Annotated in this window: 62 protein-coding genes (2 of these 62 only partly in view); 44 read left to right on the top strand and 18 right to left on the bottom strand. The window is 68.7% G+C overall.

Features of this window, described 5'->3' with window-relative positions; all coding sequences use genetic code 11:
- Positions 1 to 592 carry the 5' portion of a septum formation family protein gene (locus ASE12_RS05145; protein WP_162255467.1) on the bottom strand. Its footprint begins 143 nt before the window's first position, so 592 of the gene's 735 nt are visible here — the first part of the coding sequence; the start codon lies at positions 590 to 592; its stop codon lies off the left edge, out of view.
- A gap of 77 nt (positions 593 to 669) precedes the next feature.
- Complete coding sequence (locus ASE12_RS05140; protein ID WP_056397782.1) at positions 670 to 1,026, bottom strand: ArsC/Spx/MgsR family protein; 357 nt, start codon at positions 1,024 to 1,026, stop codon at positions 670 to 672.
- A gap of 50 nt (positions 1,027 to 1,076) precedes the next feature.
- Between ASE12_RS05140 and ASE12_RS05135 the strand changes: the two genes are divergently transcribed.
- Positions 1,077 to 1,964: a sterol desaturase family protein gene (locus ASE12_RS05135; protein ID WP_056397779.1), complete on the top strand. Its 888-nt coding sequence runs from the start codon at positions 1,077 to 1,079 to the stop codon at positions 1,962 to 1,964.
- Here ASE12_RS05135 and ASE12_RS05130 read toward each other — a convergent pair.
- The gene (locus ASE12_RS05130) at positions 1,961 to 2,260 is read right to left on the bottom strand and encodes a transcriptional regulator (protein WP_056397777.1); all 300 of its coding nucleotides are present in this window, start codon (positions 2,258 to 2,260) and stop codon (positions 1,961 to 1,963) included. The two genes, ASE12_RS05135 and ASE12_RS05130, sit on opposite strands and share 4 nt — an antisense overlap.
- Positions 2,257 to 2,736, bottom strand: coding sequence for a hypothetical protein (locus tag ASE12_RS05125; protein WP_056397774.1), 480 nt, complete (start codon positions 2,734 to 2,736; stop codon positions 2,257 to 2,259). The genes ASE12_RS05130 and ASE12_RS05125 overlap by 4 nt, the downstream gene beginning before the upstream one ends.
- A 99-nt stretch (positions 2,737 to 2,835) precedes the next feature.
- On the opposite strand from ASE12_RS05125, the gene ASE12_RS05120 reads away from it, so the two are divergent.
- From ASE12_RS05120 to trmD, 5 genes are all read left to right on the top strand, one after another.
- Positions 2,836 to 3,606: a crotonase/enoyl-CoA hydratase family protein gene (locus ASE12_RS05120; RefSeq protein WP_056397771.1), complete on the top strand. Its 771-nt coding sequence runs from the start codon at positions 2,836 to 2,838 to the stop codon at positions 3,604 to 3,606.
- A gap of 189 nt (positions 3,607 to 3,795) precedes the next feature.
- Entirely contained in the window at positions 3,796 to 4,335 is a 540-nt protein-coding gene (gene rpsP, locus ASE12_RS05115; RefSeq protein ID WP_056397767.1) for a 30S ribosomal protein S16, read from the top strand.
- A 14-nt stretch (positions 4,336 to 4,349) separates the two neighbouring features.
- Positions 4,350 to 4,589, top strand: coding sequence for an RNA-binding protein (locus tag ASE12_RS05110; RefSeq protein WP_056397763.1), 240 nt, complete (start codon positions 4,350 to 4,352; stop codon positions 4,587 to 4,589).
- A 5-nt stretch (positions 4,590 to 4,594) separates the two neighbouring features.
- Positions 4,595 to 5,128, top strand: coding sequence for a ribosome maturation factor RimM (gene rimM / locus ASE12_RS05105; protein ID WP_056397762.1), 534 nt, complete (start codon positions 4,595 to 4,597; stop codon positions 5,126 to 5,128).
- A 1-nt stretch (position 5,129) separates the two neighbouring features.
- On the top strand, positions 5,130 to 5,810 hold the full coding sequence (gene trmD / locus ASE12_RS05100; RefSeq protein WP_056397761.1) for a tRNA (guanosine(37)-N1)-methyltransferase TrmD: 681 nt from the start codon (positions 5,130 to 5,132) through the stop codon (positions 5,808 to 5,810).
- A 4-nt stretch (positions 5,811 to 5,814) separates the two neighbouring features.
- On the opposite strand, the gene ASE12_RS05095 is transcribed toward trmD, so the two are convergent.
- Positions 5,815 to 6,255: a nuclear transport factor 2 family protein gene (locus tag ASE12_RS05095; RefSeq protein ID WP_056397760.1), complete on the bottom strand. Its 441-nt coding sequence runs from the start codon at positions 6,253 to 6,255 to the stop codon at positions 5,815 to 5,817.
- A 212-nt stretch (positions 6,256 to 6,467) separates the two neighbouring features.
- On the opposite strand from ASE12_RS05095, the gene rplS reads away from it, so the two are divergent.
- The 3 genes from rplS (at position 6,468) to ASE12_RS05080 (ending at position 7,835) form a co-directional block, all read left to right on the top strand.
- Complete coding sequence (rplS, locus tag ASE12_RS05090; RefSeq protein ID WP_056397759.1) at positions 6,468 to 6,818, top strand: 50S ribosomal protein L19; 351 nt, start codon at positions 6,468 to 6,470, stop codon at positions 6,816 to 6,818.
- A 61-nt stretch (positions 6,819 to 6,879) separates the two neighbouring features.
- Positions 6,880 to 7,524 carry a ribonuclease HII gene (locus ASE12_RS05085; protein ID WP_369797239.1) on the top strand — a complete coding sequence of 215 codons (645 nt, stop codon included), beginning with the start codon at positions 6,880 to 6,882 and terminating at the stop codon, positions 7,522 to 7,524.
- Positions 7,521 to 7,835 (top strand): DUF2469 domain-containing protein, encoded by a 315-nt coding sequence (locus ASE12_RS05080; RefSeq protein WP_056215024.1) that lies wholly within the window; start codon positions 7,521 to 7,523, stop codon positions 7,833 to 7,835. Before ASE12_RS05085 ends, ASE12_RS05080 begins: the two co-directional genes overlap by 4 nt.
- Here ASE12_RS05080 and ASE12_RS05075 read toward each other — a convergent pair.
- Positions 7,810 to 8,409, bottom strand: coding sequence for a GNAT family N-acetyltransferase (locus tag ASE12_RS05075; RefSeq protein ID WP_056397754.1), 600 nt, complete (start codon positions 8,407 to 8,409; stop codon positions 7,810 to 7,812). The genes ASE12_RS05080 and ASE12_RS05075 overlap by 26 nt on opposite strands.
- A 30-nt stretch (positions 8,410 to 8,439) precedes the next feature.
- The gene (locus ASE12_RS05070) at positions 8,440 to 8,931 is read right to left on the bottom strand and encodes a cupin domain-containing protein (protein WP_056397751.1); all 492 of its coding nucleotides are present in this window, start codon (positions 8,929 to 8,931) and stop codon (positions 8,440 to 8,442) included.
- Positions 8,932 to 8,998: 67 nt separating this feature from the next.
- On the opposite strand from ASE12_RS05070, the gene ASE12_RS05065 reads away from it, so the two are divergent.
- Entirely contained in the window at positions 8,999 to 9,601 is a 603-nt protein-coding gene (locus tag ASE12_RS05065; protein WP_056397747.1) for a TetR/AcrR family transcriptional regulator, read from the top strand.
- Here ASE12_RS05065 and ASE12_RS05060 read toward each other — a convergent pair.
- Positions 9,598 to 10,221 (bottom strand): hypothetical protein, encoded by a 624-nt coding sequence (locus tag ASE12_RS05060; RefSeq protein ID WP_157412817.1) that lies wholly within the window; start codon positions 10,219 to 10,221, stop codon positions 9,598 to 9,600. The two genes, ASE12_RS05065 and ASE12_RS05060, sit on opposite strands and share 4 nt — an antisense overlap.
- On the opposite strand from ASE12_RS05060, the gene ASE12_RS05055 reads away from it, so the two are divergent.
- The 4 genes from ASE12_RS05055 to ASE12_RS05040 are packed head-to-tail and all read left to right on the top strand — an operon-like array spanning position 10,220 to position 14,381.
- Positions 10,220 to 10,708 (top strand): YraN family protein, encoded by a 489-nt coding sequence (locus ASE12_RS05055; protein ID WP_369797161.1) that lies wholly within the window; start codon positions 10,220 to 10,222, stop codon positions 10,706 to 10,708. The two genes, ASE12_RS05060 and ASE12_RS05055, sit on opposite strands and share 2 nt — an antisense overlap.
- Complete coding sequence (locus ASE12_RS05050; RefSeq protein ID WP_200954964.1) at positions 10,708 to 12,288, top strand: YifB family Mg chelatase-like AAA ATPase; 1,581 nt, start codon at positions 10,708 to 10,710, stop codon at positions 12,286 to 12,288. Before ASE12_RS05055 ends, ASE12_RS05050 begins: the two co-directional genes overlap by 1 nt.
- A complete protein-coding gene (locus tag ASE12_RS05045) occupies positions 12,285 to 13,424 on the top strand; it encodes a DNA-processing protein DprA (protein ID WP_056397741.1) in 1,140 nt (379 codons plus the stop codon). Before ASE12_RS05050 ends, ASE12_RS05045 begins: the two co-directional genes overlap by 4 nt.
- Positions 13,425 to 13,451: 27 nt before the next feature.
- Positions 13,452 to 14,381, top strand: a complete 930-nt coding sequence (locus tag ASE12_RS05040) for a tyrosine recombinase XerC (protein WP_056397738.1) — start codon at positions 13,452 to 13,454, stop codon at positions 14,379 to 14,381.
- Here ASE12_RS05040 and ASE12_RS05035 read toward each other — a convergent pair.
- Positions 14,378 to 15,268 carry a peptidoglycan DD-metalloendopeptidase family protein gene (locus ASE12_RS05035; RefSeq protein ID WP_056397735.1) on the bottom strand — a complete coding sequence of 297 codons (891 nt, stop codon included), beginning with the start codon at positions 15,266 to 15,268 and terminating at the stop codon, positions 14,378 to 14,380. The two genes, ASE12_RS05040 and ASE12_RS05035, sit on opposite strands and share 4 nt — an antisense overlap.
- 300 nt (positions 15,269 to 15,568) lie before the next feature.
- Between ASE12_RS05035 and rpsB the strand changes: the two genes are divergently transcribed.
- The 8 genes from rpsB to ASE12_RS04995 all read left to right on the top strand — a co-directional run bounded on the left by rpsB (position 15,569) and on the right by ASE12_RS04995 (position 24,191).
- Positions 15,569 to 16,630, top strand: coding sequence for a 30S ribosomal protein S2 (gene rpsB, locus ASE12_RS05030; RefSeq protein WP_056397732.1), 1,062 nt, complete (start codon positions 15,569 to 15,571; stop codon positions 16,628 to 16,630).
- 40 nt (positions 16,631 to 16,670) lie between these two features.
- On the top strand, positions 16,671 to 17,492 hold the full coding sequence (tsf, locus tag ASE12_RS05025) for a translation elongation factor Ts (RefSeq protein WP_056397730.1): 822 nt from the start codon (positions 16,671 to 16,673) through the stop codon (positions 17,490 to 17,492).
- Between the two features lie 53 nt (positions 17,493 to 17,545).
- On the top strand, positions 17,546 to 18,301 hold the full coding sequence (gene pyrH, locus ASE12_RS05020) for a UMP kinase (protein ID WP_056397727.1): 756 nt from the start codon (positions 17,546 to 17,548) through the stop codon (positions 18,299 to 18,301).
- 36 nt (positions 18,302 to 18,337) lie between these two features.
- Positions 18,338 to 18,892: a ribosome recycling factor gene (frr, locus tag ASE12_RS05015; protein WP_200955078.1), complete on the top strand. Its 555-nt coding sequence runs from the start codon at positions 18,338 to 18,340 to the stop codon at positions 18,890 to 18,892.
- On the top strand, positions 18,882 to 19,748 hold the full coding sequence (locus tag ASE12_RS05010; RefSeq protein ID WP_056397721.1) for a phosphatidate cytidylyltransferase: 867 nt from the start codon (positions 18,882 to 18,884) through the stop codon (positions 19,746 to 19,748). Before frr ends, ASE12_RS05010 begins: the two co-directional genes overlap by 11 nt.
- A gap of 19 nt (positions 19,749 to 19,767) precedes the next feature.
- Positions 19,768 to 22,221 (top strand): circularly permuted type 2 ATP-grasp protein, encoded by a 2,454-nt coding sequence (locus tag ASE12_RS05005; protein WP_056397718.1) that lies wholly within the window; start codon positions 19,768 to 19,770, stop codon positions 22,219 to 22,221.
- A gap of 82 nt (positions 22,222 to 22,303) precedes the next feature.
- On the top strand, positions 22,304 to 23,194 hold the full coding sequence (locus ASE12_RS05000; RefSeq protein ID WP_056397716.1) for a transglutaminase family protein: 891 nt from the start codon (positions 22,304 to 22,306) through the stop codon (positions 23,192 to 23,194).
- Positions 23,195 to 23,207: 13 nt separating this feature from the next.
- The gene (locus ASE12_RS04995) at positions 23,208 to 24,191 is read left to right on the top strand and encodes a putative zinc-binding metallopeptidase (protein ID WP_056397714.1); all 984 of its coding nucleotides are present in this window, start codon (positions 23,208 to 23,210) and stop codon (positions 24,189 to 24,191) included.
- 3 nt (positions 24,192 to 24,194) lie between these two features.
- On the opposite strand, the gene ASE12_RS04990 is transcribed toward ASE12_RS04995, so the two are convergent.
- A complete protein-coding gene (locus ASE12_RS04990; protein WP_200954963.1) occupies positions 24,195 to 24,611 on the bottom strand; it encodes a hypothetical protein in 417 nt (138 codons plus the stop codon).
- Complete coding sequence (locus tag ASE12_RS04985; protein ID WP_200954962.1) at positions 24,608 to 25,018, bottom strand: MarR family winged helix-turn-helix transcriptional regulator; 411 nt, start codon at positions 25,016 to 25,018, stop codon at positions 24,608 to 24,610. Before ASE12_RS04985 ends, ASE12_RS04990 begins: the two co-directional genes overlap by 4 nt.
- A gap of 94 nt (positions 25,019 to 25,112) precedes the next feature.
- Between ASE12_RS04985 and rlmN the strand changes: the two genes are divergently transcribed.
- The gene (gene rlmN, locus ASE12_RS04980; protein WP_056397712.1) at positions 25,113 to 26,240 is read left to right on the top strand and encodes a 23S rRNA (adenine(2503)-C(2))-methyltransferase RlmN; all 1,128 of its coding nucleotides are present in this window, start codon (positions 25,113 to 25,115) and stop codon (positions 26,238 to 26,240) included.
- A gap of 73 nt (positions 26,241 to 26,313) precedes the next feature.
- Here rlmN and ASE12_RS04975 read toward each other — a convergent pair whose 3' ends face one another.
- Positions 26,314 to 28,050, bottom strand: a complete 1,737-nt coding sequence (locus tag ASE12_RS04975) for a TIGR03767 family metallophosphoesterase (RefSeq protein WP_056397710.1) — start codon at positions 28,048 to 28,050, stop codon at positions 26,314 to 26,316.
- Positions 28,051 to 28,168: 118 nt separating this feature from the next.
- On the opposite strand from ASE12_RS04975, the gene ASE12_RS04970 reads away from it, so the two are divergent.
- Complete coding sequence (locus ASE12_RS04970) at positions 28,169 to 28,888, top strand: enoyl-CoA hydratase (protein WP_056397707.1); 720 nt, start codon at positions 28,169 to 28,171, stop codon at positions 28,886 to 28,888.
- On the top strand, positions 28,888 to 29,346 hold the full coding sequence (locus tag ASE12_RS04965; RefSeq protein ID WP_162255466.1) for an AMP-binding protein: 459 nt from the start codon (positions 28,888 to 28,890) through the stop codon (positions 29,344 to 29,346). The genes ASE12_RS04970 and ASE12_RS04965 overlap by 1 nt, the downstream gene beginning before the upstream one ends.
- Before the next feature lie 95 nt (positions 29,347 to 29,441).
- Here ASE12_RS04965 and ASE12_RS04960 read toward each other — a convergent pair whose 3' ends face one another.
- The gene (locus ASE12_RS04960; RefSeq protein WP_056397703.1) at positions 29,442 to 29,918 is read right to left on the bottom strand and encodes an Lrp/AsnC family transcriptional regulator; all 477 of its coding nucleotides are present in this window, start codon (positions 29,916 to 29,918) and stop codon (positions 29,442 to 29,444) included.
- 157 nt (positions 29,919 to 30,075) lie between these two features.
- Between ASE12_RS04960 and ASE12_RS04955 the strand changes: the two genes are divergently transcribed.
- From ASE12_RS04955 to ASE12_RS04940, 4 genes are read left to right on the top strand one after another with little or no spacing between them, the layout of a single operon-like run.
- Positions 30,076 to 31,239 carry a spermidine/putrescine ABC transporter substrate-binding protein gene (locus ASE12_RS04955; protein WP_056397698.1) on the top strand — a complete coding sequence of 388 codons (1,164 nt, stop codon included), beginning with the start codon at positions 30,076 to 30,078 and terminating at the stop codon, positions 31,237 to 31,239.
- Positions 31,223 to 32,380, top strand: a complete 1,158-nt coding sequence (locus tag ASE12_RS04950; protein ID WP_056397696.1) for an ABC transporter ATP-binding protein — start codon at positions 31,223 to 31,225, stop codon at positions 32,378 to 32,380. The genes ASE12_RS04955 and ASE12_RS04950 overlap by 17 nt, the downstream gene beginning before the upstream one ends.
- Complete coding sequence (locus ASE12_RS04945; RefSeq protein WP_056397693.1) at positions 32,381 to 33,313, top strand: ABC transporter permease; 933 nt, start codon at positions 32,381 to 32,383, stop codon at positions 33,311 to 33,313.
- Positions 33,310 to 34,134, top strand: a complete 825-nt coding sequence (locus ASE12_RS04940; protein WP_056397690.1) for an ABC transporter permease — start codon at positions 33,310 to 33,312, stop codon at positions 34,132 to 34,134. Before ASE12_RS04945 ends, ASE12_RS04940 begins: the two co-directional genes overlap by 4 nt.
- A gap of 134 nt (positions 34,135 to 34,268) precedes the next feature.
- Here the strand turns inward: ASE12_RS04940 and ASE12_RS04935 are convergent, their stop codons facing one another.
- Entirely contained in the window at positions 34,269 to 35,651 is a 1,383-nt protein-coding gene (locus ASE12_RS04935; protein ID WP_056397687.1) for an aspartate aminotransferase family protein, read from the bottom strand.
- 112 nt (positions 35,652 to 35,763) lie between these two features.
- Between ASE12_RS04935 and ASE12_RS04930 the strand changes: the two genes are divergently transcribed.
- From ASE12_RS04930 to ASE12_RS04920, 3 genes are read left to right on the top strand one after another with little or no spacing between them, the layout of a single operon-like run.
- The gene (locus ASE12_RS04930; protein WP_200954961.1) at positions 35,764 to 37,200 is read left to right on the top strand and encodes a gamma-aminobutyraldehyde dehydrogenase; all 1,437 of its coding nucleotides are present in this window, start codon (positions 35,764 to 35,766) and stop codon (positions 37,198 to 37,200) included.
- A gap of 2 nt (positions 37,201 to 37,202) precedes the next feature.
- Positions 37,203 to 38,537 carry an NAD(P)/FAD-dependent oxidoreductase gene (locus ASE12_RS04925; RefSeq protein ID WP_056397680.1) on the top strand — a complete coding sequence of 445 codons (1,335 nt, stop codon included), beginning with the start codon at positions 37,203 to 37,205 and terminating at the stop codon, positions 38,535 to 38,537.
- Positions 38,538 to 38,561: 24 nt separating this feature from the next.
- Positions 38,562 to 38,933, top strand: coding sequence for a histone-like nucleoid-structuring protein Lsr2 (locus ASE12_RS04920; RefSeq protein WP_056397674.1), 372 nt, complete (start codon positions 38,562 to 38,564; stop codon positions 38,931 to 38,933).
- 82 nt (positions 38,934 to 39,015) lie between these two features.
- Here the strand turns inward: ASE12_RS04920 and ASE12_RS04915 are convergent, their stop codons facing one another.
- The gene (locus tag ASE12_RS04915) at positions 39,016 to 39,672 is read right to left on the bottom strand and encodes a response regulator transcription factor (RefSeq protein WP_056404541.1); all 657 of its coding nucleotides are present in this window, start codon (positions 39,670 to 39,672) and stop codon (positions 39,016 to 39,018) included.
- Positions 39,669 to 40,826, bottom strand: coding sequence for a sensor histidine kinase (locus ASE12_RS04910; protein ID WP_056397673.1), 1,158 nt, complete (start codon positions 40,824 to 40,826; stop codon positions 39,669 to 39,671). Before ASE12_RS04910 ends, ASE12_RS04915 begins: the two co-directional genes overlap by 4 nt.
- A 129-nt stretch (positions 40,827 to 40,955) precedes the next feature.
- Here ASE12_RS04910 and ASE12_RS04905 point away from each other — a divergent pair, with 129 nt between their 5' ends.
- From ASE12_RS04905 to ASE12_RS04870, 8 genes are all read left to right on the top strand, one after another.
- Positions 40,956 to 41,870, top strand: coding sequence for an ABC transporter ATP-binding protein (locus ASE12_RS04905; RefSeq protein ID WP_056397672.1), 915 nt, complete (start codon positions 40,956 to 40,958; stop codon positions 41,868 to 41,870).
- Positions 41,867 to 42,688, top strand: a complete 822-nt coding sequence (locus tag ASE12_RS04900; protein ID WP_056397670.1) for an ABC transporter permease — start codon at positions 41,867 to 41,869, stop codon at positions 42,686 to 42,688. The genes ASE12_RS04905 and ASE12_RS04900 overlap by 4 nt, the downstream gene beginning before the upstream one ends.
- A gap of 155 nt (positions 42,689 to 42,843) precedes the next feature.
- The gene (gene dxr / locus ASE12_RS04895; RefSeq protein WP_056397668.1) at positions 42,844 to 44,046 is read left to right on the top strand and encodes a 1-deoxy-D-xylulose-5-phosphate reductoisomerase; all 1,203 of its coding nucleotides are present in this window, start codon (positions 42,844 to 42,846) and stop codon (positions 44,044 to 44,046) included.
- Positions 44,043 to 45,341: an RIP metalloprotease gene (locus ASE12_RS04890; RefSeq protein WP_056397665.1), complete on the top strand. Its 1,299-nt coding sequence runs from the start codon at positions 44,043 to 44,045 to the stop codon at positions 45,339 to 45,341. Before dxr ends, ASE12_RS04890 begins: the two co-directional genes overlap by 4 nt.
- 5 nt (positions 45,342 to 45,346) lie before the next feature.
- On the top strand, positions 45,347 to 46,492 hold the full coding sequence (ispG, locus tag ASE12_RS04885) for a flavodoxin-dependent (E)-4-hydroxy-3-methylbut-2-enyl-diphosphate synthase (RefSeq protein WP_056214930.1): 1,146 nt from the start codon (positions 45,347 to 45,349) through the stop codon (positions 46,490 to 46,492).
- A 65-nt stretch (positions 46,493 to 46,557) separates the two neighbouring features.
- Positions 46,558 to 47,400 (top strand): GNAT family N-acetyltransferase, encoded by an 843-nt coding sequence (locus tag ASE12_RS04880; RefSeq protein WP_056397663.1) that lies wholly within the window; start codon positions 46,558 to 46,560, stop codon positions 47,398 to 47,400.
- Between the two features lie 43 nt (positions 47,401 to 47,443).
- Positions 47,444 to 47,806 carry a MauE/DoxX family redox-associated membrane protein gene (locus ASE12_RS04875; RefSeq protein WP_056397660.1) on the top strand — a complete coding sequence of 121 codons (363 nt, stop codon included), beginning with the start codon at positions 47,444 to 47,446 and terminating at the stop codon, positions 47,804 to 47,806.
- Between the two features lie 35 nt (positions 47,807 to 47,841).
- Positions 47,842 to 49,581: a proline--tRNA ligase gene (locus tag ASE12_RS04870; RefSeq protein ID WP_200955077.1), complete on the top strand. Its 1,740-nt coding sequence runs from the start codon at positions 47,842 to 47,844 to the stop codon at positions 49,579 to 49,581.
- Between the two features lie 72 nt (positions 49,582 to 49,653).
- Here ASE12_RS04870 and ASE12_RS04865 read toward each other — a convergent pair whose 3' ends face one another.
- Positions 49,654 to 50,055 (bottom strand): DUF4439 domain-containing protein, encoded by a 402-nt coding sequence (locus ASE12_RS04865; protein ID WP_056397655.1) that lies wholly within the window; start codon positions 50,053 to 50,055, stop codon positions 49,654 to 49,656.
- A complete protein-coding gene (locus ASE12_RS04860; RefSeq protein ID WP_157412816.1) occupies positions 50,052 to 50,537 on the bottom strand; it encodes a hypothetical protein in 486 nt (161 codons plus the stop codon). The genes ASE12_RS04865 and ASE12_RS04860 overlap by 4 nt, the downstream gene beginning before the upstream one ends.
- Before the next feature lie 120 nt (positions 50,538 to 50,657).
- Between ASE12_RS04860 and rimP the strand changes: the two genes are divergently transcribed.
- From rimP to infB, 4 genes are all read left to right on the top strand, one after another.
- On the top strand, positions 50,658 to 51,110 hold the full coding sequence (rimP, locus tag ASE12_RS04855) for a ribosome maturation factor RimP (protein WP_056397648.1): 453 nt from the start codon (positions 50,658 to 50,660) through the stop codon (positions 51,108 to 51,110).
- A complete protein-coding gene (nusA, locus tag ASE12_RS04850; protein WP_056397644.1) occupies positions 51,110 to 52,144 on the top strand; it encodes a transcription termination factor NusA in 1,035 nt (344 codons plus the stop codon). The genes rimP and nusA overlap by 1 nt, the downstream gene beginning before the upstream one ends.
- A complete protein-coding gene (locus tag ASE12_RS19695) occupies positions 52,062 to 52,454 on the top strand; it encodes a YlxR family protein (protein ID WP_369797160.1) in 393 nt (130 codons plus the stop codon). The genes nusA and ASE12_RS19695 overlap by 83 nt, the downstream gene beginning before the upstream one ends.
- Before the next feature lie 162 nt (positions 52,455 to 52,616).
- Positions 52,617 to 54,605: the 5' portion of a translation initiation factor IF-2 gene (gene infB, locus ASE12_RS04845; protein WP_056397642.1), read on the top strand. The gene runs 780 nt beyond the window's last position; 1,989 of the gene's 2,769 nt are visible here — the first part of the coding sequence; it begins with the start codon at positions 52,617 to 52,619; its stop codon lies beyond the right edge, outside the window.

The raw sequence follows: 54,605 nt of genomic DNA, 5'->3' as shown, positions 1-54,605 counted from the left end.
CGTACGTGGCGAACTTGGCCACACATCCTTGCTCGGCCTGCTGGTCGACCTCCGGCTGACCCGGGAAGTCACCACCGGGCAGGTCGAAGTTGGCGAACGCCTCTTGGCGGTGCGGCTCGCTGCACGGGACGAGCTCGACGGTGAGCTGCGCCGACGTGCTGGGGTCCTTCTTGAGACAGTCGCCGGTGCGGATGCTGCCGGTGAGGACGTGCCCGCCCTTGACCACGTGCCCCGACGAGTCGCGCTCGGGCTGGCTGTTGACCACGGCCACGATCACGATGATCAGCCCCACGACCCACAGCGCGCAGACGAGCAGCGCCGAGATGGCCATGCCCTTGCCGTTCTTGCGGCCGCCACGCGACTGCACGAGGACGACGATCGCCAGGACCACCGCCGCGATCCAGGTGATGACCAGGAAGCCGAGCAACGCCATGACGAGTGCCGTGATCGCGAGCGCCTTGGACGGCGGTCGTTGCTGGCCGGGTGACGGGTACTGAGCCGCGTACGGCTGCCCCTGATATGGCTGCTGGTACGGGTGGGCGGCGGGCGGGCCGTACGGCTGGTTCGGGTCGTGCGGCGGCTGCTCGGTCATCGTCATCCCCTCGGCAGGCGCTGCATGCGCCGACGCGACAGGCTATCCCACCCGGGGACGCGCCATGGGCAAACGGATCAGTCCGCCAGGAAGGCTGCGATGCGGTCCTTGGGACGGCCGATGATCGCCCGGTTCCCGCGCACGAGGACCGGCCGCTGCATCAGGCGTGGGTGCTCGACCAGCAGGTCGGCGACGGCCTCTGGCGTCGTGTAGTCCTCGGCGTCCAGGCCCTGAGCCTTGAAGAACGGATCCTTGCGCACGAGGTCGGCCGGCGGGTCCTCGAGCTTGCCCATGAGCTCGATCAGGGCAGCGCGATCGAGAGGCTTCTTGAGGTACTGGACGACGTCGGCGTCGATGCCGGCGCCGGCCACCTCGTCGAGCGCGTGGCGGGAGGTCGAGCAGGCGGAGTTGTGCAGGATCGTCAGGTCAGACATGCCGCGAGCATACGACTGACTCCGGGGTCACTTCATGCGACCATGACCGGATGTGGGAGGCCTTTTCGCACAACCTGAACGACCCGGCGGGAGCCGCGGTGCCGTTCTTCCTGCTGTTCATGGTCATCGAGATGGCTGCGGTGCGCCGCGAGGACCGGGAGGATCGGGCGACCGCCGAGCGGGAGCGCGAACGCCAGGGAATGGGCTACCTCAAGGAGGACACCCGCACGAGCTTGACGATGTTCGTCGGCTCGATCGCGTTCTCCGCGATCTTCCGCACGGCGGCGTTCCTGCTCTACACCGTGATCTACGTGCACCTCGCGCCGTGGCACCTGTCGGCCGGCAACCCGTGGACCTGGGTCGGGGTCCTGCTGGGCGTCGACCTGCTCTGGTACACCTACCACCGCTTCTCGCACCGTGTACGCCTCGGCTGGGCCGGCCACCAGGCCCACCACTCGAGCGTCTACTTCAACTTCTCGACCGCCCTGCGGCAGAAGTGGAACCAGTGGTTCGAGGTGCTCATCTGGCTGCCGCTGCCGCTGCTCGGCGTGCCGCCGTGGATGATCTACTTCACGTTCTCGATCAACCTGATCTGGCAGTTCCACCTGCACACCGAGCGGATCGACCGTTTCCCGCGCTGGTGGGAGGCGGTGTTCAACACCCCGTCGCACCACCGCGTCCACCACGGCTCGGACCCGATCTATCTCGACCGCAACTACGGCGGCATCCTCATCGTCTGGGACCGCCTGTTCAGGTCGTTCCAGGCCGAGCAGCACCGCCCGACGTACGGGCTGACCTATCCGGTCGGCACCTACAACGTCTGGACGTTGCAGTACGGCGAGTACGTCAAGATCTGGCACGACGTCAGGCACGCACCGCGCTGGCGTGACCGGCTCGGGTACGTCTTCGGACCGCCCGGATGGGCCCCGCGCGACTAGGGCGTTTCGACGTCGATGACCGCGCGGAGTGCCGCGACGTGTCCGTCGAACGCCTTGCGCCCGAGCGCGGTGAGTCGCACGCGGACCCGTCGACGCCGGTCCTCGACGGGACGTTCGATGCTGATGTAGCCGGCGCTTTCGAGCGTCGCGAACTGCTTGGACAGGGCCGAGTCGGAGAGCTGCAGGCGGTCGCGGACGAACGCGAAGTCGATCCAGTCGGCCGACGCCAGCAGCGCCACGATCGACAGCCGGGTGCTGGGATGGATCAGCTCGTCGAACTGCGGTGCTGCGGTCATGCGCCGACGTTGTGCTCGGCCCTGCGGCGGGAGGCGGAGACGACCTGCGGGCCGAACCCGAGGATCGCGACCGCGACGACGATGCTCGCGACCGTGCCGGCGTGGTCGGCGCCATCGGCGTTGGCGGCGAAGCCGAGGCCGACCGTGACGAACCCGAGGGCGATCAGACACGCGAACAGCACGGAGGGCAGGTGCCGGTCGACGAGGCCCGCGCGTACGCTCAGCTGTCCCGAGCGGCGGCGACCGGAGAAGATCCTCTGCGCTATGGCGGAGTGCGCCGCGCCGAACACCAGCGTCGAAATGCCCGTGACCCACGGGTTGCCGACGTCGGCGAGCACGCCGAGCGCGACCCACGCCGCCGCCAGGCCCCACCAGTACCACCGGGGGAGTCCTACCTCGGCGATCACGTGTCGCTGCTGGTCCTCGATCGCGCGGAGCGCCAGCTGCGCCTCGGCCTCACTGATGTCCTTCGACATGTCGTACTCACTTTCCTGGTGGGAAACTCAACGTAGACTTTCCGACCAGGAAAGTCAACGGCCTCCGAGTCTGCTCCGGTCGTCGGCAAGAATGACTCCATGGATCACGTTCGGTACGACATCGACGAGAACATCTGCACGATCACGATGGATCGCCCCGAGGTGCGCAACGCCGTGGACGGCCCGATGGCCGCCGAGCTGCGCGAGGCGTTCCAGCAGTTCGAGGAGGACGAGTCGCTCGCGGTCGCGGTGCTGACCGGTGCCGGCGGCACGTTCTGCTCCGGCGCCGACCTGTCGGCGGTCGAGGATCCGGAGCGCCGCAACGAGCTGGATCCCGAGGGACTCGGCACCGGTCCGATGGGACCGAGCCGCATGGAGCTGACCAAGCCGGTCATCGCGGCGGTCTCGGGCCACGCCGTCGCCGGTGGCCTGGAGCTCGCGCTGCTGGCCGACCTGCGCGTCGTCGAGGAGGACGCGATCTTCGGCGTCTTCTGCCGGCGATGGGGCGTGCCGCTGATCGACGGCGGCACCGTGCGCCTGCCGCGCATCGTCGGCCAGGGCCGGGCGCTCGACATGATCCTCACCGGGCGACCTGTTGGCGCGCACGAGGCGCTGCAGATGGGCCTGGCCAACCGGGTCGTGCCCGTCGGGGACTCGCTCACCGTCGCCCACGACCTCGCCGAGCAGATCGCCGGGTTCCCGGCCGAGTGCATGAAGGCCGACCGGGCGTCGGCCTATCGGCAGTGGGACCTGCCGCTGGACGCTGCGCTGCGTTCCGAAGGCGCCAACGGCGTACCCATCGTGCAGCTCGAGGGTGCGGGCGGTGCCGCGCGGTTCGCCGGCGGCGAGGGCCGGCACGGCGAGTTCTGAGCCGCGGCAGCCTCAGCGTGCGGCCGAATTGGAGGCATGGCCGGTGTTCTGGCAGAATGACCCCTTGCGTCCGGTACGCGTGAAGACCCTCTCATCTTCGTGCCGCCCGGCTCACCGATTTCGTCGGCCGTGTCCCCACGCGGCACCGGCAGGTCACCACAAACACACATCTGAGGAGACACCACACTCGTGGCAGTCAAGATTCGCCTGAAGCGTATGGGCAAGATCCGTACGCCGTTCTACCGCATCGTCGTCGCCGACTCGCGCACCAAGCGCGACGGACGCGTCATCGAGGAGATCGGCACCTACAACCCCAAGGCCGACCCGTCGATCATCAAGGTCGACGGCGAGCGCGCCCAGTACTGGCTCGGCGTCGGCGCTCAGCCGACCGAGGCCGTCGCCGCGCTGCTCAAGATCACCGGCGACATCGGTGGCAAGAACACCATGAAGTTCGCCGAGGAGAAGCGCAGCAAGGAAGACATCTTCCAGGAAGCGCTCAAGGACCTCCACAACGAGCCCAAGGCTGACGCGACCACCAAGAAGGCCGCTGCTGCCAAGAAGGCCGCCGCCAAGGCTGAGGAGACTCCCGCTGAGGAGCCCAAGGCTGACGAGGCCAAGGCTGAGGAGCCCAAGGCCGAGGAGGCTCCCGTCGAGGAGCCCAAGGCTGACGAGGCACCTGCCGAAGAGGCCAAGGCCGACGAGGCACCCGCTGACGAGGCCAAGGCCTGATCGTGGCTGCCCCCATGATCGAGGTCATCGAGCATCTCGTCGCCGGCATCGTCGACAGTCCTGACGATGTCGACGTGCGCGCCAAGCAGACGCGCAACGGCGAGCTGTTCGAGGTCCGGGTCAACCCGGACGACCTCGGCAAGGTCATCGGTCGTCAAGGCCGTACGGCCACCGCCATCCGCAAGGTCGCGGGCGCGATCGCCGGTCGTGGCGGCGCGCGCATCGACTTCGTGGACGTCGACCGCCGCAACTGACGACCATGCAGGTCGTCATCGGCCGCATCGGCCGGGCCCACGGCATCCGCGGTGAGCTGAACGTCGACATCCGCACCGACGAGCCCGAACGGCGTTTCGCCCCGGGCTCGTCGGTCGTTTGCGGCGACCGAACGCTCACGATCGCGCGCGCCCGCCACCACAGCGGACGGCTCGTCGTGTCGTTCGAGGAGATCCCCGACCGCACCGCCGCAGAGGCGCTGCACGGTCGCATCATCGAGGCCGAGGTCGACCCGCTCGACCTGCCCGACGATCCCGACGAGTTCTACGACCACCAGCTGGTCGGACTCGAGGCACGCACCGGCGACGACGTCGTCGGCACGGTGACGGGCATCGTCCACGGCCCCTATCAGGACACCCTGGCGATCGACATCGACGGTCGCGAGGTGTTCATCCCGTTCGTCACCGAGATCGTGCCGGTCGTCGACGTCAAGGGCGGGTTCGTGACGATCAACGAGGTCGCCGGACTGCTCGACCCGGCCGAGGCCGAGAACGCCGCCTCGGACCTGACAGGCGACTGACGTGCAGATCGACGTCGTCTCCATCTTCCCGGCCTACCTCGACGCCCTCCAGCTCTCCCTTGCGGGCAAGGCGCAGGTCGCCGGCCTCTTGCAGGTCACGACTCACGACCTCCGTGACTTCACGACCGACAAGCACCGCAGCGTCGACGACACCCCCTACGGCGGGGGAGCCGGCATGGTCATGAAGGCCGAGCCGTGGGGCGAGGCGCTCGACGCGCTGGCCACCGACGCCGCCGTGATCGTCGTGCCGACCCCGTCGGGCACACCGTTCACGCAGCGCATGGCCGAGCAGCTCAGCACCGACGAGCACCTGGTGTTCGCCTGCGGACGCTACGAGGGCATCGACCAGCGGGTCATCGACCACGCGGCCGGCCGGTGGCGGGTCGAGGAGGTGTCGCTCGGCGACTTCGTGCTCAACGGCGGCGAGGTCGCCGCGCTCGCGATGATCGAGGCCGTCGTACGGCTCATCCCCGGCTTCATGGGCAACCCGGAGTCGCTCGTCGAGGAGTCGCACGGGGACGATGGGTTGCTGGAGTACCCCGTCTACACCAAGCCGGCGAGCTGGCGCGGCCTCGACGTCCCCGAGATCCTGCTGTCCGGCAACCACGCGGCGATCGCCGCCTGGCGACGCGAGCAGGCCCTCGAGCGTACGCGGCAGCGTCGCCCTGACCTGCTGGACTGAGCCACTAACCCCGGTGCAGCCTGCGATCGAGCAGGTTGTCGAGCTGGCGGTTGCCGTGTGCCGTGTCCATGTACTCCCGGACCCGTCGGATGCGGTCGCCGTCCAGCTCGAAGATGAAGCAGTAGTCATTGACGTAGTCGCTGCCGTCGGCGAGCGTCGCGCTCATGGTCTCCTCGACGACGACCGTCGACCCTGCGGCCAGCATGTTCGTGAAGTCGATGGTGACGTTCGAGACGTAGAGGCGCGGGAAGTCGTCGGCCAGGAACCGGGCGATCTCGTGGGCGCCGATCATGTGGTGCGAGATCCCGAGCGCCTCCGCAGTGGCGTTCCGTGGCGGTGCGAGCCACTCGGCGTCAGGCGTGAAGACGCTGAGTATGCGCTCGGCGTCTCCGGAGGCGAACATCGACCACGCGCGCTGAACGATCCGGATCTGACACTCGCCCATGTCCCAACACTAGGATCCGGTCGTCGCGGCAACCGGCGGAATTCGGACGAGGTCATCCGACCGGCCGATTTCCTCCGGGGGGTACGCATGTGGCAACATTGACCCTTGGCGCCGACGGTTCTGCCTCAGGGGAATCCGTGTTCACCGCCGCATCAAACTTTCATTCGTACAGCAATCCGTGGGTGACCTGTGGCACCAGCGAGGAGTAGACCATGACCAACATCGTCGACCAGGTCGCCAGCGCATCGCTGCGCACCGACCTTCCTGACTTCCGCGCCGGCGACACGCTCGACGTGCACGTCAAGGTCATCGAGGGCAGCCGTTCGCGCGTCCAGGTGTTCAAGGGTGTCTGCATCAAGGTGCAGGGCTCGGGCATCGGCCGTACGTTCACGGTCCGCAAGGTCAGCTTCGGCGTCGGCGTGGAGCGTACGTTCCCGCTGCACACCCCGGTCATCGAGAAGATCGAGGTCGCGACCCGCGGCGACGTCCGCCGGGCCAAGCTCTACTACCTCCGCAACCTGCGTGGCAAGGCCGCGAAGATCAAGGAAAAGCGCGAGGTCTGATCGCCGGTGAGTTGCCTGCCGCACCGTTGAGGGTGCGGGTTAGGCTCACTGCGTGACACGTCTGGCCAAGGGATCCACGATCCGGCGTGATGCCGGCATCTACGGTTTCGAGCGCGCGCTGGCCCGCCAAGGTCTGCACCCCGTCGCGGGTGTCGACGAGGCGGGCCGCGGCGCGTGTGCCGGCCCTCTGGTGGCAGCCGCCGTCATCCTCGAACGACCCATCAAGGGCCTGGCCGACTCCAAGCTGCTCACCGAGGCACGCCGCGAGGCCTGCTTCGACCTGATCATGGATCGCGCGGTCGACGTGTCGGTCGTGGTCATCCCGGCCGCCGAGTGCGACCGGATGGGCCTGCACGTCGCCAACATCGCCGCGCTGCGCCGAGCCCTGGCCCGCCTCGCCGTGCGCCCCGGCTACGTCCTCACCGACGGCTTCCCGGTCGACGGTCTCGGCGCGCCGGGCCTCGCGATGTGGAAGGGTGACCGCGTCGCCGCCTCGATCGCCGCTGCGTCGGTCATCGCCAAGGTCACCCGTGACCGCATGATGGTGCAGATGCACGACGACTATCCGGCATACGATTTCGCCACGCACAAGGGTTACAGCACTCCGCAGCACCAGGCGGCACTCCAGCAGCACGGCCCGTGCGCCGAGCACCGCCGCAGATACGTCAACGTACGAGCAGCAATGGAAGGCGCGGTTGAAGCATGAGCTCTGAGGATCTCGAGCGGTACGAGTCCGAGATGGAGCTCGCGCTCTACCGGGAGTACCGCGACGTCGTCACCATCTTCAAGTACGTCGTCGAGACCGACCGGCGCTTCTACCTGTGCAACCAGGTCGACGTGAAGGTGCGCTCCGAGACCGGGGACGCCTACTTCGAGGTCTCGATGAACGACGCCTGGGTGTGGGACATCTACCGCCCGGCGCGCTTCGCCAAGAACGTCAAGGTGCTGACGTTCAAGGACGTCAACGTCGAGGAGCTGCAGGGCTCGGACTTCAAGGTGCCCGGCGCCGACGACTGACCTCGATCGCCATGACGGCACGGGTCTCGGTCGGCCGCGCCACCTCGCGGAACCCTGCCGCGCTGAACATGCCGACGGATCCGTGGAACAGCTCGTTGCTGCTGGCCTTGCGCCTGTCGGTGTCGACCGGATAGCCCTCGACCACCCGTGCGCCGTGGGCTGCCGCGTGATCGACCGCGGCCGCCGTCAGCTGCCTGGCCAGGCCCTGCCCGCGATGCTCCCGGCGTACGACGAAGCACGTGATGGCCCAGACGGTGTCGTCGTCGAGCGGTTGTTCGCCGGCCTTGACGATGCGCGAGCGGGCCAGCGCAGGCTGTGCCGGCCGCGGACCGACCCGCACCCACGCGGCCGGGGACCCGTCGACGTACGCGATGAGCGCCGGGGAGACGTCGGCGTCCTCGAGCTCGTGACGGAGCAGCGTGCGCTTCTCGTCCCTGCTGCAGGCGTCGAACTCCTTGCGCGGGACCATGAACCATTGGCACGAGCAGCTGGCTCCGTCACCGCCGCCGGTCAGGGTGTGCTCGACATCGGTCCATGGGGCTGCGGTCGCGGCCTCGATGCGGATCGTGGGCATGCCTCATCGTACGAACGAGGCCCGACCCTGTCAGTGCGCGAAGGGCGGCGGCCCGAGGATCGTGATCCCGCCGTTGCGCTGCCCGGACGCGGCGATCCGGTCGAAGTCGACCTCGCCGGAGTCGACGTCGTCCGCGATCGGGTCGCTGGCGTCCCAGTAGAACGACTCGATGTTGCCCGGCGTCTGCACGCACAGCAGGCGAGCGAACGGTGAGGTGACCATGAACGCGTGGGGGAGCCCGCGCGTGGCGAGCATGATGCCGCCCTCGGAGACGCGTTGCTCCGTGCCGTCGAGATGGGCGAGGATCTCGCCCTCGAGGATGACCAAGGTCTCGTCGGTCTCGGGATGGATGTGGAGTGGGGTGACCTTGCCCTGCTCCATGCGGTCCTCGAACATCAGGAACGCGCCGTTGGAGTCCTCGGCCCGCACCTTCCAGGTGTGGACGCCGCCGCCGGCGAACCACCGCCGCTCGCCCTCGGACTGAGCCTTGACGACGGACGTGGGTACGACTGTTGCGCTCATGATGCTTCTCCTTGGTACGTGTCGTGGGACACGAGTCCCATAAAGAGACTGCAGTACCATGTCGGGTATGTCAACAGCTTACGAGGACAGCGGGCGCGTCGAGCAGAAGAGTCGTACGCGCAGCGCGCTGGTGGCCGCGGCGCGCGACTTGGTGGCCCAGGGCCTGGCGCCCACCGTGGCGGAGGCGGCTGATGCGGCGGCGATCTCACGCACCACCGCGTATCGCTACTTCCCCAACCAGCGCAGTCTGCTCGCGGCGGCACATCCCGAGACCGGTGCGACATCGATGCTCGGTGACGATCCGCCGTCGGATCCGGCGGCCCGGCTCGACGCCGTCGTCCGGAGGTTCACCGGCATGATCCTCGAGACCGAGGCGCAGCAACGGACCATGCTGCGGCTGTCCTTGGAGGACGACCCTGCCGATCGGGGGGGCCAGCCCCTACGGCAGGGCCGGGCGATCGGCTGGATCACCGAGGCGCTGGAGCCCGTACGCGATCAGCTGTCGGAGGACGAGCTGCACCGGCTGGTGCTGGCGATCCGCAGCGCCACCGGGATCGAGGCCCTCGTGTGGCTCACCGACATCGGTGGATTGTCGCGCGAGGCGGCGGTCGAGCTCATGCGATGGTCGGCGCAGTCGATGCTCGAGGCGGCTCTCGGCGATCGCTCCTAGTACAGGTTGACGTGATACGTGATGTGGGCTGAGTTGTGGCCGTCGACGGGGTCGAAGTTGCCTCCGACGCCGATCGAGAGGTAGCCGATCTTCGTGTTGCCGCCGCCCTCGATGTCGAAGTCGGCCTCCGCGCCGCTCTTGGGGCGCTCCTCGATCTTCGTGCGCCATGTGTCGACGGCCGAGGTGCCGAGCCCGAACGACGTGAGAGCGTCGCGCATGACCCCGTCGGCGGTGTCGAGCGGCATCGCCCTCGTGTCGAAGTCGATGCCCGTGGGACGAGTAGGATCCGCGGGATCCTCGTGCGCGATCCGCTGGAAGATCAGCAGGTAGATCTTGGTCTTCAGCTCCTTGCCCTCGGGGAGCAGGAAGCGGACGCGTCGGGGCTCGTCGGTCTCGTACACCACGGATTTCTCGTCGGCGCGCATGCCGACATCGGCTGCCGACGGCGGGGTGCGGAGGTCCCACACCTCGACCCCGTTGGCGTCCGTCGGCGCCGTGGGGTGAGGTGTCCTGCCAGCGTCATGACGGCCGTTGAAGGTCACCGTGCACGCGGCGGTCAGCAGCATCGCGAGCAACGCCCCTGCAGCGGCGCACCGCCCACGCCTCGAAGAACCCCCCATGAACCCCAGTGTGCCGGACGCCGTCCTCGTCCGAGCATCCACAGGGCTCGGCGGCCCGGTCACCGGTCCACAGCCCGGCCTCGGTGCCTGGCACCGCATCTACCCGGCGCCCGAGGCTGGCGTGATGACGTACGCGCGCAACAAGGCCTTGGGCAGCTACGGCGAGCGGATCGCCGCCGAACATCTCGAGGCACTCGGGATGGTCGTGCTGGCTCGCAACTGGACTTGCAAGTTCGGCGAGATCGACATCGTCGCCCGAGACGGGTCCACGCTCGTGATCTGCGAGGTCAAGACCAGGACGAGCAACCATCACGGTGGGCCGTTCGAGGCGATCACGGGGCACAAGGCGACCAGGCTGCGCCGGTTGGCGATGCATTGGCTCGAGGTGCACGACGTGCAGCCGCCGAGCCTGCGCATCGACATCGTCTCGGTCGTCGTGCCGCCTCGCGGTGCTCCGGTCGTCGATCGCATCGCCGGGGTCGCCTGATGGCCGCCGCGACGCACTCGGTGACGCTCGACGGTCTGTCGGGACGGCCGATCGAGGTCGAGGTCGACATCTCGGGTGGCTTGCCGGCGACCGTTCTCGTCGGCCTGGCCGACACGATGGTCAACGAGGCCCGCGACCGGTGCCGGTCGGCGGTGTCCAACTCCGGCACGACATGGCCCGACCAGCGCGTCACGATCAACCTCGCGCCGTCGACGTTGCCCAAGACCGGATCGCACTACGACCTCGCCATCGCACTCGCGGTGTTCGCGGCCAAGGCACTCGTGCCCGCCGAGCGGCTCGCCGGCGCCGTGTTCCTCGGCGAGCTCGCGCTCGACGGGAGGCTGCGGGCGATACGCGGGGTGCTTCCGGCGACGCTCGCCGCCCTCGAGGCCGGCTTCGACCGGGTCTTCGTCCCCGAGGTCAACGTTCCGGAGGCCGAGCTCGTCCGCGGCATCTCGGTGATCGGCGTGCGCTCGTTGCGGCAGACGGTGGCGCTCTTGACCGGTGGGGAGGAGCCGGACGACCCGCCCGTGCCGCCGCTCGACGAGGTGCCGGGCATGTCGTGGACCTCGGCGGACCGGCTGGCCCACCTCGACCTGGCGGACATCGCGGGTCAGGAGGACTCGCGCATGGCGCTCGTCGTGGCAGCTGCCGGTGGGCACCACCTGCTCATGACCGGGCCGCCGGGCATCGGCAAGACCATGCTGGCTCAACGGCTGCCCGGACTCCTGCCTGACCTGACACACGAGCAGTCGCTCGCAGTGAGCGCGGTGCACTCGGTCGCGGGGGTGCTGCCCAGTGACGCCCCACTCCTGACCCGTCCACCGTTCCTCGACCCGCACCACACCGCGAGTGCCGTGTCGATCGTGGGTGGCGGCAGCAAGGCGATCCGGCCGGGAGCGTTGTCGCTGGCCCACCACGGTGTGCTCTTCCTCGATGAGGCGCCAGAGTTCGCCAGCAACGTCCTCGAGGCGTTGCGCCAGCCGCTCGAGAGCGGTCATGTCGTGGTGTCCCGGGCGGCCCAGACCGCTGCCTACCCGGCACGATTCCAGCTCGTCCTCGCTGCCAACCCCTGTCCGTGCGGCCTGAGCTCCGCGGTCAGCGACCAGTGCCGGTGCACGCCGTTGATGCGTCGCCGCTACTCCGATCGGCTCTCGGGCCCGATCCGGGACCGCATCGACATCCACCGCTCGTTGTCGGCGTTGTCGCGACCCGAGCTGGCCAACGCCCTGAGTGGCGGCCGGTCGACGGCCGAGCTCGCGAGCACCGTCACGGAGGCGCGCGAACGCCAGGCGCACCGGCTGCGTGAGACGTCGTGGCGGCTCAACAGCGAGGTGCCCGGTGTCGAGCTGCGCAAGCACTGGCCGGTCAGCGACCAGGGGCGAGTGCTCGTCGACCAGCAGCTGCGCAGCAACAAGCTCAATGCACGGTCGGCCGACCGCATCCTGCGCCTGTCGTGGAGCGTGGCGGACCTGCACGGCCACGCGGTCCCGACCGGTGACGACGTCGACACCGCGCTGTCCCTGCGGCGTGGCACACCGCTCGGCAGCGCGCTTCGCGACATGGTGCAGGCCTCGTGACGCGGCAGGACCGGCTCGGCCTGAGCCTCGTGGCCGAGCCCGGCGACCCTCGCCTGCGCAACCTGCTCCTCACGCACGAGCCTGCTGAGATCCTTGCGGCGATCCTCGGACGCCATCGATTGACGGAGGCACGGATTCCGGAGGCCTGGGTCGAGCGAGGTCGCACGCTCGACCGCACGGCCGGGGCCGTCGCCGCGCGGGCCAAGGCAGCCGGCCTGCGCTGGGTGACTCCAGGAGACCAGGAATGGCCCGACGCTCTGTCGGATCTCGACCATGTCGAGCCGGTGCAGGGGGCGACGGGTGCGCCCGTCGGGCTCTGGCTTCGCGGCGTCGGAGATCTGGGCGAGATGGCCGAGAAGAGCGTCGCCATCGTCGGCGCGCGGGAGTGCACGACGTACGGCGCCGAGTGCGCCTCGGACCTGGCTGCGGACTGCGCCGACGCAGGCTGGACGGTGATCAGTGGCGCGGCGTTCGGCATCGATGGCTGTGCGCATCGTGGTGCGTTCCTGATGGACGCCCCGACGGCCGGAGTGCTGGCGTGCGGTGCCGACCTCGACTACCCCAAGTCCCACGCGGCGCTCATCGCCCGGATCGCGGAGGTCGGCGTCGTCATCAGCGAGCAGGCACCGGGGGAGAAGCCGATCAAGAATCGCTTCCTGTCGCGCAACCGGCTGATCGCGGCGCTGACTCAAGGCACGGTCGTCGTCGAGGCGCGCGAGCGGAGTGGCTCGCTCAACACCCTCAACTGGGCCGACCAGCTCGGCCGCGCCACGATGGCCCTCCCCGGACCGGTGACGTCGCAGTTGTCGGCCGGGGTGCACGCGGCCATCCGCGCGGGCAAGGCAGTCGTCGTGACGACCGGGCGCGAGATCGTGGCCGAGCTGTCCGGACTGGGCGCAGCCACCGAGGAGCCACCGTCGCTGCCGCTCACGGAGTTCGACCGACTCCCGCCCGCCGCCCGGTCGACCCTCGACGGCCTCGAGTGGTCGACGCCTCGCACGGTCGCGGAGATCGCCTCTGCCGTGCGGCTCAGCACGCGCGAGGTACGCGCGGCACTCGACCTCCTCGAGCGGCGCGATCTCGCGATCCGCGCCGGGACGGAGTGGATGCTGGCACGGCGCGCCGACGTGGGCTGAGCGACCGCACGACCGACACTGGACGGGATGACGGAGTCAGAGGGACCGGGCGAGGCCTGGTCGGCGGTCCTGGCCGCCTATGAGCAGCACCTGAAGGCCGAGCGCGATCTCTCGGCCCATTCGGTGCGGGCCTATCTCACCGACCTGGAGAGCCTCGCCGTGCACGCTGAGCGGCTCGGCGTCCATGACCCGGCGAACCTGTCGATCCGCACGCTGCGCAGCTGGCTCGCCAACCTGCAGACGCTCGGCCGGGCCCGCACGACGATCGCTCGCCGGGCGACCTCGGCGCGAGTGTTCACGCTCTGGCTCGCCCGGACGGGCCGGGCGCCCGCGGATGCCGGGGCATTGCTGGCGAGCCCCAAGGCCCATCGCGAGCTGCCGGTCGCGCTCAGTGAGGTCGAGGTCCGTGGCCTGCTCGACGCCACGGTCCGGTCCCTGGTCGACGACGGGCCGCGTGGCCTGCGCGACCTCGCGATCCTCGAGATCCTGTACGCCACGGGCATCCGCGTCGGCGAGCTGGTCGGGCTCGACATCGACGATCTAGACCGTGGGCGCCGCGTCGTCCGCGTGCTCGGCAAGGGACGCAAGGAACGCGCGGTGCCTTATGGCTTGCCGGCGTCGGAGGCGATCGAGCTGTGGCTCGAGCGCGGCCGCCCCGCGATCGCTGCCGAGGCCAGCGGCGCAGCGGTCTTCCTCGGCATGCGCGGCAGCCGCATCGACCAGCGCGCTGTGCGCCGCATCGTGCACGAACGCCTCGCTGCGGTCGACGGAGCGCCCGACCTCGGTCCCCACGGCCTCCGGCACACTGCTGCGACCCATCTGCTCGAGGGCGGAGCCGACCTTCGCAGCGTGCAGGAGATCCTCGGCCACGCGTCACTGGGCACGACGCAGATCTACACGCACGTCAGCAACGAACGCCTTCGGGCGGCCTACAAGCTCGCCCACCCGAGGGCCTAGAGGTAGTCCTGGGGATTCACCGGCTTGCCGGACCTGACGACCATGAAGTGCAGGTGGCACCCGGTCGACAGGCCGGTGTTGCCGGAGCGTCCGACGACCTGACCGGCGGTGACCCGGTCACCGACCGAGACCGATTGCCGGCTGAGGTGGTTGTAGGACGTCTCGAAGCCGGGCTGGTGGCGGATGACGACCCGCTTGCCGTACGCCTTGCTGTGCGAGCGGCCGACGACCGTGCCGGCGGCCGCCGCGTGGACGGGTGTGCCGCACGGGACACCGAAGTCGGTGCCGTCGTGCAGCTTCCGCTCGCCCGTGACCGGATGGACCCGCATGCCGAACGGCGAGGTGATCGGCCCACCGACGGGGCGTTGCAGACCTCGGCCACCGACGCCGGCCGGAGGTGCCGGAGGCTCGCCCTTGGGGTCGATGAGCCGGAACCGGCCGCCACCCAACAGCTCGAGCGGGTCGAGGTAGTCATCGCCGGCGAGGCGGCCCAGGTGCAGGCAGGCGCCGGGGCAGTGACTCGGGGCTCCGAGCAGGGTGCCGATCACCTGGCCGGGCCGCACGGCGTCGCCGACCTTGACCCGCGCCTTGACGGGTTGGTAGGTCGACCGTTCCCGGCCGTGGTCGATCGTCACGACCCCGATCCCGCCGACCTGGCCGGCGAACACGACGCGCCCCGCCGCGACGGCGCGGACGGCGTCGCCGGCGCTCGCGGCCAGGTCGACGCCGCGGTGCCCTCGGCCGTAGTCGGTCGCCGGGGGGTCGAAGCGCTCGCCGACGGCGTGGTCGTCGAGCGGCCAGGTCCACGGGTCGGGCGACCCGGCCTGGACCGGCGGAGATGCGATGAGCAGCAGGAGGAGCGAGACGACCGGGATTCGACGGAACATCTGCCCAGCCAAGACTGGCGGCGCGCGCGGCGCACCGGTCGTCGCAGCAGCTGGGGACAACCGGCACGAGGCTGTCGTTTGTGGATTTCCTCCCGAACGCCTCGGTGCCCTAGACTGGGGTCAACCACTTTTTCGGAAGTGGAATTCGCGCGCCTGTTTCCGTATGACGCGAGAGCTGAATACGGACGCGATCCTGGTCTCCCGGCAGGGAGTGGGTCGTACGCAGCAGGCGCCAGGTCACCGTCAACCGGCGGTGAGACAACCAGGAACGGCACACGTGTGCCACAAGGAGATACGACCATGGCCGTCGTCACCATGCGCCAGCTGCTCGAGAGCGGCGTTCACTTCGGGCACCAGACCCGTCGCTGGAACCCCAAGATGAAGCGATTCATCTTCACCGAGCGCAACGGCATCTACATCATCGACCTGCAGCAGTCGCTCGCCTACATCGACGCCGGCTACGAGTTCGTCAAGAACACCGTCGCCCGTGGCGGCACGATCCTGTTCGTCGGCACCAAGCGCCAGGCGCAGGAGCCGATCGAGGAGCAGGCCAAGCGCGTCGGCATGCCCTTCGTCAACCAGCGTTGGCTCGGCGGCATGCTCACCAACTTCCAGACGATGCACCAGCGCCTTCAGCGCATGAAGGAGCTCGAGGAGATCGACTTCGACGACGTCGCGGGATCCAACCGCACGAAGAAGGAGCTCCTCGGCATGAGCCGCGAGTACGCGAAGCTGTCGCGCACCCTCGGCGGAATCCGCGACATGGGCCGTACGCCGTCCGCCGTGTGGATCGTCGACACCAAGAAGGAGCACCTCGCGGTCGACGAGGCCAAGAAGCTCGGCATCCCGATCATCGCGATCCTCGACACCAACTGCGACCCCGATGACGTCGACTTCCCGATCCCGGGCAACGACGACGCCATCCGCTCGGTCGGCCTGCTGACCCGCGTCATCGCCGACGCCGTCGCCGAGGGCCTCATCGCCCGCGGTGGCAGCAAGACCGGCGAAGAGGAGCCCGGAGCCGAGCTCGGCGCCGAGGAGCCCCTGGCCGACTGGGAGCGCGAGCTGCTGGAGCAGAAGGACGCCGCCCAGACCGGCGCCGTCTCGCCCGTCAAGGCCGACGCTGCTCCTGACGAGACCGCCGTGACGGTCGAGGACGCCGCTGCCGAGACCGAGGCGCCCGCCGCCGAGGTCACTGAGGCTCCTGCCGCCGAGGCCGCCGCCGACGAGGCYCCGGCCAAGAAGGCGCCCGCCAAGAAGGCTCCGGCTGCCAAGAAGGCTGCTGCGACCGACGAGGCCCCGGCCAAGAAGGCGCCCGCCAAGAAGGCTGCCGAGAAGGTCGACGCCGACGCCGCCGAGTGATCTCGGCACACACGACTACCTGAGAAGCGAGAAGAGAAACATGGCTATCACCGCCACAGAGGTCAAGAAGCTCCGCGACGCCACCGGCGCCGGCATGATGGACGCCAAGAAGGCGCTCACGGAGGCTGACGGCGACTTCGACAAGGCGATCGAGGTGCTCCGCATCTCGGGCGCCGCCAAGGCTGCCAAGCGCGGCGCCGAGCGTGAGGCTTCGGCCGGTCTCGTCGCCAACTACGGCAACGCGATCGTCGAGCTCAACTCCGAGACCGACTTCGTCGCCAAGAACGATCAGTTCATCGCGCTGGCCGAGGAGCTCGCCGTCCTGGCCGACAAGGTCAAGCCCGCCGACGCTGCTGCGTTCGCGAGCGAGACGCTCGAGAGCGGCAAGACCGTCGCCGAGGCCGTCGCGGACCTCGCGGTCGTCATCGGCGAGAAGATCGAGCTCGGCCGCGTCGCCAGCTTCGAGGGCAACGTCGCGACCTACATGCACCGCCGCGCCAGCGACCTGCCGCACGCCGTCGGTGTGCTGGTGGAGTTCGAGGGCGACGAGTCCGCACACGACGTCGCTCGCGGCGTCGCGATGCAGATCGCCGCGATGCGTCCTCGCTACCTCACGCGTGACGAGGTCCCCGCGGACGTCGTCGCCAAGGAGCGCGAGATCGCCGAGGCGACGGCTCGCGAAGAGGGCAAGCCCGAGCAGGCCATCGCGAAGATCACCGAGGGACGCCTCAACGGGTTCTTCAAGGAGGCCGTCCTGCTCGACCAGGCGTCCGTCCAGGACAACAAGAAGACCGTCAAGGCTCTCCTCGATGAGGCCGGCGTGACGCTCAAGCGTTTCGCGCACATCGAGATCGGCGCCTGACCCTTCGAACGAACTCAGCACCAGCTCGCACGACCAACATCGGAGGCCGGAACGTGGACACTGACACCGCTCAGGAAGTCGACGCTCCGGCCTCTGGTCATGGGCTCAAGCGCGTCCTGCTGAAGCTGTCCGGCGAGGTCTTCGGCGGCGGCAAGATCGGCATCGACCCCGATGTCGTCAACGGCATCGCCAAGCAGGTCGCCGAGGCCGTGGCCGAGGGCGTCGAGGTGGCGATCGTGGTCGGTGGCGGCAACTTCTTCCGCGGCGCCGAGCTCAGCCAGCGCGGCATGGACCGTTCACGCGCCGACTACATCGGCATGCTCGGCACGGTCATGAACTGCCTCGCGCTGCAGGACTTCTGCGAGAAGCAGGGCATCGAGACCCGTGTGCAGTCGGCCATCACGATGGGACAGGTCGCCGAGCCCTACATCCCGCGCCGGGCGATCCGGCACCTCGAGAAGGGCCGCGTCGTGATCTTCGGCGCCGGCGCCGGGATGCCCTACTTCTCGACCGACACCGTCTCGGCGCAGCGTGCGCTCGAGATCGGGGCCGATGCCGTGCTGATGTCCAAGAGCGGGGTCGACGGTGTCTACTCGGCCGACCCGCGCACGGACCCGACCGCCCGCAAGTTCGACGAGATCACGTTCGACGACGCGTTGCGACTGGGCCTCAAGGTCGTCGATGCGGCAGCATTCGCGTTGTGCATGGAGAACAAGCTCCCCATGATCGTGTTCGGCATGGAGGGTGAGGGCAACATCGCCCGCGTGCTCCGTGGTGAGAAGATCGGAACGCTGGTCCACGCCGCCTAGGCGCCGGACCGACCAGAACCGGATGGAGACATCGTGATTGACCAGACCCTGCGTGACGCCGACAGCAAGATGGCACGCGCCGTCGAGCACACCCGCGAGGAGTTTGCCGCGATCCGCACGGGCCGCGCCCATCCGGCGATGTTCGCCCAGATCACGGCCGAGTACTACGGCCAGCAGACCCCGCTCAACCAACTCGCGGGCTTCCAGGTGCCCGAGCCGCGCACCGTCATCATCCAGCCCTACGACGCCGGCGCCAAGCCCGCGATCGAGAAGGCCATCCGCGAGTCCGACCTCGGTGTCAACCCGAGCGACGACGGCAAGGTGCTGCGCGTGACGCTGCCCGAGCTGACCGAGGACCGCCGCAAGGAGTACATCAAGCTCGCCAAGACCAAGGCCGAGGAAGGCCGGGTCTCCGTGCGCAACCTGCGTCGCGCCGCCAAGCAGGCGCTCGACAAGGCCGAGAAGGACTCCGAGATCAGCAAGGACGAGAACGTCGGCGCCGAGAAGCGCCTCGACGCGATGACCAAGAAGCACGTCGACACGGTCGACGAGCTGCTCAAGAACAAAGAGGCAGAGCTCCTTGACATCTGAGTCTCCTGCCGGGACCCCGGAGTCGGAGACGCCTGCAGCCAAGACGAGCCGCGCGGGCCGCAACCTCCCCGCGTCGATCGCGGTCGGTGTCGGCCTGATCGGGCTCGTCATCGCGACGCTGTTCATCCAGAAGGAAGCGTTCATCCCGGTCGTGGTGATCGCGCTCGCGATCGGCCTGTTCGAGCTGACGCGGGCGTTCTCGACGGCGCGCATCAAGATCCCCGTCCTGCCCGTGCTGACCGGCGGCACCATCATGCTCGTCGGCAGCTACTGGGGTGGCATGGAGACCGCGTCCGTCGCGCTCGCCCTGACGATCATCGGCACGCTGGTCTGGCGGCTGTCCGACGGAGCCGAGGGCTTCGTACGCGACAGCAGCGCGGGCGTTTTCGTGCTGGGCTACCTCTACCTCATGGGCTCGTTCGTCGTTCTGATGCTGACCGAGGACGACGGCCCGTGGCGCATCATCGCGTTCATCGTCGCGACGATCGCCTCCGACATCGGCGGCTACGTGGCCGGTGTCCTGTTCGGCAAGCACCCGATGGCGCCCACGATCAGCCCCAAGAAGTCGTGGGAGGGCTTCACCGGCTCCCTGATCTTCGGCATCGGCGCCGGCATCGTGACCATCACGTACGCGCTCGACGGCGACTGGTGGGTCGGCATCATCCTCGGCATCGCCGGAGTCGTATTCGCGACGCTGGGCGACCTGTCCGAGTCGCTCATCAAGCGCGACCTCGGCATCAAGGACATGGGCGACCTGCTGCCCGGGCACGGCGGCCTCATGGATCGCCTCGACTCGCTGATCGCCGTGGCACCGGTCGCCTGGTTGATCCTGCACACGCTGGTCCCGGTCACCTGATCATGTCGGCGGTCCGCCGATGACTGCGTTGCGGGACTACTCCGCGGCGGTCACGCAGCCCACGCTGACCGGCGACCCGGCACGATACGACGAGGTCGTCGGTCCGGACGGCTCGCTGCGTCCGGCCTGGAAGCTGCTGGCCGAGACCGCCGTCCAGCTCACCGACTCGGACCTGCGCCGGGTGGGCGGTGACATCGAGCGGTTCCTGGCCAACGACGGCGTGACCTACACGCCGCCCGAGGACGAGCCGGGCCCCTGGCGGCTCGACCCGATCCCGCTGATCATCGACGCGGCGGAGTGGGCCCAGCTCGAGATCGGGCTGGCACAACGTACGGAGCTGCTCAACGCGATCCTGGTCGACCTCTACGGCCCGCAGCGGTTGTTGTCGTCCGGTGTCCTGCCGCCGTCGATCGTGTTCGGGCACGAGGGGTTCCTCCGCGTGGCGGCGCGGGCGTCGGCCGCCGATCCGCAGCCCCTGCTCCTGGCCGCCGCCGATCTGGGCCGCAACGCGGCAGGGGAGTGGCAGGTGCTCGCCGACCGGGCCCAGGCGCCGTCGGGCATCGGCTTCGCGATGGAGAACCGCCGGGTCATCTCACGCGTCATGCCGGAGATGTATCGCCAGGCCGGCCTGCACCGCATGGCGCCGTTCTTCCAGGCACTGAGGTCGACGTTGATCGACTCGGCGCCCGGCAGCAGCCCCAACCCACGCGTCGTGGTGCTCTCGCCCGGCACGCACTCCGAGACCGCGTACGACCAGGCGTTCGTCGCGTCGAGCCTCGGCTTCCCGCTCGTCGAGGGCAGCGACCTGGTGATGCGCGAGGGTGCGGTCTGGATGCGGGTCTTCGGCCGCCTCGAGCGGGTCGACGTGATCCTGCGGCGGGTCGACGCGGCGTGGAGCGATGCGCTCGAGCTGCGCAAGAACTCCCAGCTCGGCGTCGCCGGGCTCTCGGAGGCCGTGCGGCGCGGCACGGTCCGCGTCGTGAACGGCCTGGGCTCAGGCGTGCTCGAGAATCCCGGTCTGCTGCCGTTCCTGTCGGCGATGTGCGAGATGTTGCTTGACGAGCCCCTGCGGCTGCCCTCGGTGCAGACCTATTGGACCGGCGACCCGCGCTCCCAGGCGTACGTGCTCGACAACCTCGACGATCTCGTCGTGCGATCGATCGACCAGCCCACCGAGCTGGTCCGGCCGAGCGACGAGCTGCGAGCCGCGATCCTCGCCGAGCCGCACCGCTACGTCGGCCAGGAGCCGCTCGCGCTGTCGCAGTCTCCGACTCTCGACGCCCGCGGCGTACGCCCGCAGGTCCTGACGCTGCGGACGTTCACGTTGCGCTACGGCTCGACCTATCGACCGCTGATCGGCGGCCTCGCGAACGTCTTCGAGTCGGGCCGGCCGGCGTCGAGCAAGGACGTCTGGGTGCTCAAGGACAAGCCGGAGGACCCAGACCAAGGGTTGACGGACGTGCTGCCGCTGACGAACGTGCGCGCGCCTGCTGCCATGGTGCCGCGGGTGCTCGAGGACATGTTCTGGTTCGGCCGCTACGCCGAGCGGGCCGAGGACATGCTGCGCCTCGTGCTGACCGCCCACGCGAGCGCCGAGGACTTCCGGTCGCGCCCGCAGTCCGCGGGCGGGGCGAGCCTCGCGGTGCTGATGGGCGCGATCGGCCGGCTCAGCGGATCACCGTACGGGCCCGACCGGCTCGACGAGGACTTCCGGTCGTTGCTGCTCGACGCCCATCGACCCGGCTCCGTCGCCCAGTCGATCAGTGCGTTGCGCGATGCCGCCCAGAGCGTGCGCGATCAGCTCTCGCCAGACACCTGGCAGGCGTTCAGCTCGACCGATCGCGCTGCAGCTGCCCTGCGGAGCTATCACTACAGCCATCAAGTTGCCGAGAGCGCCGGGCGCATGCTGACCGGGATCCTGTCGCTGCAGGGCGTCACGGCCAACATGATCCGCGATCCGGGCTGGCGCATGATCGGCACGGGTCGGGCAGTCGAGCGGGGCCTTCAGCTGTGCCACCTGCTGCGCTCGACCACCACGGTGCGGCGGGGGATCGACGTGGACCGGGACCTCAACACCGCCGTGCTGTCGGCAGCCGAGAGTGCCGTCACGCACCGCATGCGCTACCGCGGCTACGTACGGCTGCCGGGTGTCCTCGAGCTGTTGCTGGCCGACCCCGACAACCCACGCTCGTTGGCGTTCGGCATCGGCGAGCTGCGCGAGCACCTGGCGGTGATGCCCGGGTCGACCGGCACGACTCGGCCCGAGCGGCTGCTCGACGACCTCGCCGACGAGCTCGACCGCGCTGACATCGCGGCCCTGACCGCGATCGCGGGTGAGAACCGGCCCAACCTCGAACGATTCCTCGACGGCTACGTCGCGCAGCTGACCCGCTTCGCCGACGCCGTCGCGGAGCTGCACTTCGCCGCCGGACCGGCGCCGCGTTCCTTCGGCTTCGCGACGGTGACCGAGTGATCACGAGCGAGCGCAGCGAGCGAGCAATCAAGGTGGTCATCCCGTCATCTCCGTATCGTGGGTCTTCTACGGAGATGACGGGATGAGGTATCGCGTGTCGCACCGGACGACGTACTCGTACGACGAGGACGTCAGCGACAGCCTCGGCATCGCCTACCTCGTGCCGCGGGACCTGCCGTGGCAGCGAGTCGTCTCGCACGAGCTGGTGCTCGACCCGTCGACCGACGACTCGTCGACCGACCTCGACTACTACGGCAACTCCGCGACCTACTTCCAGGTGACCTCGCCGCACCGTGTCCTCGACATCCTCGCGACCAGTCAGGTCGAGGTGGACACCCCGGCGTACGACGCCGAGGCGCTCGCCGTTCCTTGGGAGTCGGCCCGTCCGATGCACCGCTCCGACGTCGCGGACGCGTGGCGGGCCCAGGACTTCGCTCTCTCCTCCTCGCTTGCCGACCAGACCGCCGCGGCCAGCGCGTACGCGGCGGAGTCGCTGACCCCCGGGCGGCCCGTCGGCGAGGCCGTGACCGACCTGATGCACCGGATCCACGCCGACTTCACCTACGACAAGACCGCGACCACGGTCAGCTCGACGGTCGACGACATCTTCGACAAGCGGGCTGGGGTCTGCCAGGACTTCGCCCACCTCACGCTCGCCTGCCTGCGCACGCACGGCCTCGCGGTGCGCTACGTCAGCGGCTACCTGGCGACCACGCCGCCTCCTGGCAAGGAGCGCCTGGTCGGCGCCGACGCGACGCATGCCTGGGCCGCGGTGTGGATCCCCGACGGTGGTTGGCTCGCGGTCGATCCCACGAACGACCACTGGGCCGACGATCGCTACGTGACGGTCGCGTGGGGCCGCGACTACGCCGACGTGCCGCCGGTCAAGGGCGTGATCTTCACCGAGGCCAAGAAGTCGACCCTCACGGTCGAGGTCGACGTCGCGCCACTCAGCGAACTCTCGCAACCCTGACAGGATTGAGCCTGTGAAGGCCTTCTCCTGCCGGGTCTGCGGCAATGCGCTCTACTTCGGCAACTCGAGCTGTGTGCAGTGCGGCACCCGCCTCGGCTTCTCCCGCGACGAGAAGGCGATCGTGCCGGTCGACGAGCACGGCCAGTACGTCGATGCGTCCGGGCGGGTCTGGCACGTGTGCGCCAATGCCGGCCTTTCCGGGTGCACGTGGCTGGCGGACGCGCCTGGCGGGCGGTGCTTCAGCTGCGAGCTCACGCGCACCCGGCCATCCGACGACGACGTCAAGGGGCTGTCGGAGTATCCGATCGCCGAGAGCGCCAAGCGTCGCCTGATCGTCGAGCTCGATGACCTCGGATTCCCGATCCCGACCCGGCGGGAGGACCCCGAGAGGGGCCTGGCGTTCGACCTGCTCTCGAGCGTCAACGAGAAGGTCACCATCGGTCACGCCGACGGCATCATCACGCTGGACCTCGCGGAGAGCAACGACGTGCACCGCGAGCAGCTGCGCGTGTCGATGGACGAGCCGTACCGGACGATGCTCGGGCACTTCCGGCACGAGATCGGGCACTTCTACTGGCAGCAGCTGGTCACCGGCGATCTGCTCGAGGAGTTCCGCGGGCTGTTCGGCGACGAGCGCGCCAGCTACGCCGAGGCGGTCGACCGCCACTACGGCCAGGGGGCGCCGACGGGTTGGCAGGACGAGTTCATCAGCCAGTACGCCACGATGCACCCGTGGGAGGACTTCGCCGAGACGTTCGCGCACTACCTGCACATCTGCGACACGGTCGAGACCGCCTCGGCGTACGGGCTGGCCACGGTGGCGTCGCCCAAGCAGTTCTCGTCGTTCCGCGACCTCGTGACCGGCGTGTGGGTCCCGCTGAGCATCGCGCTCAACCAGATCAACCGCAGCATGGGCAAGGACCCGCTCTACCCGTTCGTCATCCCGCCACCCGTGCTCGACAAGCTCGACTTCGTCGCCCGGCTTGCTCGCTCGTAGCCGTCAGTCGGAGGCGTCAGGCGGCTCCGGGAACGGGTGACGATCGGGCTCGACCCAACCCTGTCGCGCGGGCGGCGACGCGAGGGTCCGAGGGTGATAGAAGCGCGTCAGCAGTCGCTTGTCGAGCAGTCCCGGGTTGCGCTCGACGAGCTGCTCGAACGACTCATCAGGCGCTTCGCGCATGTGGTGCGAGGTCAGCTCGACCCACGCCCTGCTGACCGTCGCGTTGTACTTCTGCGGCGCACCGGCATAGCGAGCAGTCCGCTGGATGCCCTCGCCGATCAGGTCGACGGCGGCGGCCGTCCCGCATCGGCGGACGGCGAGCCACGTCAGCCGTACGTGCTCGCGGTGGCCGAACCGGTCGGCCGTGGCCATGACGTCGTTCATCAGGTCGTCGAAGTCGACGCGGCCCTCGTTCATGACTCCGCCAGAGCGGTCAGGACCCGACGGGCCTGCTCGACAGCTACCGGAGGAACAGCCTCGAGTGCGCGCTCCTCCAGGGCTGCGAACGCGCGCTGGACCTGGCGCGAGCTAGTGACGCCCGCCGGGGTCAACGACACCTGCACCGCGCGCCGGTCGCCGTCGCGTGTCTCGCGCACCAGGTGGCCCTTCTGCTCCAACCGGTCCAGGACGCCCGTCAAGGTGGTGGGGCGTACGCCGGCTGCCGCCGCCAGCTCTGAGACCGTCCGTGGCCGGCCATCCGCGAGATTGGCCAGGACGTTCATCTCGGACGCCTTGAGGCCGAGGCCGGACAGATGGGTCTCCAGCACCTGCAACGTCACGTGCGTCGCTCGTTGCAGCAGGATCAACAACGAATCACTTTCCACGGATCCAGATTATCCAGATCCGTAGTATCTGTGCAACCCGGTCCGCCGTCGCAACGATTCGGGGAAGTCATGCCCCGAATGAGAGAATGGGGCCGTGTCCTCCGTCAACCCGAACCCGCTGCCGCTCGTCTTCGAGCAGAAGCGCGGCCGCGTCAAGCCACCGCGGCATCTGGCCGACCTGACGGCCGAAGAGCGTACGGCTGTCGCCGAGACGCTGGGCGAACCGGCGTTCCGGGTCAAGCAGGTCGCCAACCACTACTACTCCCGGCTCGAGCGCGACCCGGCCAACATGACCGACCTGCCCGCGGCCAGCCGCGACCGCATCGTCGCCGAGCTGTTGCCCACGCTGCTCAACCCCGTGCGCACCATGGAGGCCGACAAGGGCGCCACGGTCAAGTCGCTCTGGAAGCTCTTCGACGGAGCACTCGTCGAGTCGGTGCTGATGCGCTACACCGACCGCGCCACGATCTGCGTCTCAAGCCAGGCCGGCTGCGGCATGGCCTGCCCGTTCTGCGCCACCGGTCAGGGCGGCCTCGAGCGCAACATGAGCTGCGCCGAGATCGTCGACCAGGTCCAGGACGCCGCAGGCAAGATGGCTCGCGGCGAGATCGCCGGCGGACCCGGTCGCCTCTCCAACGTCGTGTTCATGGGCATGGGTGAGCCGATGGCCAACTACAAGGCCGTGATCGGCGCCGTACGCCGCATGGTGGCGCCCGCGCCCGACGGCCTCGGCATGTCGGCGCGCAACATCACGGTCAGCACCGTCGGCCTCGTACCGCGCATGAAGCAGCTCGCCGACGAGGGCATCCCCGTCACGCTGGCGCTGTCGTTGCACGCGCCCGACGACGAGCTGCGCAACGAGCTCGTCCCGATCAACACCCGCTGGTCCGTGCACGAGGCGGTCGAGGCGGCCTGGCAGTACGCCCAGAAGACCAAGCGCCGCGTGTCGATCGAGTACGCCATGATCAAGGACATCAATGACCAGGCCTGGCGTGCCGACCTGCTCGGTGACGTCCTGCAGTCGTACGGCGACTGGGGCTGGGTGCACGTCAACCTGATCCCGCTCAACCCGACGCCGGGGTCCATGTGGACCGCGTCGCGGCCCGAGGACGAGCGCGAGTTCGTCCGCCGGCTGATCGCCAAGGGCATCCCGACGACGGTGCGCGACACCCGCGGCAGCGACATCGACGGTGCCTGCGGCCAGCTGGCCGCCGCGGAGTAGCCGCCCCGATTTGTGAAGTTCTAGGCGTCTCAACGAGCGTTAAGCGCCTTCAGCTTCACAGATCGTGTGGGTGCTAGACCACCAGAGTCGGCTTGGGCAGCAGCAGCTCGGTGTTGCGGTCGAGCAGCGTCCCCTGCTGCGCCGAGTCGCGCTGCTGCGGATCGTTCATGGCCAGCTCGCGGGCCAGGCCGGCCAGCGCCACGGGGTTGTTGAGCACGCCTCCGTACGCCGGCGGTCCCGCGTGATCGACCATCGTGGTGAAGATCGACAGCGTGCCGTCGTTGTTGTCGACGAGCTCGATGAGGCGCGACTGCTGCGGGAAGTCGATGTGCGACGCCGTGTTGATCTCCCAGAATCCGCCGGTGCCGTCCGCGCGAGCGTGCGACCAGACCTGGTTCTCGTGGGTGTGACCGTTGACCCACGCGACGACGTTGGGCGTGGCCAGCAGCAGCTTGACGACAGCGGGCCCGAGTACGCGGGGCTGCAGGTCGAGGCCGGTGCCGACCAGGAAGTTGTCCATCGTCCCGGAGGTGTGGTGGCTGAACACCATGACGTACTTGTTCTTGGACGCGGCGAGCATGCCGGTGAGCCACGTCATCTGGTTCTTGTCGAGCGAGCCCGTGTCGTAACCGTTGGGGTTGACGGTGTCGAGCACGATGCAGCGCACGGCACCCTTGTCGAACGCGTAGTAGGCCGTGCCGTTCTTCTTGTTGTCGGCACTGAACCCGTGACCGACCGGGGTGCCGGTGGTCTTGAAGTGCTCCTGGACGACCTGCCAGCGGGTGACCTGCCGGCGGTTGGCGTCGGGCGAGACGAGCCGTACGGAGGCCAGTCCGATCGTGCTGACCAACGCGTTGGGGTCGGCGGAGCCGACGGTCTTGATGATGTCGGCCTGCGAGACGCCCGGCGGGATCGCCGTGGCCTTGAGCGCACCGGTCGACAGCACGGTGAGCGGAAGCGTGTGCGGGAAGTTGCCCTGCACGAGCCCGTCGTGGTTGCCGAACGCGGCGTACCACGGCATCTTGAGCCCCTCGGACGTGAACGGCTTGCGGGCCGCGTCGAGCAGTCCCGGCACCTGCGGGAAGCCGAACATCGACTTGTAGAGGTCCGGCGTCTTGCCCGTCGGAGGAGTGTCCGGGTGCCAGTAGTGGACGTCGTAGTTGGCGGCGGTGTTGTCGGACGTCCCTTCATACTTCGTCTTGGAGCCCGAGTCGGGGACGATCGTCTTCTTGCCGTCCATGATGTCGATGTTCCAGCGGAACTCGTTGTACTGGCAGTTGTCGGAGTTGTCGCCGGTCTGGATCGCGAACGCCAGCGGGGTGCCACTGACGGGCGATGCGTCCTTGACCTTGTTGATCGCGCGCACCATCGCCTCGGCCACGTGCAGCGTGAGCATCTCGTGCGCTCGGTAGCTCGAGCTGAGCAGGCCGATGACGGGGTCGCCGGGGGAGTACTTGTCCTCGAACCGGTCGACGTACTCCAGCCGCATGGGCGACTGGGCGTCGACGAGGTGCACGTCGGTCATGTGGGCGAACGCGAGGATCGGCGTACGCGTCGTCGTACGCGCGTCGTTCGCGGTGCCGCCCAGGTCGGTGCGCAGGGTGTGCGGCTCGCCGGACTGGACGATGACCGGGGCGTAGCCACCGGGACCCGGCGTCCCGCGCACGAGGGTGGTGGCGAGGGTCGTGTGGCCCGGGGTGAGCTGACCGGTGACGGCCCACGCTGCCGTGGAGAACGACAGGTCGGTCAGCACCGCCGCCCCTCCGATTGCGACGCTGGACTGGATGAGGGTGCGACGAGACAGAGCCATGCACCAACAACGAGCCTGCCGCTGTGACGTTACTCACAAGTCATATAGCCGGGGCGCGGGCACATCCAGCCGGGGCCGAGCGGGGCCGATAGCGTGGAGTGGACCCTGAAGGAGACCCATGCTCGGTGTGACCACAGACGGACCGGTGACGGTCCTCGAACTCCAGCGCGAGGACCGGCGCAACGCGCTCAACCTCGAGCTCTGCCGCGCGATCCACGCGGCTGTCGACGATGCGGTCGACGGGGGAGCCAGAGTCATCGTGGTCACCGGGCAGGGCACGGCGTTCTGCTCCGGCGCCGACCTGGGCGGTGTGTACGGCCCGGAGTTCCTCGACGCGCTCTACGGCATGCTGCACCACCTGGCCAAGCTGCCCGTGCCGCTCATCGCCGCCGTCAACGGCGCCGCGATCGGCGCGGGCACACAGCTCGCCATCGCTTGTGACCTCAGGGTCGCCGACGAGCGCGCGAAGTTCGGCGTGCCGACGGCCCGCAACGGTCTCGCCGTCGACGCGTGGACCATCCGTACGCTGTCGGCCATCGCGGGAGCGGGGCCTGCGCGCCGGCTCATGCTCGCCGCGGAGACGTTCGACCGCGACACGGCGCTCGGCATGGGGCTGGCGGACCGCGCCGGCACCCTCGACGACGCGATCGCGTGGGCGCACGAGATCGCCGAGTTCGCGCCCCTGACGCTGGCGCACAACAAGCTGATCCTCAACGGCTCCACCGACGACGACGCGGCGATCGCGGCGAGCTTCGACGCGGTGTGGGCGAGCGCCGACGTACGCGAGGGTGCCGCGGCGCGAGCTGAGAAGCGTACGCCGAAGTTCGAGGGGCGATGATGGCCAGCCTCGTCTACCGGGTGCTCGACGCGCACGTGATCCACGGTCTCGCCGACAACCTCGCCATCGAGGACGAGCGCGGCACGATGTCGTACGCCGAGCTGCTCCACGAGTCGGCGTCGGTCGCCGGCGCGTTCACCAGCGTCGGCATCGCCGCCGGCACCGGTGTCCAGGTCGACGTCGAGCGCGGGCGCGAGCTCGTGGTCGCCGTGCTGGCGCTCGCGCGCATCGGCGCGGTGCCGCAGGACGATGCCGAGCTCAGGCTCGTCGGGGTGCCGCCGGTGCTGCACTCGTCCGACACCGAGGTGACGTGGGACCTGCTGATCCACGCTGGACGGGTCGACCCGGCTCCGGCGCCGGCCACGGACCCCGACGGCTACGAAGGGCTGATGCGCGAGGCGTACCCGGAGATCTTCGCCGCCCTCGAAGCCGGCGAGACCGTCGTCGCCGCTGGGTGACGGTGGGCCGAGCGAGCGCCAGCGAGCGAAGGCAGGTGTCCACGCGAAGCGTGGCCGCGGCGAAGCCGCGGGCGGGAGCGGCGAGGGACGAGCTGCTACCGCACACCCCATGCGTATGTCTGCTTCTCCAGCCTGAGGTAGACGAACGTCTCGGTCGTCACGACCCGCTCGAGCGCGCTGATCTGCTCGGACACGACCTCGAGCAGCTCGTCGTCGCTCTCGGCGACGATCTCGGCGAGGATGTCGAACCGGCCCGTGGTGATGACGACGTAGTCGAGCTGGTCCATCGCAGCCAGCTCGGCGGCGACCTCGCGGACGTTGCCGGTGACCTTGACGCCGATCATCGCCTGGCGCGCGAAGCCCATCTGCATCGGATCGGTCACCGCGACGACCTGCATGACCCCGCTCTCGATGAGCTTCTGCACGCGATGGCGGACCGCGGCCTCGGACAGGCCCACCTGCTTGGCGATCGCCGAGTAGGACAGTCGGCCGTCGTCCTGGAGGAGCTCGATGATCTGCTTGGCGGTGTCGTCGAGGTTCTGCCCCCGGCCCTCCGGTCTGCGCTCGGTCATGACGGTCATTGTGCCGTACGCGACGGATTCCGTCGCCCCCATTTGCGCTGCAGAGTGACGCTTTCCTGAGCGAAACACGATGTTTACGCCGGAATCCCTTGTCGTGGCCCCATTATCTTGCGAGTATTCGTGGTCAGGGCTAACGCGAGGGTGGGATATGGCTGAACTGGAACGACGAACTCTGCTCAAAGGTTCGATCGGCGTCGCGGCGCTCGGTGCGAGCGCAGTCGCCCTGAAGTACGGGTTCAACACCCCCGACCAGAAGCAGGACCCTTCGAAGTGCTTCGCGAAGGACCAGTCCGCGACCGACAAGCGGCTCGTCTACTCGAACTGGCCCGAATACATCGACGAGGATGACAAGGGCTACACGTCGACCCTGACCCAATTCGAGAAGGACACGGGGATCAAGGTTCGCTACACCGCCGACGTGAACGACAACAACGAGTTCTTCGCCAAGGTCAAGAACCAGCTCGGCACCTGTTCCTCGTCCAAGCGGGACCTGTTCGCGCTGACGGACTGGATGGCGGCCCGCATGATCCAGGTCGGCTGGATCCAGAAGCTCGACCCTTCCAAGGTGCCCAACCTGCACGCCAACATCATCGACTCGCTCGCCAAGCCCGAGTGGGACCCGAAGCGGGACTACTCCGCGCCGTGGCAGAGCGGGCTGACCGGAATCGCGTACAACAAGAAGAAGGTCGGTGAGATCAAGTCGTTCTCCGACCTCATCACGCGCAAGGATCTCAAGGGTCGGGTCTCCCTCCTGACCGAGATGCGCGACACGATGGGCTTCATGCTCCTGATCGACGGAGCGGACCCGGAGAACTTCACCGACTCGGAGTGGCAGAAGGCCCTCGACCGCCTCAAGAAGGCCAAGGGTGACGGGCAGTTCAGGTCGTTCACCGGCAACGACTACGTCCAGGACCTCGCGGCCGGCAACGTCCTGGCCTGCGAGGCGTGGTCCGGTGACATCGCCAACGCCGGCGACGACAACCTCGTGTGGGTGCCGCCGGAAGAAGGAATCATCATCTGGGCGGACAACATGCTGATCCCCAACCTCGCCACCCACAAGGCGAACGCCGAGGAGTGGATCAACTACTACTACGAGCCCGAGGTCGCCGCGAAGCTCGCCGACTACAACAGCTACATCTGCCCGGTGAAGGGTGCCCAAGAGGCCATGGAGAAGGTCAACCCCGACAACGTGCACAACGAGCTGATCTTCCCGACCGAGAAGACGCTGTCGCAGACCCACCGATTCATGGCCCTGGACGAGGCCCAGATGCGAACCTACGAAGGGGATTTTGCCGATGTCACAGGTGCATGAGGTGCCGAACGCCAGTGCCCCGACCTCAGGGTCCCGGGATCTACGTCTTCAGGGACTGACCAAGGAGTACGCGACGTTCACCGCGGTGAAGTCGCTGGACCTGGTCGTCCCGCAAGGGAAGTTCTTCGCGCTGCTCGGCCCGTCGGGCTGCGGCAAGACCACGACGTTGCGGATGGTCGCCGGCCTGGAGACGCCCACGTCGGGCACGATCCACCTGGGCGACACCGAGATCACGTACGAGAAGCCGTACAAGCGGCCGGTCAACACGGTCTTCCAGAACTACGCCCTGTTCCCGCACCTCAACATCGCGCGGAACGTCGCCTTCGGCCTGGAGCGCCGCGGCATCAAGAACGCCGGCAAGCAGGTCGCCGACATGCTCGAGCTGGTCGAGCTGACGTCGCAGGCCCACAAGAAGCCGGCCCAGATGTCCGGCGGCCAGCAGCAACGCGTCGCCCTGGCCCGCGCCTTGATCAACCAGCCGGAGGTGCTGCTCCTCGACGAGCCGCTGGGCGCTCTCGACCTCAAGCTGCGGCGCGGCATGCAGCTCGAGCTCAAGCGCATCCAGACCGAGGTCGGCCTGACGTTCGTCCACGTCACCCACGACCAGGAGGAGGCCATGACGATGGCCGACACCATCGCGGTGATGAACCAGGGCGTCATCGAGCAGATGGGTGCCCCCAACGAGCTCTACGAGAATCCTCGGACGACGTTCGTCGCCAACTTCCTCGGCCAGTCCAACCTCATCGAGGCCGACATCCAGGGCCGGGAGGGTGGTCAGGTCACGGTGCGGGTGCAGGGTGCGCTCGCGTCCGTGCCGGCGGAACGCGCGCACTCGGAGTCCGGCAAGGGCTGGCTCGGCATCCGCCCGGAGAAGGTGCTGATCGCCGCCGCGGGCGAGCCGATCGACGCGCCCGGTGACGTGATCACCGGGGGCTACGTCACCGACGTCAGCTTTGTCGGCGTCAGCACGCAGTACATGGTCAAGATGCCCTGGGGCCAGGAGCTCATGGTGTTCGAGCAGAACACCGGAGCGCGCGGTCTGTTCCCGGTCGGCACCAAGGTCGACGTGTCGTGGCGCCCCGAGTACGCCTTCCTGCTCGACGCCAGCCAGGATGCCAAAGCCGGGATCGAGGACGAGTAGATGACCTCGACTGCCGGCGTGGCTCCGGCGAATCCACACGATGCCCCCACCCCGCCGAGGGGTGGCCGCAAGCTCACCGGCTACTGGCTGATCCTGCCCGGCGCGCTCTGGCTGCTGGTGTTCTTCGTCATCCCGTTCTACTCGCTGGTGGCGACGAGCCTGTTCGACCCCAAGGGGTCGCCGCTCACGGGCTACGACATGACGTGGCACTTCGCGAACTTCGGCGACGCACTCAGCAAGTACTGGGGCCAGCTCCTCCGCTCCATCGCCTACGCAGGAACGGCAACTCTCATCTGCCTGGTCGTGGGTTATGTGCTGGCCTACGCGATCGCGTTCAAGGCCGGCCGTTGGAAGAACCTCATGCTGGTGCTGGTCATCGCGCCGTTCTTCACGAGCTTCCTGTTGCGCACGCTGTCGTGGAAGCTGATCCTCGCGGACGACGGTTGGGTCGTGAGCTTCGCGCAGACGATCCACCTGACGAACCTGCTCAACTTCGTCGGTCTGACGACCACGGACGACCGGCTGCTGGCGACCCCGTTCGCGGTCATCGCCGGGCTGACCTACAACTTCCTGCCGTTCATGGTGCTGCCGCTCTACGCGAGCCTCGAGAAGGTCGACATCCGCTTGATCGAGGCGGCCGGCGATCTCTACGCCTCGCCGATACGCGGATTCTTCAAGGTGACGTTCCCGCTCTCACTCCCGGGCGTCGTCGCGGGCACCCTGCTGACGTTCATCCCGGCGGCCGGCGACTACGTCAACGCGCAGCTCCTGGGCAGCCCCAACACGCGGATGGTCGGCAACACGATCCAGAGCCTGTTCACCAGTCAGGGTGACTACGCAGCGGCCGGAGCGTTGTCGGTGATCCTGATGGTCATCATCGTGGGCGCCGTGATGTGGTACGTCCGCACGGCCGGGACGGAGGAGCTCGTATGAGAGCCGCACGCCGCTGGGTTGGCGAGCACCTGATCCTGGGTCTCGGCCTGCTGATCCTGATCTACACGTTCGTGCCGATCGCCGTCGTGGTGCTGATGAGCTTCAACGACAGCAGCAAGTCGCGCAACGTCTACAAGTTCCAGAAGTTCACGATGGACCACTGGCTTCATCCCGGCAGCTGGGCCGACGGCATGGGTGGCTCCGTGTGGCTCAGCATCCAGATTGCCTTCTGGGCCACGCTGGTTGCGACGATCATCGGCACGCTCGCGGCGTTCGCGCTCGTACGCCACCGCTTCGCGGGACGCTCGGCGGCCAATGTCATCATCTTCCTGCCGATGGCCTCGCCCGAGATCGTGATGGGCTCGTCGCTGCTGGCACTGTTCGTGTCGATGCAGAAGATCCTGCCGTTCGGCCTGGGCTTCTGGACGATCCTGATCGCGCACGTGATGTTCTGCCTGTCGTTCGTCATCGTGACGGTCAAGGCGCGTCTGAGCGGGCTCAACGACAATCTTGAGCAGGCCGCGATGGACCTCTATGCGACGGAGTCGCAGACGTTCTGGCGGGTGACGTTCCCGCTCGTGCTGCCGGGCATCATCGGTGCGGCGCTCCTGAGCTTCTCGCTGTCGTTCGACGACTTCATCATCACGAACCTCAACGCTGGTCAGGAAGTGACGTTCCCGATGTTCGTCTACGGCGCCAACCAGCGCGGCGTGCCGATGGAGGTCAACGTGATCGGCACCGCGATGTTCGTGATCTCGATCATCATCGTCGTGGGCAACGAGATCCGGCGCCGCAGCCAGGAGAAGGCCCTCGCCGCCTGACCTGGTTGGTGGCTTACCAAGAGGTCAGGGCAAACTTCGCCGCGCCGCGGACTCAGCACGGCAAACAGCCACTCCTCAAGGCGCGTACGCCCTGAGGAGTGGCTGTATGCCGTGACCTCTTGGTAAACCGCGGCCTAGAGGTGACCCTGAGCCTCGATCAACACCGCTCGCAAGATGGACTCCATCTCGTCGAAGTGGGCCTGCTCGGCGATGATCGGCGGCGAGAGCTGGATGACCGGGTCGCCGCGGTCGTCGGCGCGACAGTAGAGGCCGTTCTCGAACAGCGCCTTGGAGAGGAACCCGCGCAGCAGCCGCTCGGACTCGTCGTCGTCGAACGTCTCCTTGGTCGCCTTGTCCTTGACCAGCTCGATGCCGTAGAAGAAGCCGTCACCGCGCACGTCGCCGACGATGTCGAGGTCGAGCAGCTTCTCGAGCGTCGCCCGGAACGCGCCCTCGTTGGCGCGGACGTTCTCGTTGAGCTTCTCCCGCTCGAAGATGTCGAGGTTCGCCATCGCGACGGCCGTCGACACGGGATGCCCGCCGAACGTGTAGCCGTGGGCGAAGCTGTTGTCACCCTGCAGGAACGGCTCCATGACCCGGTCGGTCGCGATCATCGCGCCGAGCGGGGAGTAGCCCGACGTCAGCCCCTTGGCGCACGTGATCATGTCGGGCACATAGTTGTATCTCGTGGCGCCGAACATCTCGCCGAGCCGCCCGAACGCGCAGATGACCTCGTCCGAGACCAGCAGCACGTCGTGGCGGTCGCAGATCTCGCGTACGCGCTGGAAGTAGCCGGGCGGCGGCGGGAAGCAGCCGCCGGCGTTCTGCACCGGCTCGAGGAACACCGCGGCGACCGTGTCGGGACCCTCGGCGAGGATCGCGTGCTCGATCTGGTCGGCGGCCCAGATGCTGAAGTCGTCGAGGTTGTCGCCGTGCTCGGGCGCGCGATAGAAGTTCGTGTTGGGCACGTGCACGGTCGACGGCACGAGCGGCTCGAACATCTGCTTGAGCGCCGGGATCCCGGTGATCGAGAGCGCGCCGTGCGGGGTGCCGTGATAGGCGATCTGCCGGCTGATGACCTTGGTCTTGAGCGGCTTGCCGGTGAGCTTGAAGTACTGCTTCGCGGCCTTCCACGCGGTCTCGACCGCCTCGCCGCCGCCGGTCGTGAAGAACACCCGGTTGAGGTCACCCGGAGCGTACGAGGCGACGCGCTCGGCGAGCTCGATCGCGTTGGGGTGGGCGAACGTCCAGATGGGGAAGAACGAGAGCTCGGCAGCCTGCTTCGCGGCGGCTTCGGCCAGCTCCCGGCGGCCGTGCCCGGCCTGGACCACGAACAGCCCGGCGAGCCCGTCGAGATACTTGCGGCCCTTGGCGTCCCACACGTACATGCCGTCGCCCTTGGTGATGATGGGGATGTCGTGGGCGTCGTCGTAGCTCCCGTGGCGGGAGAAGTGCATCCACAGGTGGCGCTTGCCGGCCTTCTGCAGTCGGGTGTAGTCCTCGTCGGAGTAGCTCATGCAGCCATGATCGCAACACACCTCGCACAAAGACAAGGGAATTCGTCGTGTGATCTGCTGTTTACTTCGGATTCCGTTGCCTCAGGCGGGAGATTGAGGTTGGATGTGTGACATGGATCGAGCCATCACTAACGTCATCAACGGAGAACTCGTCCCAGCGGTGAGCGGTGCGACGTACGACGTCATCGATCCGTCGACCGGTCGGGTGTACGCCTCGGCGCCGCTGTCGGGCGCGGAGGATGTCGATCGCGCGTTCCGTGCTGCCGCGACGGCGTTCGAGGCGTGGCGGGACACCACGCCGTACGAACGGTCGAAGATGCTCCACCAGCTCGCCGGGGCGATCGAGGACCGGGCGCACGAGATCGTGGACGTGGAGTCGCGTGACACCGGCAAGCCCAAGGCGCTCACGCTGACCGAGGAGATCCTCGGCCAGGCGCTCGACGCCGTGACGTTCTACGCGGGCGCGGCGCGGGTGCTCGAGGGGAAGTCGGCGGGGGAGTACCTGCGTGGCCACACCTCGATGATCCGTCGTGAGCCGATCGGCGTGGTGGCGCAGGTGACGCCCTGGAACTATCCGTTCGTCATGGCGATCTGGAAGATCGCTCCCGCCCTGGCAGCCGGCAACACCATCGTGCTCAAGCCCAGTGACACGACACCGGCCTCCACGACGTTGCTCGCCGAGATCGCGCAGGAGTTCTTCCCGCCGGGCGTGTTCAACGTCGTGTGCGGTGACCGGGACACCGGTCGCGCGCTGGTGACCCACCCGACGCCGCAGATGGTCGCGATCACCGGTTCCGTACGCGCCGGCATGGAGGTCGCCGCAGCGGCAGCCGCAGACCTCAAGAAGCCCCACCTCGAGCTCGGCGGCAAGGCGCCCGTCGTGGTGTTCGACGACGCAGACCTCGCGGCCGCCGCCGAGGGCATCGCCGGCGCCGGATACTTCAACGCCGGCCAGGACTGCACCGCCGCGACGCGCGTGCTGGTCCACCCGCGGGTCGCCGCCGACTTCACGGCGGCGCTGACCGAGGCCGCCCGCGGCACCAAGGTCGGCATGCCGGACGACGACGTCGATCTCGGACCGGTCAACAACGCCAACCAGCTCGCTCACGTCAAGGAGTTCATCGACTCCCTGCCCGACCATGCGCGACTGGAGACCGGCGGATCGCGCCTGACGGCCCTCGGTGACGGCTACTTCTTCGAGCCGACCGTGCTCTCGGGGCTCCTGCAGGACGACCACGCCAGCCAGGACGAGATCTTCGGCCCGGTCATCACCGTGCAGCAGTTCAGCGACGAGGACGAGGCCGTGCGCTGGGCCAACGGCGTGGACTACGGACTGTCGTCATCGGTGTGGACCAAGGACCACGGTCGCGCGATGCGCATGGCCCGGCGTCTGGACTTCGGCTGCGTCTGGATCAACACGCACATCCCGATCGTCGCCGAGATGCCGCACGGCGGCTTCAAGCACTCCGGATACGGCAAGGACCTGTCGATGTACGGTCTCGAGGACTACACCCGCATCAAGCACGTCATGACCAACCTGGACGCGTAGCGATGGCGGACGAGCCGGACGCGATCGTCGTCGGTGCCGGCGTGGCCGGGCTGACGGCGGCGAGGCTCCTGGCGCGCGAAGGCGTACGAGTGGTCGTGCTCGAGGCGCGCGATCGGGTCGGCGGGCGCGTGTGGACCGACCGACGTGACGGGCGGGCAACGGATCTCGGAGCCTCGTGGATCCACGGGACGACCGACAGCCCGGTCGCAGCGGCCGCGAAGGCGTTCGGCATGCGGATGCACGAGTTCACCGTGGGCGGCTACCAGCCGGACGGCCGGCCGATCGCGTACTACGGCCCGGACGGCCAGCGCCTGCCGGACGCCGCGGCGCGGCGCTTCACCGACGACATCCACACGGTCGACTCGCTGCTGCCTGACGTCATCGCGGCCTCAGACGCGGACGCCTCGTACGCCGACGTCACCGAGAGCGCCCTCGCGTCGTTGGGCTGGGACGGGGCGCGCACCGAGCGGGTCCGTGAGTACCTCCGGCATCGCTCGGAGGAGCAGTACGGGGTGGCGAGCCAGGACCTCGCGGCGCACGGTCTCGACGACGACGTGATCGACGGGGACGAGGTGGTGTTCCCTGACGGGTACGACCGCCTGCCCGAACATCTCGCCGAGGGGCTCGACATCCGCCTCGGCCAGGTCGTGTCGCACGTGCGGTGGGGGTCCGACGGCGTGGTCGTCACCGTCGGGGGGAGCGAGATGTCGGCCCGGTCCGTCGTCCTCACGGTGCCGGTCGGGGTCCTGCGAACCGCCGACCTCGTCATCGAGCCTCCGCTGCCCGAGCCGGTGGCCGGCGCGCTGAGCCGGCTCGAGATGAACGCCTTCGAGAAGGTCTTCCTGCGGTTCCGGACCCGGTTCTGGGACGAGGGTGTCTACGTCGTACGCCAGCAGGGTCCAGAAGGGGCGTGGTGGCACTCCTGGTACGACCTCACCTCGCTCGACGGCACCCCGACGCTGTTGACGTTCGCCGCAGGGCCGGCGGCCGTCGCCACCCGTGGGTGGGACCAGTCGCGGATCGCGGAGTCGGTGCTCGCGCAGCTGCGACGGCTGTATGGCGACCGGGTGGAGGAGCCGGTCGAGGTCCACGTCACCGACTGGCAGGGTGACCGCTTCGCGCGCGGCTCGTACGCGTACATGACGGTCGGCTCGACGACCGCGGACCACGACGACCTGGCGACCCCCGTCGGCGGTGTCCTGCACATCGCAGGCGAGGCGACGTGGACCGACGACCCCGCGACGGTCACCGCCGCCATGGCGTCGGGGCATCGGGCAGCGGTCAACGTCCTGCAGCGCAACATCCCGATCGAACGGGCGTGGGCTGGACTATCCTGACCGCGTCCAGCCGAAGGAGACCGCATGCCCAAGCGCGAGATCGTCCCCGAACCGATCGTCACCGTGATCGACGACTACGACGGCAAGGAGCTCCACCCCGACACGCCCCCTGAGCGCTACCGGATCAACGGGCGGACGTACGACCTCTACCTGTCCGACGAGTCCAAGAAGGCCGTCGACGACTTCCTGCGCAACCTGCTGGACGGTGCGGAGGAGGTCCGCGACACCTACACGCCACGCAGCAGCCGTGGGCGCGGTGGCTCCGGGGTCGCGATCCGCGAGGGCTACACGATCCACGACCTCCGGGAGTGGGCTCGCGCGAATGGCCATCAGGTCAGCGACAACAGGCGAGCACCGTCCAAGGTGATCGAGGCCTTCAACGCCGCCCACTCCTGACGGCCCTGGGCGGCACCGCCAACTTTTGAAGCGTTGCGCAGGTTCTTGAACTGCAGAACATGCGCAACGCTTCAAAAGTCGGCTAGAGCAGGCCGGCGTCGTGCATCGCGATGGCGACCTGGACGCGGTTCGTCGCGTCGAGCTTGGTGAAGATGTGCGAGATGTGCGCCTTGACCGTCGCGATGCTCATGTGGAGGTCGGCGGCGATCTCGGCGTTCGAGGAGCCACCGCCCACGGCGATCGCCACCTCGCGCTCGCGGTCCGTCAGGCACGAGACGCGCGACCGCGCCGCCGCATCGTCGCGCTGGCCGGGCGCGGCGTCGGTCACCTGACGGATGAGCTGCTGGGTGATCGTCGGCGACAGCATCGGCTCGCCGTCGACGACCTTGCCGATCGCCGCGACGATCTCGGCCGGAGGTGTGTCCTTGAGCAGGAAGCCGTTGGCGCCCGCCGCCAGGGCCCGGACGACGTACTCGTCGGCGTCGAACGTCGTCAGCACGATGACCTTGGGAGGATCCGGCAGCTCGAGCACGGCGGACGTCGCCGCGATGCCGTCGAGCACCGGCATGCGGATGTCCATCAGCACCACGTCGATGCCGCCCGCATGCACGGCGTCGACGGCCTCCTGGCCGTTGGCGGCCTCGCCGACGACGCTGATGGTGTCGGAGCCGCCGAGGATCAGCGCCAGGCCAGCCCGTACGAGGGGATCGTCGTCGGCGAGCAGCACCCGTGTCGTCATGCCGGCCACGGTAGCCATGCCTCGACGACGAACTCGCGGGACGGGGTGATCCGGTGCATCAGCTTGCCGCCGACCAAGGCCGTACGCTCCGCCAGCCCGATCAACCCAAGGCCCGACTCGGGGACGGCGACGCGGCTCGAGCCGACCTCGAGCGGATTGGAGACGACGATCGACAGCCCGGTCCACGGGCTGCCGGTCACCGACACCGTGACCAGGGTGTTGGGGGCGTGCTTGCGGGCGTTCGTCAGGCTTTCCTGGACGACGCGGTAGAGCGTACGTCCGAGGGTCTCGGGGACGCCGTCGAGCGCCACCAGCTCCTCGGTCTCGATCCGCATGCCGGTCGCCCGTGCCTCGTCGAGCAGTGCCGGCAGGTCGACTGCCGAGGGTTGCGGGCGCTCGGGGCTGGAGTCGCCGGCATCGGCGCGCAGGATGCCCAGCACGTCCCGCAGCTCGACGAGGGCCTGGTGCGAGCTCTCCTGGATCACGGCCGCCGTGGCGCGCATCTCCTCGGCGGTGAGGTCCTCGCGGAACGTCAGCGCGCCGGCGTGCATCGTGACGAGCGAGATGCGGTGCGCCAGGACGTCGTGCATCTCGCGGGCGATGCGACCACGCTCGGCCGTACGCGCCTGGGCGACGCGCGCGGCCTGCTCCGACTCGGCCGTGCGGGCGCGTTCGCGCAGGGTGGCGAGCAGCTCGCGGCGTGAGCCGATGTACATGCCCCAGCCGACCGACACGGCGATGATCGCGACGATGAACGGGATCGTGAACGCCAGGACGTCGTCGCTGACCGGGTTGTGGCTCTCGGCGAACAGGCTTGCCGCGACGGCGAGACCACCGACCGGGAGGACCTCGCGCCAGCGGCGCCGGGTGGACAGCGACACCAGGGCGAGCGTGCCGGGGCCGGCTGACGACCACGACACGAACGACGCGATGTTGGTGAGGACGGCGACCGTCACAGGGAAACGTCGGCGCCAGTGGACCGCCACGAGCCCGGCCAGGCCGAGGCCCAGGTCGCTCCAGAACCAGAACCGGCTGTGGTCCCACTGCCAGTACGCGATCTCGAACCACGCGATGCCCGAGATGGTGAGCACGAGGGCATAGCGCCAGGCGTGGTTCCACCAGCGGAGCGGTGGTTGGTAGTCGACGGCCTGCACTCTCCAAGGCTAGGGGTCATGCGGGTGAGGCACGACGGTCTATCGGCTCGCCCTTCTCATACTTTCGGCTAGCGATCAATGGTCGCTCGACCGATGTTTGTGCACCTCCCCGCGGGCAGACTGGGTGTCATGATCACAGTTGAAGGACTCACCAAGACGTACGGCGGCTTCAAAGCCGTCGACGACATCTCATTCGAGTGCGAGCCCGGCACGGTCACCGGCTTCCTCGGCCCGAACGGGGCCGGCAAGTCGACCACGATGCGCATCATGGCCGGCCTCACGCTTCCCACCGCAGGTGACGCGCGCGTCGCCGGCGTCCACTATCACGACATCCCGAACCCCGGCACCCAGGTCGGTGTGCTGCTGGACGCCTCGGCGCAGCACGCAGGCCGCACCGGACGGGAGATCCTGACGCTCAGCGCCCTGACGATGGGCCTCCCGATGTCACGCGTCGACGAGATGATCAAGCTCGTCAGCCTGACACCGGAGGAGTCGAAGCGCCGCGTGCGCAACTACTCGCTCGGCATGCGGCAGCGCCTCGGCATCGCCAACGCGCTGCTGGGTGATCCCAAGATCCTGATCCTGGACGAGCCGGCCAACGGCCTCGACCCGGCCGGCATCCACTGGATGCGCAGCCTGCTCCGCGAGTACGCCAACCGTGGCGGCACCGTGCTGCTGTCGTCGCACCTGCTGCACGAGATCGAGATCATCGCCGACGAGATCATCGTCATCGGACACGGCAGGATCGTCGCCGAGGGCACCAAGGCGGAGCTCCTGCAGACCGCCGGGACGTTCGTCAAGGCCGGCGACATGTCGGCCCTCGCGAACGCGCTGACCACTGCCGGTCTCACCTCGAAGCCGTCGGGCGACGGCGGACTCCGTACGGAATCCACGCCCGAACAGGTCGGCAAGGCTGCTGCCGCCGCAGGGGTCGCGCTCATCGAGCTGCGACCCGCGGAGGGTGCAGGCCTGGAGGAGATGTTCCTCGAGCTCACCTCCGACACGCAGCGCGAGGTCATCCCCACCGAAGGAGCACAGTCATGAGCACCGCAGTAGCCACCATCGACACCAGCAAGCCGGCGGTCCCGTTCAGCCGGCTGTTCAAGGTCGAGCTCCGGAAGATGTTCGACACGCGAGCCAGCATGTGGCTGATGATCTCCACCGGGATCCTGATCGTCCTCACGCTGGGCATCTGCCTCCTGGTCGTGGGCCTGGACGACGGCACGGTCATCAAGGCAGCGGGCTTCTCCCAGATCATGTCGATCCCGTTGTCGCTGCTCCTTCCCGTCTTTGCGATCGTGACGATTACAGGGGAGTGGGGGCAGCGGAGTCACCTCTCGCTGTTCACCCTCGAGCCGCGTCGCAGCAAGATCATCGGCGCGAAGCTTGCTGCGGTCCTGGTGCTCGCGGTCACGACGATCGTCATCGCCATCCTGCTGGGAGCCGTCGGCAACGTCCTGGGCGCCTCGGTCGGCGGATACGACACCGTCTGGAACCTCAGCGTGTCGGACGTGGTGTGGGCAGCTGGACTCCAGATCGCGTTCTTCCTGATGGCGTTCGCGCTCTCGATGCTCTTCCTCAACTCAGCGGCCACGATCGTGGTGTTCTACATCGTCGCGCTGCTGCTGCCGATGATGGTCTACCCGCCCCTGTACTTCAATTTCGACTGGGCCAAGGACCTCATCCCCTGGCTGGACTTCAACTACGCGGCGGCGCCGCTGTCCACCGGGGAGGACTTCGACGGCAACGCCGTGAGCGTCGGGGCGATCGACTACGTCCGGTTCATCTTCGCGCTCCTGTTGTGGGTCGTCGTCCCCGGCCTCGTCGGTCTGCGCCGGGTGCTGAAGACCGAGGTCAAGTAACGATCTCCCGGGGCGGAGGGGGCGCGGCGACAGGACATCCCTCGTCTGCCGCCGCTCCGGGGCTCACCCAGGATGGCGACTTCCCTTCGGGGAGGTCGCCATCCTGCATCTCCGGGCCAGTAGGTCACCGGGGGCGCATCAGGGACAATGGTGGGATGCGCAAGCGTGTCGCCGTACTCGGCTCAACGGGATCCATCGGGACCCAGGCCCTCGAGGTCATCGCCGCCAACCCCGATCGGTTCGAGGTCGTCGCGCTGGCCGCCGGTGGCGGCAACCCGCGCCTGCTCGCCGAGCAGGCGATCGCGTTCGACGTGCCGCTCGTCGCCGTCGCCAAGGCGAGTGCAGCTGAGGACGTGCAGCTCGCGCTCTACGCGGAGGCACAGCGCAAGGGGTACGCCCAGGGCGACCACCGCGTGCCTCGTCTCCTCGCCGGGCCCGATGCGGCGGTCGACGTCGCGCGCATCGAGTGCGACGTGGTGCTCAACGGCATGACCGGTGCCGTCGGGCTGCTCCCGACGCTGGCCGCGCTCGAAGCAGGTACGACCTTGGCGCTCGCCAACAAGGAGTCGCTGATCATCGGCGGCGAGCTCGTGATCGGCGCCGCCAAGCCCGGCCAGCTGGTGCCGGTCGACTCCGAGCACTCCGCCCTCGCCCAGGCCATGCGGGGCGAACGGCGCGACGAGGTCCGCCGGCTCATCGTCACCGCCAGTGGCGGCCCGTTCCGGGGTCGTACGCGCGCAGAGCTCGCCGACGTCACGCCTGCTGAAGCGATGGCGCACCCGACGTGGGACATGGGCCCGGTCATCACGATCAACTCCGCAACGCTGGTCAACAAGGGGCTCGAGGTGATCGAGGCCAACCTGCTGTTCGACATCGGCTTCGATCGCATCGATGTCGTGGTGCACCCGCCGTCGATCGTCCACTCGATGGTCGAGTTCATCGACGGCGCCACCATGGTCCAGGCGTCGCCGCCGGACATGAAGCTGCCGATCGCCCTCGGTCTCGCCTGGCCCGACCGCGTGCCCGATGCCGCCGCGGGGTGCGACTGGACGCAGCCGGCAACGTGGGAGTTCTTCCCGCTCGACGACGAGGCGTTTCCCGCCGTGAGCCTGGCGCGCAAGGCCGGCACGTTCGGGCGTACGGGACCCGCCGTGTTCAACGCCGCCAACGAGGTGTGTGTCGACGCATTCGTGGCCGGCGACTTGGACTTCCTCGGCATAGTGGACACGGTGGGCATCGTCCTCGACGAGCATCTTGCCGATCCGGACGTCGCCCGCCAGGACCTGACCCTCGACGGCGTGCTCGGCGCCGATGCATGGGCCCGCACCCGGGCCGCGGAGCTGGTGGAGAAACGATGAACGCGCTGATCTACACCCTCGGAGTCGTGGGGTTCATCATCGGCGTCGCCGTCTCGATCGGCCTGCACGAGCTCGGCCACATGCTGCCGGCCAAGAAGTTCGGCATCAAGGTCACCCAGTTCTTCGTGGGCTTCGGCAACACCGTGTGGTCGGTCAAGCGCGGCGAGACCGAGTACGGCATCAAGTCGATCCCGCTCGGCGGCTACGTCAAGCTCGTCGGCATGCTGCCGCCGGCCAAGGACGCCGACCCGCACGAGGTGCGCAAGACCAACACGGGGTTGTTCACCCAGCTGATCTCGGACGCCCGCAACGCCGAGTACGAGCACGTCGACGACAAGGACCTCGACCGGCTGTTCTACCGCAAGCCGTGGTGGCAGAAGCTGATCGTCATGGCCGGCGGCCCGATGGTCAACGTCCTCATCGCGATCGTGCTGTTCACGATCGTGTTCATGGGCTTCGGTGCGCTCAAGCCGTCCACGACGGTCCAGACGGTGTCCGACTGTGCCATCAGCGACGCCGAGGCCGGCCGCACCTGCACGTCGAAGGACCCGGTCACCCCGGCCAAGAAGGCCGGGTTGCTCCCGGGCGACAAGATCACCTCGTTCAACGGGCACCAGGTCTCGTCGTGGGACGAGCTCACCAAGCTCATCCGCGCCAACGGCTCCCGTGAGGCCGACATCGGCTTCGAGCGCGACGGCAAGCCGCGCGAGGTCAGCGTCGCCACGTCGGTCCTCGCGCGTGCTGACATCGACGACCCGACCAAGACCGTCGACGTCGGCTTCCTGGGCGTCGCGCCCACCGAGTCGTACGTCCGCCAGGGTCCCGGCTACGTCGTGTCGACCATGGGGACGTACGTCAAGGGCACGGCCCAGGCGATCGCCCACCTGCCGCAGCGCATGGTCGACGTCACCAAGGCCGCGTTCGGCGGCAAGCGCGACGCCGACGGGCCGATCAGCGTGGTCGGCGCGAGCCGCGTCGCCGGTGAGATGGTCACCGTCGACGACCCGACCTGGGGCGAGCGGATCCAGCGCGTGCTGGTGCTGCTCGCGGGGCTCAACCTGTTCCTCGCCCTGTTCAACTTCATCCCGCTGCTGCCGCTCGACGGCGGACACATCGCCGGTGCGCTCTACGAGGCCGTGCGCCGTGGGATCGCCCGGATGCGCGGCCGGCCCGACCCCGGATACGTCGACGTCGCCAAGATGTTGCCGGTCGCCTACGCCGTGGGTGCCCTCCTTATGCTGATGAGTGTGATCCTGATCTACGCCGACATCGTCAACCCCGTGAAATTGAGCTGAAAACCATGACAGATCTCGGACTCCCCGCCATGCCGCCTCCGGTGCTGGCACCGCGGCGCAAGACGCGCAAGATCAAGGTCGGCACGGTCGACGTCGGCGGCGACGCACCCATCTCGGTGCAGTCGATGACCACGACGCTGACCTCCGACGTCAACACGACGCTGCAGCAGATCGCCGAGCTCACCGCGGCTGGCTGCGACATCGTGCGTGTGGCGTGCCCGAGCCAGGACGACGCCGACGCGCTGCCGGAGATCGCCAAGCACTCCAACATCCCGGTCATCGCCGACATCCACTTCCAGCCCAAGTACGTCTTTGCGGCGATCGACGCGGGCTGCGCGGCCGTCCGGGTCAACCCCGGCAACATCCGCAAGTTCGACGACCAGGTCGGCGCGATCGCCCGCGCCGCCAAGGATGCCGGCGTCTCGATCCGCATCGGCGTCAACGCCGGCTCGCTCGACAAGCGCATCTACGACAAGTACGGCAAGGCGACCGCCGAGGCGCTCGTCGAGTCCGCCGTGTGGGAGGCGTCGCTGTTCGAGGAGCACGACTTCCACGACTTCAAGATCTCGGTCAAGCACAACGACCCAGTCGTGATGGTGCAGGCGTACGAGCAGCTGTCGCAGCGCGGCGACTGGCCGCTGCACCTCGGCGTCACCGAGGCCGGGCCGGCGTTCCAGGGCACGATCAAGAGCGCCACGGCGTTCGGCGCGCTGCTGAGCCAGGGCATCGGCGACACGATCCGCGTCTCGTTGTCGGCCCCGCCGGTCGAGGAGGTCAAGGTCGGCCTGCAGATCCTGCAGTCGCTCAACCTGCGCGAGCGCAAGCTCGAGATCGTGTCGTGCCCGTCGTGTGGTCGCGCCCAGGTCGACGTCTACACGCTCGCCGAGGAGGTCACCGCCGGCCTCGAGGGCATGGAGGTGCCGCTGCGCGTCGCCGTCATGGGCTGCGTCGTCAACGGACCGGGGGAGGCCCGCGAGGCCGACCTGGGCGTGGCGTCCGGCAACGGCAAGGGCCAGATCTTCGTCAAGGGCGAGGTCATCAAGACCGTGCCGGAGTCCAAGATCGTCGAGACGTTGATCGAGGAAGCCATGCGCATCGCCGAGGGCATGGAGCCCGTCGAGGGCGGCTCGCCGGCCGTCACCGTCAGCTGAGCGGTGCGCCGCGGGCACCCGCCCCCACTCCGTCGTAGGCTGGTGACACCACCCAGGGAGGCGCTGTGCTCAAGACGACGACGCACGTCCGTCCGCTGACGACGTCTGACCTGCCTGAGCTCAACGCGCTCCTCGACCGCGATCCGCTGGTCAACCTGTTCATCCGCAACCGCGTCGACGCCACCAAGCTGCAGACCCGCTGGCTGGGCGGGCAGGTCTGGGGCTACTTCGAGGACGGTGCTCTGGTCTCGGCGTGCCACGCCGGTGCCAACGTCGTACCGGCGCAGGCCACTCCGGCCGCCGTCGAGGCGTTCGCTGAGCAGGCGATCTCCGACAACGTGCGGCCGTCGTCGATCGTCGGGCCGCGCGACGCCGTGCTGCCGATGTGGAAACGCCTCGAGCCGCACTGGGGCCCGGCTCGCTCGCCGCGCCTCGACCAGCCGTTCATGGTGCTCGAGCACGACAGCCACCTGCGCCCCGACCCGCGCGTACGACCGGTGGTCCTCGACGAGTTCGACACGGTCTATCCGGCCTGCGTCGCGATGTTCACCGAGGAGGTCGGCGTCGACCCCGAGATCGGCAACCGCAGCGGCTACCGCGCGCGCGTCGCACAGCTGATCTCGCAGGGGTGGGCGTTCGCGATCATCGAGGACGGCGACGTGCTGTTCAAGGCCGAGGTCGGCGCCGCGACGCCCTACGCCTGCCAGATCCAGGGCGTCTACGTCAGGCCGGACCTGCGAGGGCAGGGCATCGCCGCTCCCGCGCTCGCTGCGGTCGTGCAGCAGGCCCGCGCGACGGTGGCGTCGATCGTCACCCTCTACGTCAACGACCACAACACGCCGGCCCGCCGAGCGTACGAACGCGTCGGCTTCGAGCAGACGGCGACGTTCGCGTCGATCCTGCTCTGAGACTCGACCAGCCGGCACTCGCGCCCGCCACTACGCTCGCAGCATGAGTCGTGACATCAAGGTCCTCGCCGCCATCTTCACGGTTTCCGGTGTGCTGCACTTCGTGAGCCCTCGCACGTACGAAGCGATCGTGCCCAAGCCCCTGCCGCGCAAGCGTGAGCTCGTGCAGATCTCGGGTGCGGCGGAGCTTGCCCTGGCCGGGATGCTGCTGCATCCCCGCGGGCGGCGCCTGGGTGGACTGGGTTCGGCCGCACTGCTCGTGGCGGTGTTCCCGGCCAACGTGCAGATGTCGCTGGACGCGGCGCGCGACTCGCGCAAGCCGTGGTGGTTCACGCTCGGCACCGTGCTGCGTCTCCCGCTGCAGCTGCCGATGATCCGCATCGCGATGAAGGCCGCCCGCAGCTGACGTGAGGCCGACCGAATAAGGTCGTCATCATGCGAATGTCCCGGCTCTTCCTGCGTACGCTCCGCGACGATCCGGCCGACGCCGAGGTGCCGAGCCACAAGCTCCTGGTGCGCGCCGGCTACGTCCGTCGCGTGGCCCCTGGCATCTACTCCTGGCTGCCGCTCGGCCTCAAGGTCCTCGCCAACGTCGAGAAGATCATCCGCGAGGAGATGGAGTCGATCGGCTCGCAGGAGGTGCGCTTCCCGGCGCTGCTGCCCCGCGAGCCCTACGAGGCCTCGGGGCGCTGGACCGACTACGGCCCCAACGTGTTCCGGCTCAAGGACCGCAAGGGCAACGACATGATGCTCGGCCCGACGCACGAGGAGTTCTTCACGCTGCTGGTCAAAGACCTCTACTCGTCCTACAAGGACCTGCCCCTGAGCCTCTACCAGATCCAGACGAAGTACCGCGACGAGGCGCGCCCCCGTGCGGGCATCCTGCGCGGGCGCGAGTTCATCATGAAGGACTCCTACTCGTTCGACGTCGACGACGAGGGTCTGGCGGCGTCCTACCAGGCGCACCGCGAGGCGTACGTGCGCATCTTCGACCGTCTGGGCTTCGAGTACGTCATCGTGCACGCTCAGTCCGGCGCGATGGGTGGGTCGGCGAGCGAGGAGTTCCTCGCGGTCTCCGAGACCGGTGAGGACACGTTCGTACGCTCGCCCGGTGGCTACGCCGCCAACGTCGAGGCCGTCACGACCGTCGTGCCCGACGCCATCCCGTACGACGACGCTCCCGCCGCTCATGCGGAGCAGACTCCCGGCACCCCCACGATCGACACGCTCGTGGCGCACCTCAACGAAGCGTTCCCGCGCGACGACCGCCCCTGGGCCGCGTCCGACACGCTCAAGAACGTGCTCGTGATCCTGCGCCACCCCGACGGCACCCGCGAACCGCTCGCGATCGGCCTGCCGGGTGACCGTGAGGTCGACGCCAAGCGCCTCGAGGCGGTCGTCACGCCGGCCGAGGTCGAGCCGTTCGAGGACAAGGACTTCGCCGCCAACCCGGCGCTGGTCAAGGGCTACATCGGACCGGGTGCGCTCGGCGCCGAGAGCGACTCCGGCATCCGCTACCTCGTCGACCCCCGCGTCGTCGAGGGCACCCGCTGGGTCACCGGTGCCAACGTCGAGGGCTCGCACGTCATCGACCTCGTCGCCGGACGCGACTTCACCCCCGACGGCACGATCGAGGCCGCCGAGATTCGCCCCGGAGACCCCGCACCTGACGGTTCAGGGCCGCTCGAGCTCGCCCGCGGCATCGAGATGGGCCACATCTTCCAGCTCGGCCGGCTCTACGCCGACGCGCTCGGCCTCAAGGTGCTCGACGAGAACGGCAAGCTCGTCACGGTGACGATGGGCTCGTACGGTGTCGGTGTCTCACGCGCGGTCGCGGCGGTCGCCGAGTACGCGCACGATGACCTCGGCCTCGTCTGGCCCAAAGAGCTCTCGCCGTTCGACGTGCACCTGGTCCTCGCCGGCAAGGACGAGGCAGTGGTCGCCGGAGCGGAGCAGGTCTACCAGGACCTGATCGGCGAGGGCCTCGAGGTGCTCTTCGACGACCGTCTCGGCAAGGTCTCGCCCGGCGTGAAGTTCAAGGACGCCGAGCTGATCGGCGTACCCACGATCGTCGTGGTCGGCAAGGGGTTCGTCGACGGCGTCGTGGAGGTCAAGGACCGCGCGACCGGAGAACGTACCGACGTGCCGCTCGCCGACCTCATCGCCCACCTGCGCGGCTGAGTCCCCGAGATTTGGATCGCGGTGCACCACGCTACGAGGTTGCGTGGTGCACCAGCATCCACATCTCGGGGCTCAGGACAGGCCGGGGAACGCTGACGGTCGGCCGCCCCAGGTCAGCTCGGCCAGGGCGGCGCGACGCAACCCGTTCGTCGCGTACGTCCGCAGGTCGCCGGTGCTGTCACCGGCCAGCGTGAGGCACACCGCGGCGATGTCACGCTCGAGCTGGCGGGTCGCGGTCAGCGCTCGGGGCCTGGTCCGCAGCCGCCCCACGTCGTACGACAGGGCGGTCGGGACCGGCTCGACGTGCAGCTGGTGCAGGCGGGCCAGCAGGCCGTCGCGCACGTCGCCGTGCTTCTCGTACGACCTGCGTGCCCGGTCGGCCAGGCCGCCGAACCGCGCGCCGATGACGGGATAGAGCCACACCGCCTCGTGCTCGAGCGCGAGCCAGTCCTGCAGCGTCTCGGTCGACGTCATCGCAGCTCACCGACCCCGCGCGCGCACTGGGCGAGGCCCGCCGACATCGACGACAGGACGCGGGCAAGTGCGGGGGAGGTGGCCCGCACGGAATCTGCTGCGCGGGCCTTCGACGCCAGGGAGTAGGCCGATGCCAGTGCGCTGACGGCCGTCGTGGGGTCGGCCGACGGGGCGGCGACGTCGGGGACGACCGCAGGGACGCCGACAGCCTTGGCGTGCGCCGTGCTGATGGCGACGTACGGCTTCAGCGCGAGCTTGGGGTGCTTGACTGCCGTGGCCTCGACTCGTGCGAGCAAGGCGTTCTGGTCTGCGGCGATGCGGGCGATGAGCCGGTCGTCGGCCGGATCGGGCTCCTTGTGGGGCTCGACGCCGACGCCGCGGGCGAGATCGTCGAGCCGGTGGGCCAGGGCGGCACCGCCGAGACCCGCGGCGACGGCCACGGTGGCTGCGCCCGTTCCCAGGAGCGCGCGTCGGCTGATCACCACGGCAGGCTAGCCGACTCGTCGCGTTCACCGGAGGGCCGCCGGTTGGGTAGGGTGGACCCGACACCGATGCCGGTGCCGACACCAGCCGGATCACAAGTGAACACTGGAGGACGAGCCATGGACCAACGACTCGCGACTCTCGTGGATGAATGTGTGTCGGCTCTCGGTTTCGACCTCGAGGCGATCGAGCTCACCCCGGCCGGCAACAAGCGGGTCCTGCGCATCGCGCTCGACCGTGACGGTGGAGTCGGCATCGACCACATCACCGACGCCACCCGTGCGCTCTCCGAGGAGCTCGACGCCTCCGACGTGATGGGGTCGCAGCCCTACACGCTCGAGGTCACCTCGCGCGGTGTCGACCGACCCCTGACCGAACCCCGCCACTGGCGTCGCAACGCCGGTCGGCTCGTACGCCTGCGGCTCGCCGACGACTCGTCGATCGACGGCCGCATCGGCGAGAGCGACGACGAGGGTGTCGAGATCCAGGGCCGCAACACCAGCCAACGGCTGGCCTATGACCAGATCAGCACAGCGCTCGTGCAAACCGAGCTGAACAGGAAGGACGCCTGATGGACATCGACATGGCCGCATTGCGCGCCCTCGAGCACGAGAAGGACATCTCCTTCGACGTCGTCGTCGAAGCGATCGAGACGGCTCTGCTGTCCGCCTATCACAAGACCGGTGGTTCCCACCCGCACGCGCGGGTCGAGCTCGACCGCAAGAGCGGGCACGTGACGGTCTGGGCCAAGGAGCGCATCGAGACCGAGCTGCCGCCCGAGCCCGCCGAGGGCGAGGAGCCGCAGGAGCGGCCTGCGCCGCAGTACACAGCGGAGTTCGACGACACGCCTGAGGACTTCGGTCGCTTCGCCGCGACGATCGCCCGCCAGCTCATCATGCAGCGCATCCGCGACGCGGAGGACGAGTCCAAGTACGGCGAGTTCGCCGGCAAGGTCGGCGACATCGTCTCCGGCGTGATCCAGCAGAGCCGCCCCGGTGACGTCGCGCTCGACCTCGGCCGCATCGAGGCGATCCTCGTCGCCTCCGAGCGGGTGCCCGAGGAGAAGTACGCCCACGGCGAGCGCCTCAAGGCGTACGTCTACGAGGTCGAGAAGGGCCTGCGTGGACCACGGGTCAAGGTCTCGCGGACGCACCCCAACCTGGTCAAGCTGCTGTTCGCCCTCGAGGCACCCGAGATCGCCGACGGCTCGGTCGAGATCGTCGCGATCGCCCGCGAGGCCGGCCACCGGAGCAAGATCGCGGTGCGGGCCAACGTGCCGGGCGTCAACGCCAAGGGCGCCTGCATCGGGCCCATGGGGCAGCGCGTGCGCAACGTGATGCACGAGCTGCACGGCGAGAAGATCGACATCGTCGACTACAGCGACGACCCCGCGGAGTTCATCGCTCACGCGCTGTCGCCGTCGCAGGTCAAGGGCGTGACCCTCGTCGACCAGGCCACCCGCTCAGCGCGCGTCGTCGTGCCCGACTTCCAGCTGTCGCTCGCGATCGGCAAGGAGGGCCAGAATGCCCGCCTCGCCGCCAAGCTCACGGGCTGGCGCATCGACATCCGCTCGGACACCGAGGCGCCCCGCACCGAAGGCGCGTGACTCGATGGCGCGACCGCTTCGCGAAACGGGTAGACTGGTCGAGGTCGTCCGGACGTGCATCGGTTGCAGGCAACGTGCGGACAAGACCACTCTGGTGCGAGTCGTCGCAGTTCAGGAGCCCACGGCCACGGTCGTGACACCTGATCCGCACGGAACGCTTCCGGGACGAGGGGCGCACCTGCATCCCACGGCCCGGTGCCTGGAGCTCGCGACTCGCCGCAAGGCGTTCGGTCGGGCCCTTCGAGTCGAGGGGCCGCTCGACCTGAGCGCCGTGGCGGCTCTGGTCGAGGATCCGGGGCCAACAGCTTGACCACCAGGAGCGTCCACGTGATGGGCGCTTCACGACACGAAATCGGAGCACTTCGCTCATGAAGACCAAGTGAGTACTGCGCGATGAGTACTGCGCAATGAGCACGTTCGTCAACTAGTGGTCTGATCCTCCTTCGGGGTCGGACCCCCCTGAAGGAGAAGAGTGGCTGTAAGAGTCCACGAGCTCGCACGCGAGTTCGGTGTCGAGAGCAAGGTCGTCCTGTCCACCCTGAAAGACATGGGTGAGTACGTGAAGTCGGCCTCCTCGACCGTAGAAGCCCCCGTCGTCCGGCGCCTCAACGAGGAGCACGGAGAAGCCCTGCGCGCGCAGGGCGCCAAGAAGTCTGGCGGCAAGGCCGCCGCCAAGAAGGCAGCACCCGCCGCAAAGGCCGAGCCCGAGGCCGCACCGGCCCCGGCCGAGGCTGCTGCGCCCGCTGCCCCTGCCCCGACGCGCACGCCCGGCCCGACGCCCGGACCTCGGGTCGCCCCGACGCCCGCGCCCGAGCCCGAGCCGACCCCGGTCGCCGAGACGCCGGCCCCCGCTGCCGAGCCCGAGGCGCCCGCTGCTGCGGCATCCTCGGCTCCGGCTGCGCCCGGACCCCGTCCCGGCCCCAAGGCACCCGGTGCCCGTCCCGGCAACAACCCGTTCTCGTCGACGCAGGGCATGCAGGCTCCGCGTCCGCCGGCTGCACGTGCCGGTGGTCCGACGCCTGGTGGCGCAACCGGCATGCCGCGCCCCAACCCGGCCATGATGCCGCGTCAGTCCGGCCTCGCCGGCCCCTCGACCGGTCGCGGTGCGCCCGGTCGTGGCGGTCCTGGTGGAGCTCCCGGTCGCGGTGGACCCGGTGGTGCACCGGGTCGTGGCGCTCCCGGTGGAGGCGGCGGCGGTTACGCCGGTCGCCCCGGTGGTGGCGGCGCTCCCGGTCGTGGCGCTCCCGGCGGCGGAGGCGGCTTCAGCGGTCCTCCGCGCACGGGTGGCCCCGGTGGCCGCAACACGCGTGGTGGCACGCAGGGTGCGTTCGGTCGCGCCGGCGGTCCCGTACGCCGTGGCCGCAAGAGCAAGCGCGCGAAGCGTCAGGAATTCGACCAGATGCAGGCGCCCGCCATCGGCGGCGTCCGCGTCCGCAAGGGCAACGGCGAGACCGTTCGCCTGACGCGTGGCTCCTCGCTGGCGGACTTCGCCGACAAGATCGGCGGCGACTCCGCATCGCTCGTCGAGGTGCTGTTCCACCTCGGTGAGGTCGTCACGGCGACGCAGTCGGCCAACGACGAGACCCTGATGTTGCTGGGCGAAGAGCTCAACTACAACGTCGAGGTCATCTCGCCCGAGGACGAGGACCGCGAGCTGCTCGAGTCGTTCGACATCGAGTTCGGCGAGGACGAGGGTGACGAGGCCGACCTGGCCGCGCGTCCGCCCGTCGTCACCGTCATGGGTCACGTCGACCACGGAAAGACCAAGCTCCTCGACGCGCTGCGCAGCAGCAACGTCGTCGACAAGGAGGCCGGTGGCATCACGCAGACCATCGGCGCCTACCAGGTCGCCACCGAGGTCGACGGCACCGAGCGTCGCATCACCCTGATCGACACACCGGGTCACGAGGCGTTCACCGCCATGCGTGCCCGTGGTGCCCAGGCGACCGACATCGCGATCCTCGTGGTCGCGGCCGACGACGGCGTCATGCCGCAGACGGTCGAGGCGCTCAACCACGCCAAGGCCGCCGGCGTGCCGATCGTCGTCGCGGTCAACAAGGTCGACAAGCCCGACGCCGACCCGACCAAGGCCCGTGGCCAGCTCACCGAGTACGGCCTGGTGCCCGAGGAGTACGGCGGCGACACGATGTTCGTCGACGTCTCGGCCAAGGCCGGCACGGGTCTCGACGACCTGCTCGAGGCCGTCATCCTCACGGCTGACGCCTCGCTCGACCTGCGCGCCAACCCCAACCAGAACGCCGAGGGTCTCGTCATCGAGGCGCACCTCGACCGTGGTCGGGGACCTGTCGCCACGGTGCTGGTCCACCGCGGAACGCTCAAGGTGGGCGACTCGATCGTCGCCGGTCCGGCGTTCGGCCGCGTTCGCGCCATGCTCGACGAGCACGGTGAGAACATCGAGGAAGCCACCCCGTCGCGTCCGGCACTCGTGCTGGGTCTGACG

Origin of the sequence: Aeromicrobium sp. Root236 (assembly GCF_001428805.1) — a bacterium.
GTDB lineage: Bacteria > Actinomycetota > Actinomycetes > Propionibacteriales > Nocardioidaceae > Aeromicrobium.
This window is presented reverse-complemented; position numbering and strand designations above follow the sequence as displayed.

Coding starts and splice junctions, on each gene's coding strand:
- ASE12_RS05005 (WP_056397718.1), top strand. CDS start 19,768: ATGACTGCGTTGCGGGACTACTCCGCGGCGGTCACGCAGCCCACGCTG.
- ASE12_RS04955 (WP_056397698.1), top strand. CDS start 30,076: ATGGCTGAACTGGAACGACGAACTCTGCTCAAAGGTTCGATCGGCGTC.
- ASE12_RS04865 (WP_056397655.1), bottom strand. CDS start 50,055: ATGACGTCGACCGAGACGCTGCAGGACTGGCTCGCGCTCGAGCACGAG.
- rimP (WP_056397648.1), top strand. CDS start 50,658: ATGGACCAACGACTCGCGACTCTCGTGGATGAATGTGTGTCGGCTCTC.
- rplS (WP_056397759.1), top strand. CDS start 6,468: ATGACCAACATCGTCGACCAGGTCGCCAGCGCATCGCTGCGCACCGAC.
- ASE12_RS05125 (WP_056397774.1), bottom strand. CDS start 2,736: ATGTCGAAGGACATCAGTGAGGCCGAGGCGCAGCTGGCGCTCCGCGCG.
- ASE12_RS04905 (WP_056397672.1), top strand. CDS start 40,956: ATGATCACAGTTGAAGGACTCACCAAGACGTACGGCGGCTTCAAAGCC.
- ASE12_RS05065 (WP_056397747.1), top strand. CDS start 8,999: ATGTCAACAGCTTACGAGGACAGCGGGCGCGTCGAGCAGAAGAGTCGT.
- ASE12_RS04875 (WP_056397660.1), top strand. CDS start 47,444: ATGAGTCGTGACATCAAGGTCCTCGCCGCCATCTTCACGGTTTCCGGT.
- ASE12_RS05135 (WP_056397779.1), top strand. CDS start 1,077: ATGTGGGAGGCCTTTTCGCACAACCTGAACGACCCGGCGGGAGCCGCG.
- ASE12_RS05040 (WP_056397738.1), top strand. CDS start 13,452: ATGACGGAGTCAGAGGGACCGGGCGAGGCCTGGTCGGCGGTCCTGGCC.
- ASE12_RS05120 (WP_056397771.1), top strand. CDS start 2,836: ATGGATCACGTTCGGTACGACATCGACGAGAACATCTGCACGATCACG.
- ASE12_RS04960 (WP_056397703.1), bottom strand. CDS start 29,918: ATGACCGAGCGCAGACCGGAGGGCCGGGGGCAGAACCTCGACGACACC.
- ASE12_RS05060 (WP_157412817.1), bottom strand. CDS start 10,221: ATGGGGGGTTCTTCGAGGCGTGGGCGGTGCGCCGCTGCAGGGGCGTTG.
- ASE12_RS05000 (WP_056397716.1), top strand. CDS start 22,304: ATGAGGTATCGCGTGTCGCACCGGACGACGTACTCGTACGACGAGGAC.
- ASE12_RS05070 (WP_056397751.1), bottom strand. CDS start 8,931: ATGAGCGCAACAGTCGTACCCACGTCCGTCGTCAAGGCTCAGTCCGAG.
- ASE12_RS05130 (WP_056397777.1), bottom strand. CDS start 2,260: ATGACCGCAGCACCGCAGTTCGACGAGCTGATCCATCCCAGCACCCGG.
- ASE12_RS04890 (WP_056397665.1), top strand. CDS start 44,043: ATGAACGCGCTGATCTACACCCTCGGAGTCGTGGGGTTCATCATCGGC.
- ASE12_RS04975 (WP_056397710.1), bottom strand. CDS start 28,050: ATGGCTCTGTCTCGTCGCACCCTCATCCAGTCCAGCGTCGCAATCGGA.
- ASE12_RS04965 (WP_162255466.1), top strand. CDS start 28,888: ATGGCCAGCCTCGTCTACCGGGTGCTCGACGCGCACGTGATCCACGGT.
- ASE12_RS05095 (WP_056397760.1), bottom strand. CDS start 6,255: ATGGGCGAGTGTCAGATCCGGATCGTTCAGCGCGCGTGGTCGATGTTC.
- ASE12_RS04900 (WP_056397670.1), top strand. CDS start 41,867: ATGAGCACCGCAGTAGCCACCATCGACACCAGCAAGCCGGCGGTCCCG.
- ASE12_RS05035 (WP_056397735.1), bottom strand. CDS start 15,268: ATGTTCCGTCGAATCCCGGTCGTCTCGCTCCTCCTGCTGCTCATCGCA.
- ASE12_RS05080 (WP_056215024.1), top strand. CDS start 7,521: ATGAGCTCTGAGGATCTCGAGCGGTACGAGTCCGAGATGGAGCTCGCG.
- ASE12_RS05110 (WP_056397763.1), top strand. CDS start 4,350: ATGATCGAGGTCATCGAGCATCTCGTCGCCGGCATCGTCGACAGTCCT.
- ASE12_RS04935 (WP_056397687.1), bottom strand. CDS start 35,651: ATGAGCTACTCCGACGAGGACTACACCCGACTGCAGAAGGCCGGCAAG.
- ASE12_RS04925 (WP_056397680.1), top strand. CDS start 37,203: ATGGCGGACGAGCCGGACGCGATCGTCGTCGGTGCCGGCGTGGCCGGG.
- ASE12_RS05140 (WP_056397782.1), bottom strand. CDS start 1,026: ATGTCTGACCTGACGATCCTGCACAACTCCGCCTGCTCGACCTCCCGC.
- ASE12_RS04930 (WP_200954961.1), top strand. CDS start 35,764: ATGGATCGAGCCATCACTAACGTCATCAACGGAGAACTCGTCCCAGCG.
- ASE12_RS05050 (WP_200954964.1), top strand. CDS start 10,708: ATGGCCGCCGCGACGCACTCGGTGACGCTCGACGGTCTGTCGGGACGG.
- ASE12_RS04970 (WP_056397707.1), top strand. CDS start 28,169: ATGCTCGGTGTGACCACAGACGGACCGGTGACGGTCCTCGAACTCCAG.
- ispG (WP_056214930.1), top strand. CDS start 45,347: ATGACAGATCTCGGACTCCCCGCCATGCCGCCTCCGGTGCTGGCACCG.
- ASE12_RS04920 (WP_056397674.1), top strand. CDS start 38,562: ATGCCCAAGCGCGAGATCGTCCCCGAACCGATCGTCACCGTGATCGAC.
- nusA (WP_056397644.1), top strand. CDS start 51,110: ATGGACATCGACATGGCCGCATTGCGCGCCCTCGAGCACGAGAAGGAC.
- ASE12_RS04945 (WP_056397693.1), top strand. CDS start 32,381: ATGACCTCGACTGCCGGCGTGGCTCCGGCGAATCCACACGATGCCCCC.
- ASE12_RS05075 (WP_056397754.1), bottom strand. CDS start 8,409: ATGCCCACGATCCGCATCGAGGCCGCGACCGCAGCCCCATGGACCGAT.
- ASE12_RS04870 (WP_200955077.1), top strand. CDS start 47,842: ATGTCCCGGCTCTTCCTGCGTACGCTCCGCGACGATCCGGCCGACGCC.
- dxr (WP_056397668.1), top strand. CDS start 42,844: ATGCGCAAGCGTGTCGCCGTACTCGGCTCAACGGGATCCATCGGGACC.
- ASE12_RS04940 (WP_056397690.1), top strand. CDS start 33,310: ATGAGAGCCGCACGCCGCTGGGTTGGCGAGCACCTGATCCTGGGTCTC.
- ASE12_RS19695 (WP_369797160.1), top strand. CDS start 52,062: ATGCCCGCCTCGCCGCCAAGCTCACGGGCTGGCGCATCGACATCCGCT.
- ASE12_RS04915 (WP_056404541.1), bottom strand. CDS start 39,672: ATGACGACACGGGTGCTGCTCGCCGACGACGATCCCCTCGTACGGGCT.
- ASE12_RS04950 (WP_056397696.1), top strand. CDS start 31,223: ATGTCACAGGTGCATGAGGTGCCGAACGCCAGTGCCCCGACCTCAGGG.
- tsf (WP_056397730.1), top strand. CDS start 16,671: ATGGCTATCACCGCCACAGAGGTCAAGAAGCTCCGCGACGCCACCGGC.
- ASE12_RS04990 (WP_200954963.1), bottom strand. CDS start 24,611: ATGAACGAGGGCCGCGTCGACTTCGACGACCTGATGAACGACGTCATG.
- rimM (WP_056397762.1), top strand. CDS start 4,595: ATGCAGGTCGTCATCGGCCGCATCGGCCGGGCCCACGGCATCCGCGGT.
- ASE12_RS05055 (WP_369797161.1), top strand. CDS start 10,220: ATGAACCCCAGTGTGCCGGACGCCGTCCTCGTCCGAGCATCCACAGGG.